This window comes from Bradyrhizobium sp. NAS96.2, assembly GCF_001908235.1.
Classification (GTDB): Bacteria; Pseudomonadota; Alphaproteobacteria; order Rhizobiales; family Xanthobacteraceae; genus Bradyrhizobium.
Genome location: NZ_LGHK01000158.1, coordinates 1 through 44359, shown reverse-complemented (window position 1 = coordinate 44359; position 44359 = coordinate 1). Strand labels below are relative to the sequence as shown.

Here is a 44359-nt window from a genome sequence, read left to right as displayed (position 1 = left end):
GCGCGCCGCGGCGCCGACCAGCGGACGCCGATTCCAGTCCAGCACGGAGTCGCTGTGCAGCTGCTCGACGACCCACAGGAAATACACCGAGGCGGGAATGCCGATCAGGTCGAAGACGAGCATCGCGCCGCTGCCGTGGGTCGTGGCATCGATCAGGTGGATCAGCGCACAGCTGAAGAACACGCCAGTCAGGGCAGCTCCGGACAGCGACCACACGCCGGTCGCAAGATAGCGGCGCACCTGATGGTCACCCAGATACCAGCCAACCAGGCCGTAGGTCACGGTCACGAACACATTGGCAAAGAACGTGGCTGACGCAAGGTCGATCCAGCTGCCCGGCGTCGTCACGCGCGCGGCGAGCTCGGCCGACGTGCAAAGGAAGGGGACGTATGCACCGGGCTGGGCCATCGCCCAGGCCGAGAGCCAGCCCGCGGTGATCGCGAATCCGCCGACCAGCAACATCGCGCGATGCGGCGAGAGGGCGATCAATCGCTCGCCTTGGCCGCCCAACACGGTCTCGAATCGCAGGAACACGAATGTCAGTCCCGCCGGCAGCCCGAGCAGGGTGACGGCGAGCATCGACCAGGACACGCTCTCGCCCTGCAGCACCTGAAAGCCATGCACCAGATGATGCGGGCCGCAGCTCGCGGCCATCATCGAAAATCCGATGCCGAAGCGGGACCAGCCGCGGTAGCGATGCAGGCTGACGGTTTCCCAGGCCGACAACAGCCCGAGGCCTGCATAGGCCAGCCCGATCGCCAGATTGCTGAGACCAATGACGAGGTACATCATCGCGAGACCGTCGCCTTGGTGCCCATCGGCGCCCCGATGTGATCGAGAAACTCATCGATGAAATAGTGATGGCCGCGCCGCACCGGTCCTTCGACGGGCTGCGCGGCGTGCAGCGCGCGTCCCGAACTCGGATGCCAGAGCGCCTTGGTCAGCATCGGCGCGATCTGGTCGGCCGCAACCGGCCGCGAGAAGAAATAGCCCTGGGCGACGTCGCAGCCCATGCGCAGCAGCATGGCGGCCTGCTCGCTCCTCTCCACGCCCTCGGCGATGGTGTGCTTGCCCATCGCGTAGGCCAGGCTCAGGATCGATGACACGATCGCGGTATCGCCTGGCTCGCTGCTGAGACCGTCGATGAAGCTGCGGTCGATCTTCAGGACTTCGGCCGGCATGTCGCGCAGGCGCGACAGCGACGAGTGCTCGGTCCCGAAATCGTCGATCGCGACAAACACGCCGAGCTGCCGAATCTGATCGAGGACCTGGACGACCTCCTCCGGCGCGCTCATCATGACGCTTTCGGTGATTTCGAGGCACAGGGCGGTCGGATCGACATTGGTCGTGGCGAGAACCTGGCGGAGCTCCTCGATGAAGGTCGGCTCCGCGATCTCACGCGGCGACACGTTGACGGTCATGGCGAGCCGGCGGCCAGGCATCTGCCTCGTCCACTCGGCGAGCTGGCGACAGGATTCCTGCAGCACCTGCCGTCCGATCTTGACGATGAGCCCGCATTCCTCGGCGACGGGGATGAAGTCGGCGGGCGAGATGATGCCGCGCTCGGGATGTCGCCAGCGCACCAGCGCCTCGACACCCACGACGCATCCGTCCTTGAGGCGGACCTGCGGCTGATACTCGACAAACAGCTGCGATTCCCGGAGTGCCGCCCGCAGATCGGATTCGATCTGGACGCGCTTCTCGGCGCGGGCATGCAGTTCGTCGTTGAACTCCGCCAGTCGCGCCCGGCCACGGACCTTTGCGGCATAGAGGGCGGTGTCCGCCTCGCGCAGCAATTGCTCGGCGCACTTCGTGCCGGGCTTGCAATGCGCGAGCCCCACGCTTGCCGAGACCACGACTTCCTTGCCGGAGAGCAGGATCGGCTCGGCCAGCGCTGCGAGGATCCGCCTGCCGAGCGCAGCTCCAGAAGAATCCAAGGCACGCGGATGCAGGACGACCATCTCGTCGCCGCCGAACCGGCTCGCGGTATCGTCCGGTCCAAGACATGCAACGATGCGACGGGCCATCTCGGTCAGCACCTTGTCGCCGCTGCTATGGCCGAGTGAATCGTTGACGAGCTTGAAGTTGTCGAGATCGACGAACAGCACCGCGACCCGCGCGCCGTCATCGGCCTCGTGCGCCAGTTCACGATCCAGCCGTTCGAGCAGCAGGCTGCGTGTCGGAAGCCCGGTCAGCTGGTCATGCGCCGCCGTGTGCATCAGGCGTGCAATGACGCCGCGCAGGCGCTCGACCTCCGAACTTGTCCCGGCCGACGCAACGGCGGGATCATTCTCGACGCCAGAATGCAGTTCCCTGATCGTGGCCCCGAGCCGCATCGAAATATTGGGCCGCGGTCCAACCATCTCCTCGTCCCCACTACCAATCAAATATCCGGCGACGGTAGGCAGTCTGGAGTTTGCAAAAGGTTGCGTGAAGGCCGTCCGCGACTTTTGCGCGATAACGATTTGCAAGATGGTTACAAAACTACGATGGCGGCGCGGTCCATTTATCGAGACTTTCGTCGACGGTAAAACTACCGGGCTCCGGCGCCTGGTTCGGAACAAGCGTGTTCGACGGCTGATCGGCAACCCGAATGGTTCCGAGCACGCGCAGGATCACGATGTCGTCGGCTGCGATGTTGCTGCCGCTGACGGCGCCAGCGTCATGCCAGACGAACCGGCGCGGGCATCTGCCATGCCCGCGCAATTCGGCGAGCTTCTACCCGGTCTCACCAACGATGCCAGCGATGATGCCAGCGGTGGTAGGGGCCGGCGTAGTAGGCGTATGCCGGGCGCACCACGTGACGATAGCGGTAGCCGTAATAGGCCGGCCTGTACCCGGTATAATATGTCGTGGTGTAGCCGCCGCCCCAACGATACGGCGCGTAGCCGTAGTCGTAATCATAGGCATAACCGGGCGCATAGTAGGCGGGTGCGTAGCCATAGCCGTAACCGGGGTAGCCGTAGCCATAGCCGGGGTAGCCATAGGCTGACGAGGCGAGGCCGCCGACGACTGCGCCGGCAATCAATCCGCCTGCAAGCGCGGGACCCCATCCTCCCCACCCTCCGTGTCCCCACCGTGCTTCGGCGGGCGCCGGGGCTGCGATGGCGCCCACCCCAAGCGCACCGACCGTTGCAAGAACAAGGGCTGTTTTCCTCATGACATCCTCCTCGATACTGATTGCCCAGCCGGTCAACGGGACAGGTCAGCGTTGGTTTCGAATCGCGGCGCTCCGGCGGTGATGGCAGGACGTCCTGAAGAAGAACTGCGGCCAGAACAGCCTCGATTGCGCGCGACGGTGCAAGCTGCGGGCGATGGAACAAGTGTTCACGACTGAACGGAACTCATTCCATTGCGCCGGCGGATGATCGGCGTGCGTTCGAACTCGTGCCCAATGCGAGACGGGAAAAGGTGACAATCGGTTCCTGAAACGGGATCCGGCACCATACCGAGGTGGCCGAGAATGATGCCAAAGCTGTTCCTCCGGCGCGAAATGTCGCGTCGGGCCCGCGTCTAGGAACGGCGCGGGCCGGGACGTTGTTTTCCAGTAAGGCAGGTTCATCGGCGAGCGGTGCGCACGCATGTGCCGCGTAGCTCGCCAGGCTTTGTTGGAATGCGGCTGCAGCGGAGAAGCGCCGGCCAGTGGCGTCAGCTTTCGCGAACTGGATAGCCGCAATATTGCAGGAGGAATCGGCAATGCAGAGCAAGACCATGAAGAGCAAGTTTCTGCTGACGACAGCTGTGCTGTTGGCCGGCGTCAGTCTCGCGTCGGCGCAAGGCATGCGCGAAGGCGGCGGTGGTGGCATGGGTGGTGGCAGCATGGGCACCGGCGCTGGAGCCGGCGGTGGCGAACACGGCCGATCCGCAGGCCCGTCGCCCGGCAGTTCCGGTGGCACAATGCATGGAAGTCCCGGAGCGTCGCGAAGCGAAGGCATGACGGTTGGCCGCGGCGAAGGCGGCGCACGAGAGAGCGGTCGGGCTGAAGGTCAGATCGGTCGCGGCGTTACCCAGCGCGGCGAACGCGTGCAGGGCCAGACCACCGGGCAAGCCCGCGAAAGCGGCCGCGCAGAGGAGAGAGGCGAGCGGCAGAGTCAGCGCAGCCAGGGCCGACAAGAGCAGACCGTCGGCCAAAGCCGAAGCCAGCGCGAGCAGATGGGCCGATCTGAATCCCGCGAACGCGGCAACGCCACAACGCGGCAGAGCCAGCAGCAGGAGAACCGCGCCGGCACTGCGAACCGCAGTCAGGGCACCACCACCGGACAGAGCAAGGGCGCGAGCCCGACAGCCAGCCAGAGCACAACGACGGGCCAGAACAAGAGCACAACGGCTGGCCAGAACAGTAGAGCCGGCCAGACCACGGGCGCGGCCACCCAGCAATCCGGCACGACGCAGGGCCAGGTTAACTCCGGTGCCAAGTCCGGACAGGTCAATTCCGGACAGACCACCGGTCAGGCCCAGGGACAAGCCGGTACAAGTGCTCAAACCCAATCGAATGCTGCGGTCCAGACCGAGGCCGGACGCACGGTGACCGCGCAACAGCAAAGCACGATCCAGCGCTCCGTGCTGTCTGCACGCAACGCGCCGCGCGTCGACGTCAACGCGATCAACTTCGCGGTCAATCCGGGCGTGGTGGTGCCCCGGAGGTTCAACGTCGTGTCGGTCGCCGCCTTCCCGGTGCTGATCGATGCGTTCCCGTATTATCGCGACGACAGCTTCTTCGTCGTCGAGGATGAAGTCGTATTCCTCGATCGGGATCGCCGGGTCGTCGACGTGGTCCCGGTCGGACCGCGGACGCGCTTCAGCCACCATCGCAGCAGCAGCGATAGCTATGCGATGATGGACCTCAATCCTCAAGAGATCCGCGAGGTGCAGCAGGTGCTGATCGACCGCGGCCTGCTGGTCGGCGAGGCTGACGGTGTCATGGGGACGCGGACCCGCGAGGCGTTGATCACTTTCCAGCGTCGGGAGGGCATCGCGACCAGCGGCAGCGTCGACACGCGCACCGTTGCCGCATTGGGCCTGTCGGACCGAATCGGCCAGGGTGCGGGGCGAGAGCCGTCGACGGTCGGCCGCGGCGGCGCACGGCAGCAGCCCGCCGAGCAGAGCACGACCGGGCAAATGCAGAGCTCGACCGGGCAAACGCGGGATGGACAAACGACGGGACAGGCAAACTCGCCGCAGAACCAGTCGACATCCGGCCGAGCCGGAAATGAGCCGTCCGCTCAGCGCGAGGCCCCGGAGCACAATACGACAGGACAGGCTGCACCTCGGAGCCAGTCGACAGTTGGTCAGGGCAGTGCCAACCAGCGAGGGGCTGGCCGGGACGAACAGTCCAGCCAACCTAACCAGAGCAGCAATCCGCCATCGTCTGGCGCAGGCCAGAGCACGCAGACGCCGGCGCAAAACTCCGATCGCAAATAGGATGTTCGGATCGGAAACAGGATGCTCGAGCAAGAGCCCCGCCGCACGGCGGGGCTCCTTTCTTGAGGCGTCCCTACTTTCGCGCGTCGTGCGTCCAGCGGGAAAGTTCTTCGCAACGTGATGAGCCGTTGTGACCTTCGTCATCTCGACGTTCAAATGAGAGTGCGGCAACGTGCGACAACATGTGCGCCTCGTGCAGCTCACGTGTGCCGTCCGCATGGATTGCATTCAGGTTGCACGCGATGGAATGCCACATGATTAGGCAAATGCCCTTGGTCGCGGTCGCCGAGGAACCCGTGCGCGGGATTCTCGATGTGTCATGTACCGTGCTTAGATCGCGTCTCGCTTATGACGTTCGTTTCGTCGCTGCGCGGAGATCGAGAAAATTTTCTGGACACCCTGCGATGATGCGTTGCCCGATCGCATCGCACGAAGGCAATTTTGGATTTCCGCACGACGCACGTCGTCGCCCCTCTGGTTCTTGCACAGATTGTTCTCTAGATCAGTCGAGCCGACTCGGTGACGGGAGCTTCCGAGCCGGATCGGCTGTGACGCGACAATGCAATGACGCGACAATGATGAATGCCATGTGTGAGCACGACTGCCGCAGGACTCGTCGGCCCTATCAGGAGCGGCCGGCGTAAGCGGGCGATGTCCGCATCCAAAATGCTGTTTCTCCGTCCATGTGAAATTCGCCTGCCCGTCAGAGGCCGGCGACGCAACCTTGGGAATGCGCCTCCGTTGAGACGACGTTCGTCGTTTGTGACAACGGGGCACGAAAGTACATGCAACAAGACGACAACATGCCGGTGAGCGCAGCGAAGCTCCTGGAACAAGTTCCCTTGCCACGCGAACCCCGGAACATCAGGGATATAGCCCCGGCGGCACCGCGGCTTTTCACGACACGGTCCTATCCGCCGCCGGAGCAATTCGAAGTCTGGAAGACGCGCATGGCCTCGCTGGTCGACGTCGCGCCGCCGGAGGGGCACAATCCTGCACAGGGGTTCGAGGTGGATTACCTGACCTGCAACATGGCCGATGTCGTGTTCACGTCAGGGCGATTTGCCGCGCAAACATTCGCGCGCGCGGCGCAGCCGTCGCAGGGCACGCCGGTCGATATCTGGTGGCTGTTCCGCGTGCGCGCCGGCGAAGCCCGCTTCGAAACCGCGGAGCGGCGGATTCATGCCGGACCTGGCGCGACGTTCCTGATCTCGCTCGATGACGATTTCCGCGGCAGCATCACGAATTATGATGGGCTGGTGCTGGCTTTGCCGCGCAGCTCGTTCGCAGGCGTGGCGGATCAGCTTAGCGAGATCTGCAACATCCTGCTCTCGGGCAATCTGATCGAACTGTTGACCGACTATCTCGACAGGCTCGAAACGCGCCTGGTCCTGATGTCCCCGGAGGAGTTGCGGCAGGCGGGGCGGGCGACCGCGCAGATGATCGCCGCGTGCATTCAGCTGTCCTCGGATCGATTGGAGCAGGCGCGCGGTACGATCGAGTCGGTGCTGTTCGAGCGTGCGCGTCTTTATATAGAGACGCATCTCGGCGAATTCGAGCTGACGCCGGATCGAATCGCGCAAAAGTTGAAAATATCGCGCTCGAACTTATACCGGGCATTCGAAAGCGTCGGCGGCGTAGCCGGCTACATCATGCGCAAGCGCCTGCACGCTGCGTATGCCGAACTCGTCGGCAGTCCCGACCGGCAGGTGCAGGAAGTCGCCTATCGCCATGGCTTCAAGTTGGCGTCCGATTTCACGCGCGCATTCCGTCGCGAGTTCGGCGTCAGCCCGCGCGAGATGCGCGAAAGCGCGCGGCGCACGTCGAGCGCGGGTTGAAGGGGAGCAATCCCAAATGACAGCGAAAGCTTTGGCGCTCCCATTTCTACATTCGTCATGGCCGGGCTTGTCCCGGCCATCCACGTCTTGCACGCACGGAAACCAAGCAAGACGTGGATGCCCGGCACAAGGCCGGGCATGACGAGTCTGTGGGGATGCAGGCCGTGCGTTGTGCACGGTCGGATTCATATGACACGTCCGCGCACCGTGTGCCTTAATGATCGTTCAACTTGTGAGACGATCTGCCATCTATTTGGACGGCCTGCTGAGTGACGTTGTCAAATATGTGTCTATCATTTTCCGTTATGACGACTCGGGGCACATTGGTGGGGCAGTCGAGCGAGCGCTGGGTGGCAAGATGCGCTCGTTGAGTTCGACGGATCATCAACCAGGACCGGAAGACGAGCGCGGATCGCGCGCTCATGATGTCTCCATATGCGTGTCCGATGGGATCGCATTCGGTCTGCAGTGGCACGGCACCCCCGACGTCTGGACCAGATGTCATAAAGGGGATGCACCATGGCTGTCGCACAGACTCCAACCGCGTTGCTGAAGCGTCAAGGCCGCACCGGCTTCGTGCGGAGCTGGGTCGCGTCTGGTGACGCGGACAGCCGCTCGCTGCGGCGCCGGTTGCTGGCGGTGCTGCGGCAGGCGCACCGGACGCTCGGCATGAAGCGCGATCGGCTTGGGATCGGGTCGCTCGGTGCGGGTGGCGCGGTGTTTGCCGTTATGACAATGATGTCTCCGCAAGCGGCGTTCGCGCAGGTCGCCATCGGCAATGGGGTTTTGAGCAACCCCGCCAACTGCACCAGTCCCACTGCTGCAACGGCTGGCAGCACTGCTATGGGTTGTGGTGCCCACGCCGCCGGTGTCAGCGCAACCGCCATTGGCACTGGCACCAATGCGAATGGCCAGAACTCCCTGGCGATAGGCGATTCGAACACCGCAACCGGCGACGGCTCGATCATCGTCGGTTATGCCAACTCTGTGAATGGTCTCAACGCGATCGGCATGGGTGTCTTCGCGAACGCGACCGGCACCAACGCCCTCGCCGTAGGCGGAAACGCGCACGCCACCGGCGACGGGTCGAGCGCCTTCGGCGTCAACACCACTGCGAACGGCGCGAGTGCCGTCGCCATCGGCTCATCGGCCAGCGCCTCCGGTGGTGCCTCGATTGCGATTGGATTGTCGTCCGCCGCCTCATCTCCAAACGGCTCGGGCACGGCCATCGGCGTCGGCGCCAAGGCAAACGCCGGAGCCGGCGGCGGTTCTCCAATTGCGATCGGCGTGAATGCCAATGCCAGCGGGACCGCGCCGGCCGGCTTCACGTTCGAGGCCGTTGCGCTCGGCACCGGTTCCGCCGCGACGGGGGCGTGGTCGACCAGCGTCGGTTCTAGTGCATCAGCAACGGGGACGGGCGCCAGTGCGTTGGGAACGTCCGCGGCTGCGACAGGAAACCAGTCGACAGCGATCGGCAACGGCGCGAAGGGCTCCGCCGTCGGGACCGCAGCCGTGGGATACCTCGCCAATGCGAGCGGCTCCAACGCCGCCGCCTTTGGCATCCAGTCCGCCGCGTCCGGTACCAGCTCGCTGGCGGCCGGCAACCTCGCCACCGCGTCGGGGAATTTCGGCGTTGCTTTGGGTAACCAGACGCAGGCGCTGAGCTCCGGCGGCTCGGTGGCGATCGGATCGGGCGCCATCGTCAGCAGCGCGGCGACCGGCGGCATCGCGATCGGCAACAATGCGGCATCCGCCGGCATCAATTCGCTCGCGACCGGCGTTGGGGCAAGCGCCGCCGGCACAAGCGCGCTGGCGATCGGCACCGCCTCAAATGCGAGTGCCGCTGCCAGCACTGCGGTCGGCAACACCGCCGTTGCCAGCGGCCAAAATGCCTCCTCATTCGGATCTGGAGCGAAGGCGACGGGAGACAATTCTCTCGCGGCCGGCGTCAGCGCCAGCGCCAGCGGAGTCGCAAGCACCGCCCTCGGCATCGGCGCCAATGCGTCGGCTGCAAGCGCCATTGCTGTCGGTAACAATGCCGCGGCCAGTTCCGCCAATGCGGTCGCTCTGGGCACCAATTCGGTGGCGACCGGCGGCCAGGCCGTTTCCATCGGCGCGAACAACACCGCCTTTGGCAACGGCGCGGTGGCGATCGGCGATCCCAGCTATGCCAGCGGCACCGGTGCCTTCACCGGCGGCGCCAACAACATTGCCAACAGCGACGGTACCGCAACCGCCACCGCTGCCAACCAGGCCGCAGGCGCAGTCGCTATCGGCAACAACAACAAGGCGATCGGGCAGGGCTCCGTGGCGCTCGGCAATGGTTCCACCGCGGGTGCCGCCGGTCTTGTCGGCAATGTCGCACTGGGCAACGGCGCCACGGCGGCGGCAAAATCCGGCGACGTCGCACTCGGCTCCGGCAGCGTCACGGCCGCCGCCGTCGGCACCGCGAGCACTGTGATCAACGGCACCACCTACAGCTTTGCCGGCACCACGCCGGCCTCGACGGTCAGCGTCGGCGCGGTCGGCGCGGAGCGCACCATCACCAATGTCGCGGCGGGGCGGCTCAGCAACAGCTCGACGGACGCGGTCAACGGTTCGCAGCTGTTTGCCACCAACCAGGCGATCTCCAACATCAACACCGGCGGCGGCATCAAGTATTTCCACGCCAACTCGACGCTGGCCGATTCTTCCGCGGTGGGGACCGACTCGGTTGCGGTCGGCCCGGTGTCGACTGCGACCGGCACCAACGCGATCTCGGTTGGTAACGCCTCGTCCGCTAGCGCCGACAATGCGATCGCCGCCGGCTACTCCTCGACGGCATCGGCGCTCGACGCAGTGGCGTTGGGATACATATCCAAGGCGACCGGCCAGTACAGCACCGCGATCGGACCCAATGCCCAGGCCTCGGCCACGTCCAGCACCGCGATCGGCCAGAATGCGGCGACGGCGGGCGTTCAGGCGACCGCGCTCGGTGTCAATTCAAGCGCCGGTGCCGCGAATGCGCTGGCGCTCGGTGCCAACGCCAACGCCTCGAACGCAAACGCGGTCGCGCTCGGCTTCGGCAGCGTCACCGCCGCCGCCGTCAACACGCCGAACACGGTGATCAACGGCACCACCTACAGCTTCGCCGGCACGGGGGCGACCTCGACCATCAGCGTCGGCGCTGTCGGCAATGAGCGCACCATCACCAATGTCGCGGCGGGCCGGCTCAGCAACAGCTCGACCGACGCGATCAACGGTTCGCAGCTCTGGGCCACCAACCAGGCGGTCGACGGCCTCGCCACCACCGTCAACAACATCAACACCGGCGGCATCAAATATTTCCACGCCAATTCGACGCTGGCCGATTCTTCTGCTGTGGGGACCGATTCGATCGCGGTCGGACCGGTGTCGACGGCGACCGGTACGAACGCCATCGCCGTAGGCAACTCCTCCACCGCATCGGCGCTCGACAGCGTCGCGCTCGGATACATATCCAAGGCGACCGGCCAATACAGCACCGCGGTTGGCCCCAATGCCCAGGCCTCGGGCGACTCCAGCACGGCGATCGGCCAGAACGCGGCTACGGCCGGCGTTCAGGCGACCGCGCTTGGTGTCAATTCGAGCGCTGGTGCCGCGAATGCGCTCGCGCTCGGCGCCAACGCCAGCGCCTCGAACGCAAACGCGGTCGCGCTCGGCTTCGGCAGCGTCACCGCCGCCGCAGTCAACACGCCGAACACGGTGATCAACGGCACCACCTACAGCTTCGCCGGCACAGGGGCGACCTCGACGGTCAGCGTCGGCGCGGTCGGCAACGAGCGCACCATCACCAATGTCGCCGCCGGGCGGATCAGCAACGGCTCGACCGATGCGATCAACGGCTCGCAGCTGTTTGCCGCCACGTCGGCAATCGACAGCCTCTCGACCGTCGTCAACAACGGCCTGACACATTATTACAGCTACAACGACGGCGGCACCCAGAAGGCCAATTACAACAACAACGGCGCGACCGGGACCAATTCGATGGCGGCCGGCGTTGCCGCCTCTGCGACCGCCACGAATGCCACCGCGCTCGGCTTCAACACCCAGGCCAGCGTCGCCGACGGCGTCGCGATCGGCTCGGGCTCGGTGTCCAACCGCCCGCTCGCGCCGGCGTTCGGCACGATCGGCGGCACCATCATTCCCTACAACACCACCGATCTCACGCTGCTCGGCGCGGTGTCGGTCGGCAATGCGACGAGCTATCGCCAGATCACCAATGTGGCCGACGGCACCCAGTCGAGCGATGCCGTCACCGTGCGGCAGCTGACCGGCGCGCTGACGTCGTTCGCGACCACGACGACGAAATACTTCCACGCCAACTCGACGCTGTCAGACTCGCTCGCGGTCGGCAACAATTCGGTCGCGGTGGGGCCGCAGACCGTGGTCAATGGCGACAACGGCATCGGCATGGGCTTTGGCGCAACCGTGGCGCAGACCGCGCCCGGCGGCATCGCGATCGGCCAGAATTCGGTGTCCAACTTCGCCGACTCGATTGCGTTCGGAACCAATGCGGCGGCCAACGGCATCCAGTCGGTGTCGATCGGCGCGGGATCCCAGACCACCAACCCGACCAGTGTCGCGCTCGGCCCGAATGCCAAGGCGACGGCACAGGCCGGCGACGTCGCGCTCGGCGCCAATTCGACCACACAGGCGGTGGTCAAGACCACCAGCACCACGATCGGCGGCACCACCTACAATTTCGCCGGCACTAATCCGACGTCGACTGTCAGCGTCGGCAGCGCCGGTGCGGAACGCACCATCACCAACGTCGCTGCGGGCCAGATCACCGCGACCTCGACGGACGCGATCAACGGCTCGCAGCTCTGGGCCACCAACACCTCGCTCGACAACCTCTACAACACCGTCAACAACATCAGCAACGGCGGCGGCGGCGTAAAATACTTCCACGCGAATTCGACCGCAGCCGATTCCATTGCGACCGGTGCGGAGAGTGTCGCGATCGGGCCGAAGTCGGTCGCAAGCGGGGCGAACGCGATCTCGATGGGCAACGGCTCGGCCGCGTCGGGCGACAATTCGGTCGCGATCGGCGCCGGCGCCAAGGCAACAGCGGCCAACTCGCTGGCGCTCGGTGCGAACGCGACCACCACGGCCAATCTCAGCGATGCGGCTTACACGCCTGTTGTCGGCAAGTCCGTCGCCGGGGTTGCGACCGGCGAGGTGTCGGTCGGTTCGTCCGGCGCCGAACGCCGCGTCACCAATGTCGCCGCGGGCTCGGCTGCGACCGACGCGGTCAATGTGAGCCAGCTGCAGGCGGTTGCGTCGAGCTCGATCCGCTACGATACCGATGCGGCCGGCAACACCACCAACAGGGTGACGCTGAACAGCGGCAGCAGCGGACCGGTGACCATCAGCAACGTGGCGGCGGGCGTCGCCGGCACCGATGCGGTCAACGTCAACCAGCTCAACAGCGCGTTCCAGCAGCTCAACGGCCAGATCGGCGAGGTGCGGCAGGACGCCTGGCGCGCGGCGGCGATCGGCATGGCGGCGGCATCGCTGCGCTATGACGACCGGCCCGGCAAGATCAGCGCATCGGCCGGCGGCGGCGTTTGGCGCAGCCAGGGCGCGCTCGCCTTCGGCATCGGCTACACCAGCGAGAACGGCCGGCTGCGCACCAACGCGGCGGCGACCACCGCAGGCGGCGATTGGGGTGTCAGCGCGGGCTTGAGCTTGACGCTCAATTGACCCTGATGGCGACGAGGCGGCTGGCGTGCCTGGCTTTGGCGATCTGGCTCGGCGAGGCGGCGAGCGCGGACGCGCAGTCGGCGCCGCCGTCGGCCTACACCGTGAAGCCATCGGACGTCATGGTGCCGGAAGGCGAGACGCTTGGCGAGTTCAGGCGGATGATCCAGCCGTTCAAGAACTGGACCCTGATCTGCGACGAGAGCCTGAAATCGAAGCGCCGGGTCTGCAACGTCACGCAGTCGATCGTCAACGCGCAGGGCGCGGTCGCCTTCAACTGGTCGCTGATTGCGACCGCCGACGGCAAGCCGCTGATGGCGATGCGGATCCCCGCAGCCGCCGGGGTCGGCGCGCAGATCGAGCTCGCGATGGGCGACAGTCCCGACCGCATCGTCGCGCAGACCGATCGCTGCGACGCCAATTTCTGCTTCGCCACGATCGCGATCGGCAACGTGCTGAAGCGGCACATCCGCGCGGCGACGCCATGCCTCGTGTCCTATCCGCTTCCGCAGGGCGGACCGATCACGCTGGAGGCGCCGCTGGACGGACTGTCCGGCGTGCTGGCGAAACTCAAATGAAGCGAGGTCGGACATGCGGATGTGGAATTCCGGCATCCGGCTCGAGACTGAAGTGCGAAGTGAAAAGGAAGAATGGTCGATGCGGCGCACCCTTGGATTGATCTTTGTTGCGGTCGTCGTGGCTGCGCTCGGTGCCGCCGGCGTCGTGGTCTACGCGCAGCAGGCGCAGCCGGTACCATTGCAGCCGGCTGCACCGGCTCCGGCCAAGAAGCCCGCCGCTGCTGCGAAGCCGCAGCCCCACAAGCAGCGTCCGCCGGAGGCGCAGACGCCGCCCTCTGCCGCGGCATCCGTTCCGCCGCAGCAGGCGGGACAGCAGCCGACCGTGTTCGACGAGCACGCCCGGCAGGGCAATGTCGTGACCTGCGCCAATCTGTTCGGCACACTCGGCCGTGGGCTTGCGATGAATTCCAACTACACCGCGCAGTCGCAGTGGGACGCCAAGGCCGGCAATTCGCATTCGGTGCAGTCGCTGGTCGCGCTCGCACCGAACCAGGGTCCCCAGAACCAAGCCTCGCAAGGCAATCAAGCGCCGCAGGGCAATACGGCCCAGCAGGCCGCCGGCGTCGTGTTTGCCGCACCGGTCGGGTCGGCCTGCGAAGGCAATCTGGTGCGGGTGACGCCGCGGGCGGAGAACTGCTCGACGGTTGCCGCCGAACTCGCCAAGCTGAACGGGCAAAGCGGCGCGCTCGGTGAACTCGCGACGATCGCACTGCCGAATGGCGCGCAGGTGGTGCTGATTCCGTTCGGCAATGCCTGCGTCGCCGTGACCGCGCTGCGAGTCGCGGGGTAAAACGTCGTCTCCGTCGATGGTCATGCTGGTGCCCACGGCCGGGCCCGCGCCGCTGTTCCCTGCATCCGCCCGCTAACATCTTGGCGATCAGCTATCAAAGGGGCTGGATTTCCGCCGTCGGATAGTCAATTCTGATTTGGAACTTACCATCCGTGCCAAACGCGGAGGAGATGTCCCATGGAGGAAGCGCGTCCGGGCCGGTTTGTCCGCCAGGTCGGCGGTGAGCTTGTGTCGTCCGTCGTCGCGCGGTCGAAGCCGATCAGGGTCGAGCTGCTCAGCCGGACCTCGCGGCCCCGCATGAACTGGCACTTCCGCCAACCTGAACTGACATTGTTCTGGTTCCGCAACGGGTGCTCGCGGCTGCGGGCCGCGGTCAACGGCCGGCCCGTCGAGTACGAGTTTTCCGAGGTAGCAAATCTCGCGCTATTCCCCGCCGGCACCGAGATCGAGGGGGAATGGTCGGTCGGACCGGCGTTCGACTATGTCGTCGTGTTCCTCGATCCGCTGTTTGTGCAAAGCCGTCTCAATGGCTTGATCGAAACGCCCGCGATTGCGTTCGGTCATGACCAGCTCTCCCGCAGTCTCGCCGAACTCAGCCAGGAGGCGGCGACCCCCGACAATTTGTTCGACCTGTTCGCCGAAGGCTGGGCCAGCCAGGCGCTAGCCCATCTGGCGCGGCTGTCGCGCGGCGTGGAACCGGCGAAGCAACTGAGCCGCGGCGGATTGCCGGCGCTCAAGCTGCGGAAGATCGAAGAGTTCATCCGCGCAAACCTCGGCGAGACGATTTCGCTGTCGGCGCTGTCGGATGTCGCCGGCCTGAGCAAGCGGCATTTCCTGCGCGCCTTCCAGGAGAGCACCGGCAGCAGCCCGCATCGCTACGTGCTCGGCCTGCGCATCGCATCGGCCAAGCGCCGCCTCAGCGACACCGACGAGAGCCTGACCAGCATCGCGCTGGCGTCGGGCTTCAGCCACGCCCAGCATTTCTCGTCGTCGTTCAGGCAGGCCACGGGCATGAGCCCGTCGGTGTTCCGGCAGCAGCACAGGGCCTGAGTTTCGGCGCTTTTCCGCAAGTCGCGGCGTTTTCCCGCAAGCGTCTGGGGCTGCGCCGTCGTAAGCCGGGTTGCGCTCGAGAATGGGTCGCGTCCGCGCATCGAAGAAGGAAACAACGCATGTCAGGGCCATTGGCGGGAGTTCGGGTACTCGATCTGACCGGGGTCGTCTCCGGGCCGTTCGCGACGATGTTTCTGGCCGATCAGGGCGCGGATGTTCTCAAGGTCGAGCCGATCGGCGGTGACATCACCCGCCGCAGCCGGGCCAATGTCGACAAGACCGGCGAGTTCTCGGCGCTGTTCATCTCGTCGAACCGCGGCAAGCGCTCGCTCTCGATCGACATGAAGACCGATGCCGGCCGCGAGGTGCTGGGCAAGCTGGTTCGAGAGGCCGACGTGCTGGTGCAGAATTTCCGGCCCGGCACGATGGAACGTCTCGGGCTCGGTCCGGACGAGGTGCGCAGCAAGAATCGACGGTTGATCTATGTCTCGATCAGCGGCGTCGGCGAAGACGGGCCCTATGCCAAGAAGCGCGTCTACGATCCCATCGTGCAGGCCCTGTCGGGCTTCTGCGACGTGCAGGCACAGCCCGTCACCAACCGCCCGCAGATGATCCGGACCATCGTGGCCGACAAGACGACGGCGGTCTATGCCGCGCAGGCAATCACGGCGGCGCTGTACGCCCGGGAAAAATCCGGCAACGGCCAGCATATCCAGGTGGCGATGCTCGACGCGATGATCGCCTATCTCTGGCCGGAAGGCATGATGCAATACACCGTGGTCGGCCGCGAGCAGGCGACGTCGGATCCGAACGATCGTCCCGATCTCGTGTTCCAGACTTCGGACGGCTATCTCACCTGCGGGACGATCTCCGATTCCGAATGGCAGGGTTTCTGCAAGGCGACCGGCGATCCAGCGCTCGCCGCCGATGAACGCTTCGCCACGCCGGCGTCGCGCTCGGTCAATGCCACGGCACGCATCAACAAGATGCAGGACTATATCGGCAAGCATACGACCGCCGAATGGCTGACGCGGCTCGATGCGGCCGACGTGCCGTGCGCGCCGATCCTGCGGCGCGGCGAGATCATCGCCAACGAGCAGGTGGTGGCCCGTGGGCTGATCGCCGAACTGGAGCAGCCCGGGGTCGGCACCGTGCGGCAGCCGAAGCCCGCGGCGCGGTTCGAGGTCGATGCCGCGGCGATCGGCGGCCCGGCGCCGCGCATCGGCCAGCACACCAGGCAGGTGCTGCGCGACCTCGGTTACGGCGACGCCGCCATCGAAGCGATGATCGCGCAGAAGGCCGTGCGCGCGGTCTGAACGGCCGCGCCGCGCAACGTCAGCATTGCCGAACTGAAGAACTACCGTCGGTGGGAGATGTCCTATGGCCGAGACGAACAAGACTGCCTTGCTGGTTGGCGCGGGCGACGCGATCGGGGCCGCTGTCGCGCGGCGGTTTGCGGCCGGCGGCTACTCCGTCTGCATCGCGCGGCGCGATCCGGCGAAATCGGGCGCGCTGGTGGAGGAACTGACCCGCGCGGGACGCAAGGTGCATGCATTCGCCGTCGATGCGCGGCGCGAGAGCGAGGTGCAGGAGCTGTGCGAGCGGGTCGAGCGCGAGATCGGGCCGATCGAGGTCTGCCTGTTCAATGCTGGCTCGAACGTGAAGAAGGACCTGCACGAGACCAGCGAAAAACTGTTCTTCAAGGCCTGGGAGCTCGCCTGCATGGCCGGATTCCTGGTCGGACGCGAGGCGACGCGGCATATGCTGCGGCATGGCCGGGGCACCATGCTGTTCACCGGCGCGACCGCGAGCGTGCGCGGCGGCAGCGGCTTTGCCGCATTCGCGTCCGCAAAGTTCGGCCTGCGCGCGGTGGCGCAGGCAATGGCGCGCGAACTCGGGCCGAAGAACATCCATGTCGCCCATCTCCTGATCGATGCCGGCGTCGATAGCCCAGCCATTCACCAGCGGATGGCCGACAGGGGCATCGACGCGTCGGAGATCGCGCCGGATTCGCTGACGAAGACATCCTCGATCGCCGAGGCCTACTGGTTCGTGCACCAGCAAAGCCGCGACGGCTGGAGCCATGAAATCGATCTGCGGCCATCGGTCGAGAAATGGTGATGTCATGCCGGAGACGCTGACGCTGTGGGGCGTGGGGACATCGCGGACGATCCGAGCCCATTGGGCGTTGCACGAACTGGGACTGGATTATCGCTGCCGGCCGATCCTGCCGCGCTCGGGCGAGACCAAGACGCCCGAATACACGGAGCTGAACCCGCGCCAGAAGATACCGCTGCTGCAGGACGGCGACTTTACGATCGGGGAGAGCGCCGCGATCGTCGCCTATCTGGCGCGCACCTATTCCAATCCCGATGTTGCGCTGGTGCCGGTTGCGGCGCGCGATTTCGCGCGCTGGCTGGAATGGTGCTTCTTCATCGTGGCCGAACTGGACTCGACCAGCCTTTACGTGATGCGCCGCCACGGCCTCCAGGGTCTTGCGCATATCTACGGCCACGCGCCCGACGTGGTCGGCAAGGCCGCGGAATATTTCCGCCAGCAACTCAGGCACGTCGAAGTGGCGCTGTCCGATGGCCGCAAGTATCTGATGGGCGATCAGTTCACCAGCGCGGACATCCTGCTGACGACCTGTCTGGTGTGGGCCATCGATTACGGCGTCGGGGTCTGCGATGTCGCGACGCCCTATCTCGACCGCGTCACCGCACGGCCGGCCTACAAGGAGAGCGTCGCGGTCAACACCGTGAAGATCTGACCGGTCCTACCGCCGCCTTGCACCGCCGACGTCTGACGTCGGCACCAGGCCGAACCGGCCGTGCAGTCCGCGCCAGAGGCCGGCGCACAGAACGCTCAGAAGCTTGCGCATCGACTTCCCCCTCGACACCGTCCATCGCAATCCTGCGAGCGCGGGTGGCGAAAGGACAGAGCCAATTCTGAGCAGGCCTGCGCAGTTTTTGAGCAGCACGCTTGCGCCGCCAAGCCGAGCGCACCGGAAAATCTCATGAGATTCAAACGCCAGCTCTGTGGCACGCCTCGTGCATCAAAGGCGCTGAGTTGGCCGCTAGGGTTCCGATCTTGCCAGGCAAGATGCTGGTCCGAGAGCAGCCGCTTGCGGGGGAGACATCCCCGCAGGTGCACGGCGGGATAAAAGCCCGGGAGACCTCGTTAGCCAAGGGATTGGCGGAGCGATGGTCTTTTCGCCAGTCCCTTTTTGTGAAGTTTCGCAAGAGGGATCGGCAATGAACAAGTTCTCTTTCTTCCTTCGCTCGGTTGTCATCGGCTGCGCGATCGTGCTCGCGGCGGCGCCCGCGGCCGATGCCGCGCCGAAGAAAAGCTTCAAGGTCGCCTGGTCGATCTATGTCGGGTGGATGCCGTGGGGCTATGCGGCCGACACCGGCATCGTCAAGAAGTGGGCCGACAAATACGGCATCACGATCGAGGTCAAGCAGTTCAACGACTACGTCGAATCGATCAACCAGTACACCGCCGGCGGCTATGACGCCGTCACCATCACCAACATGGATGCGCTGTCGATTCCTGCCGCAGGCGGCGTCGACACGACAGCAGTCGTGATGGGCGACTTCTCCAACGGCAATGATGCCGTGATCCTGAAGAACAAGTCCGACCTCGCCGCGATCAAGGGACAGACGGTCAATCTGGTCGAGTTCTCGGTGTCGCACTATCTGCTGGCGCGTGCGCTCGAGACCAGCAAGCTCAGCGAGAAGGACGTCAAGGTCGTCAACACGTCGGATGCCGACATCGCAGCCGCCTACAAGACGCCTGACGTCAATGCGGTCGTGACCTGGAATCCGATCGTCACGGAAATCCTCGGCTCGCCCGACGCCAAGAAGGTGTTCGATTCCTCGCAGATCCCCGGTGAGATCATGGACCTGATGGTGGTGAACACCGCGGTTGCCAAGGACAATCCGGATTTCGCCAAGGCGCTGGTCGGCATCTGGTACGAGACGCTGTCCAGGATGACGGCGAACGATCCCGCCGCGAAGGCCGCCAAGGAGGCGATGGCCAAGGCCTCCGGCACCGACCTTGCCGGTTTCGACAGCCAGCTCTCGACCACAAAACTGTTCGACAAGGCAACCGACGCCGAAGCCTTTACGCGCAGCAAGACTGTCGGAGCGACCATGGATCGCGTCCGCAAGTTCCTGTTCGAGAAGGACCTGCTCGGCAAGGGCGCGAAATCGGCCGACGCCGTCGGCATCGAGCTCGCCGACAAGTCGGTGCTGGGCGACAAGGCGAACGTCAAGCTGCGCTTCGATCCGACCTACATGGACGAAGCCGCCAAAGGCAAGCTCTGACGCGCAAGCTCTGACGCCACGGCGCGATCTCCAAGCAGGAGCCGACGATGCGACTTGTGAACATGCGGCCGGGACGGCAGACGCGATTCTATCTGCTCGCGCTGCCGTTCCTCTTGGTCGCAATCGCCTACTTCGCCGGCTCCGGCGCGCGGCTCGCGCAAAACCCAAACGACAAGCTGCTCCCGGCGCTGCCGAGTATGGTGCAGGCAGTCAAGCAGATGGCGTTCGAGGTTGATCCGCGCACCGGCAGCTATCTGATGGCCTCCGACACCGTCGCCAGCCTGGGGCGATTGGGCTCTGCGCTGGCGATCTCGACGGTGGCGGCGCTGGTCCTCGGCATCTTGATTGGGCTGTTGCCGGGCGCCAATGCGTTGCTCGGGCCGTTCGTGTCGGTGACGTCGATGGTGCCGCCGCTGGCGCTGTTGCCGATCCTGTTCATCGTGATGGGGTTGGGGGAGAACTCGAAGATCGCGCTGATCGTGATCGGGACGCTGCCCTGCATGATCCGCGACCTCGCCATGAAGGTGCAGGAGCTGCCGCGCGAGCAGATCGTCAAGGCGCAGACGCTCGGCGCCTCGACCTGGCAGATCGCGCTGCGCGTCGCGATGCCGCAAACCCTGCCGCGGCTGATCGACGTGCTGCGGCTGCAGCTCGGCCCGGCGTGGCTGTTCCTGATCGCGGCTGAGGCGATCGCCTCCGATTCCGGGCTCGGCTACCGGATCTTCCTGGTGCGCCGCTATCTCGCGATGGACGTCATCATCCCCTACGTCGCCTGGATCACGCTGCTGGCGTTCCTGATCGATGTCGGCCTGCGCGTCCTGCAACGCAAGGCGTTTCCCTGGTTTGCCTCGGTGAGGGCGGAATGAGCGCGATCCGGTTCGACGACGTCTGGAAGGAATATGGTGACCACATCGTACTGGAGCGCATCACGATGGAGGTCGAGCCGCGCGCCTTCATTGCGCTGGTCGGCCCGTCCGGCTGCGGCAAGACCACGTTGCTGCGCATGCTGCTCGGTGAGGAGCAGCCGAGCCGCGGGCAGATCCTGGTCGACGGCAAGCCGTTGCCAGCCGAGCCGGACGCCGACCGCGGCGTGGTGTTCCAGCGCTACTCGGTGTTTCCGCACCTCACCGTGCTGCAGAACGTCATGCTCGGCCGCGAGCTGCGCGACGCAAAGCTCATTGGCCGGTTGTTCGGCGCCGCACGCCGCGCGGCCGCCGACGATGCCATGAAGCTGCTGGCGGAGGTCGGGCTCGCCGGTCAGGAGAGCAAGTACCCGTCCGCGCTGTCAGGCGGCATGCAGCAGCGCCTCGCGCTGGCGCAGGCGATCATGCGTGGCCCGAAGATCCTGCTGCTCGACGAGCCGTTCGGCGCGCTCGATCCTGGCATCCGCGCCGACATCCACCTGCTGATGAAGCGGCTCTGGAACGAGACCCATCTGACGGTCGTGATGGTGACGCATGACCTCAGCGAAGCCTTCGGGCTCGCCACGCGCGTGATCGCGCTGGAGCGGTCGCGCAACCGGCCCGAGGAGCGCGAGCGCTACGGCGCCACGGTGTCGCGCGATCTCGAGATCTTTCCGCGCCGCAGTGCCGAGCTGCGGACCACAGTTCAACCAGCTCCGGCCGGGACGACCCGGTCAGGCAAGGAGCATCAGCCGGGACGGCCCGGCGCTCTCGTCTTGAAGGGGCAACCATGATCCTCACAGAGGAACAGAAGGCCGAGATCGCGGCGCATACACGACGGTACAACGAGCTGAAAGCGGCGGGGCAGGAGCACGCGCCGCGCGCGCTGCCGGCGCCGACCGCGCGCGACGGCGCGCCTATTCCCACTGATGAGATCGTCCATCGCGAGGTCATCCCGGCCGGCTGGTACTGGACCACACGGCTGAACCGCGGCGAGGCGCTGCGCATCGTCAACACGTTGGGGACATCGACCGTCAGCCTGCTCGCCTGGAATGCGGCCGATCCCAGCGAACGGTTCAACCACGCCGACACCATCAAGGTGCAGTGGGCGGCACGGCTGCAGAAGGGACGGGTGCTGCTGTCCGACATGGGGCGCGCGTTGGTCGGCATCACCGAGGATACCAGCGCCGCGCATGATGCCGTGGTCGGCGGCTCGACGTCAGCGACCAACCAGGCAAAATACGGCGAGGGCAATTTCCGCAACACGCGCGACAACTTTGTTCTCGCTGCGGCCAAGCTCGGGCTCGACCGCCGCGACGTGCATCCCTGCGTCAGCTTCTTTGCACCGGTCGCGATCGACGCCGACGGCAAGTTGGTCTGGTTGGAGGGGCGGCGCGAGAAGGGTGACTTCGTCGACCTGCGCGCGGAAATGGATTTGCTGATCGCGCTGTCGAATTGTCCGCATCCGCTCGATCCTGCTGCGGCTTATCCGCAGGCGAGCGTGGAGATCGTGCGCTACCGCGCCGATGCGCCGGCGGCTGACGATCTTTGCCGCAGCGCGACCGCGGAGGCGGTTCGCGCCTATGAGAACAATGCGCTGTATTTCGGCGAAACTCCGGAAGGAGCCGTGCGATGACCACGCAATCCGTTCAGACGCGCGGCCGCGTCGTCCTTGATGTCGAAATTCCCGCGCGCAAGCCGTGGTCGGCGATTATCCGCAAGGGTCAGACCCTGCGGATCACCGATACCCACGGCCAGCAGGCGGTCGATACGCTGTTCTATCGCGCCGATGATTTCGGTGAGCGCTACAGCGGGCAGGATACGCTGCGCGCACAGGGCTCGGCCTATGTCGGGCTCGGCACAAAGATCATGTCCAACGAAGGCCGCGTGATGCTGCGCGTCACCGTCGACAGTTGCGGCCTGCACGATACCTCGGCCGGCGCCTGCTCCTGCGAGAGCAACACCGTGCGGTTCGGGCACCAGACCCGCTACCAGCACGCCTGCCGCGAGAACTTTGTGCTGGAAGCTGCGAAATACGGCCTGTCGAAGCGCGACATCGTGCCGAACCTCAACTTCTTCATGAACGTGCCGATCGATCCCGCCGGCAATTTCACGGTGGTCGACGGCGTCTCCAAGCCCGGCGACGCCATTGAGCTGGTCGCCGAGATGGACGTGCTGTGCCTGATCTCGAACTGCCCGCAGATCAACAATCCCTGCAACGGCTTCTTCCCGACGCCGGTGCAAGTCACGATCTTCGATGCGACGATCTTCGAGCCGGAGGCGTGAGGCATGTTCAGCAAGGTCCTGATTGCCAACCGCGGCGAGATCGCCGGGCGGATCGGCAGAACATTGCGCCATATGGGCATCGCTTCGGTCGCGGTCTATTCCGACGCCGACCGCTTCACCCGGCCGGTGCTCGCGGCCGACGAGGCGGTGCGCATTGGTCCGGCGCCCGCCGCCGAGAGCTACCTCAACGTCGATGCGATTATGGCGGCATGCCTTGCGACCGGCGCGCAGGCGGTGCATCCCGGCTACGGCTTCCTGTCGGAGAACCGCCGCTTCGCCGAGCGGCTGGCCGAGCACGGCATCAGATTCATCGGGCCGCGGCCGGAGCATCTCGACGCCTTCGGCCTCAAGCACAAGGCGCGTGAAATCGCGGAGCGGAGCGGCGTGCCGCTGCTGCCGGGCTCTGGCCTCCTGGAGACGATCGACGAGGCAGTGCAGCAGGCGGACGTGATCGGCTTTCCGGTGATGCTGAAAAGCACGGCGGGCGGCGGCGGCATCGGCATGCAGCTCTGCCACGACATGGCGACGCTGCGCGAAAGATTCGAATCGGTGCAGCGCACGGCGCGGGCGAGTTTTGGCGATGCCCGGGTCTATCTCGAGCGCTTCGTCGCCCGGGCGCGCCACATCGAGGTGCAGATCTTCGGCAACGGCAAGGGCGACGTCATCGCGCTCGGCGAGCGCGACTGCTCGCTGCAGCGGCGCAACCAGAAGGTCTTTGAGGAGACCCCCGCGCCGGGGCTTTCCGCCGGCGTCAGGCAGCGGCTGCATGCGGCGGCAGTGTCGCTCGGCAAGGCGGTAAGTTACGAATCCGCGGGGACCGTGGAGTTCATCTACGACGTCGAGCGCGAGGACTTCTACTTCCTCGAGGTCAACACCCGCCTCCAGGTCGAACATCCCGTCACCGAGCAGGTCACTGGCGTCGATCTCGTCGAGTGGATGATCCGGCAAGCGGCCGGCGAGGACGTGCTGGCGCACGCGGGCACGCTGACGCCCAAGGGCGCGGCGATCGAGGTGCGGCTCTATGCCGAGAACCCGGGCGCCGGCTTCCGCCCGAGCGCGGGCCGGCTGACGCAGGTGACGTTCTCGCCGGACGCACGGATCGACGGCTGGATCGAGACCGGCACCGAGGTGACCCCGTTCTACGATCCCATGCTGGCCAAGATCATCGTTGCCGCCGCGACCCGCGAGGCCGCGATAGCAAAGCTGACGCAGGCGCTCGATGAGACGGTCGTCGCCGGCATCGAGACCAATCTCGACTATCTGCGCGCGATCGCCGCGTCGGACGTGTTCTGTAGCGGGCAGGTGGCGACCAGCGTGCTCGGCGCGTTTGCCTATCGACCCCGCACCATCGACGTCGTCGCGCCCGGGGCGCAGAGCGGGGTGCAGGAATTGCCCGGCCGCCTGCATCTCTGGCATGTCGGGGTGCCGCCGAGCGGCCCGATGGACGAACGGTCGTTTCGGCTCGCCAACCGCGTGGTCGGAAATCCGGAAATAACGACCGCGCTGGAGCTCACGGTCAATGGGCCCACCTTGCGCTTCAACTCCGATGCGATTGTCGCGCTCTCGGGTGCGCGCATGAAGGCATCGCTGGATGGCGCCGAGATTACCTACGACGAGCCGGTCGCGATACGCGCCGGCCAGACGCTGGTCATCGGCAGCATCAGGGGCCCGGGCCAGCGCACGTACCTGGCCGTGCGCGGCGGCATCGATGTGCCCGAGATCCTCGGATCGCGCGCCGTGTTCGCGCTCGGTGCGTTCGGCGGCCATGCGACGGGCTCGCTGAAGGCCGGCGACGTGCTGCATGTCGGCGTCGAGACGCCGGGCCTTGGCGCTCCTCGGCGCGCAACGGAGGACGAACAACCGCAGCTCACATCGGCCTGGCAGGTCGGCGTGATCTACGGCCCGCATGGCGCGCCGGACTTCTTCCTCGACGAGGACATCGAGACACTGTTTGCGTCGAGCTACGAGGTGCACTTCAACAGCGCCCGCACCGGCGTGCGGCTGATCGGGCCGAAGCCGCGCTGGGCCCGGGCCGATGGCGGCGAGGCCGGGCTGCATCCGTCGAACATCCACGACAATGCCTATGCGGTCGGCTCGATCGACTTCACCGGCGACATGCCGATCATTCTCGGGCCCGATGGGCCGAGCCTCGGCGGTTTCGTCTGTCCGGCCGTCGTCGCGCGCGACGAGCTCTGGAAGGTCGGCCAGCTCCGGCCCGGCGACACCGTGCGCTTCGTGCCGGTGAAACGCGATGATCCGGTTGCCGGGCCCACGGTGCTGCGTGCGCCCGAGCTCGGCGCGGCCGTCGTCGGACGCAATGATGACGGTCCGATCCCGGTGGTGTACCGCCGCGCCGGCGACGACAATCTCCTGGTCGAATATGGCCCGATGGAGCTCGACGTCGCGCTGCGGCTGCGCGTCCATGTGCTGGCGCAGGCGCTGGAAGAGGCGAAGCTCGACGGCCTGATCGATCTGACGCCCGGCATCCGCTCGCTGCAGATCCATTATGACGGCACGGCGCTGTCGCGCGGAAAGCTGCTCGACGTGCTCAGGCGGATCGAACGCGAATTGCCGCCGGTTGATGCGATGCGGGTGCCGAGCCGCACCGTGCACCTGCCGCTGTCGTGGCGCGATCCACAGGCCGAGCTTGCGATGCGCAAGTATCAGGAGCTGGTGCGCGCGGATGCGCCGTGGTGTCCCTCGAATGTCGAGTTCATCCGCCGCATCAACGGCCTTGGCAGCGAGCACGATGTCCGCCGCATCGTGTTCGATGCCGATTATTTCGTGCTCGGCCTCGGCGACGTCTATCTCGGTGCGCCGGTGGCAACCCCGCTCGATCCGCGGCATCGCCTCGTCACCACGAAGTACAATCCGGCGCGGACCTGGACCCCAGAAAACGCGGTCGGCATCGGCGGCGCCTATATGTGCATCTACGGCATGGAAGGGCCGGGCGGCTACCAGCTGTTCGGCCGCACCATCCAGGTCTGGAACAGCTGGCGCACGACGCCGGTGTTCGAGCCCGGCCATCCCTGGCTGCTGCGGTTCTTCGACAAGATCCGCTTCTTCCCGGTCGACGCCGACGAACTCTTGGACGCGCGCGCCGCATTCCCGCACGGGCAATACGACATCAGGATCGAGCAGGGCGAGTTCTCCTACGCCGACTATGCGAAACGACTGGCGGAGGCGCAGCCCTCGATTGCCGCGTTCAAGGCGACCCAGCAGGCGGCGTTCGACGCCGAGCGTCAGCGTTGGCGCGAGATGAAGCTCGATGAGGCGCCGGCGGAATCGGTCGAGACTGCCGCTGTTGCGACCGGAATTCCCGACGGCCAGGTCGGCGCGTTCTCGGAAGTGCCGGGCAACATCTGGAAGATCCTGGTCGAGGAGGGCACCGCGGTCGCAGCCGGCGACACCCTCGCCATCATCGAGTCGATGAAGATGGAGATCTCGGTGCTGTCGCCAGCGGCGGGCCGCATCGCGTCGGTGCCGGTCAAGCCCGGCCAGACGCTGCGCGCAGGCGACATCGTCGCGTTGCTCCGGCCGGGTTAGGACGGGTGCGCATCGAGACGCAACGTCCGCCTAGCTCACGACGGTGCCGCGAATGCGGATGTCGCGCGGGCTCTCAGGCGGACCAACAGCGGTGCTGCGTGCGCCATCTGGACTTTCCAGTTCGTACGGGCGGAGGGGATGTCGCGATCGGCTGCGTTCACCGGAGGCTGCTGCTCTCGCTTTGTACTGAGCGCGTTCAGGAGCATCGCGAACACGATCATCATCAGGACGCCCGCAATGCTGAGCGCAATCTGAATGGAAGGCCTGTTCGATACGTCGAATAGATCGAATTGGCTGACGAGCGCCAGGAGCACGCCGAGACAAAAGATCGGTAGTGAGTGTTCGCCACAACTCCGCGCGCTGCGCAGCAGCGGCGCTGACAGTCCTCGCCAACCCTGGGGAACGAGCTGCAATGCCACGATCGCGAGAGCCAGGAAATGCAGCAGTCGCAGCGGACTCAGATTCGATTTGTTCAATGGAAATAGCAGATCCGTCAAAGTCTGCGGGAGCAGTGGCTTGCTGTTCTGGCCCAATGCAAGGACCAGGCTGAACGCCAGATAGAGAATGGAAAGAACCAAGGCAGGGCGCGAAGTCACCCACTTTCGGATCTTCTGTCCCTCGATGACGTACCATGCACCCAGCACGATCAGAAGCTGCCAGGCCAGTGGATTGAAGAACCAGGCGCCGTCGGGCCAGGCAGGAACCCGCCATCGGAAGACGTGCACCAGTGCGTAGAGCAACAACGAGAAGCCGAGCGTCGCGTTTGGCGCGCGCAGCAATAGCCACAGCAGCGGTGCGAACAAGACGTGACACACCACAAAAACCGGCAAGACATCGGTGTTGACTGGGCGGTATTGCAGGACCGCGGCATGCGCGAGCGTCGCGCCGGGATGCTCGAATAGAACCCGCGTATTGCTCGCGTCGGCAAGGCGGTCGCTGCCTGCGAAGTAGACGAGGATGGCGCAGGCGAGCGTCAGCAGCAGGAAGGCGGCGTAGATGTCCCACCCGCGCCGCAGCGAACGGCCGATCATGCCCCTCCAGCCATCGCGCTGGCATACTCTGCCGTAAGCCAGCGCGCAGGTAATGCCCGAAATGAACATGAATATTTCGGCGGCGTCGCAGAAGCCGTAGTTGCGCAGCGTCAGCCAGCTTCCGACGTTGTTCGGGATGTGATCGAGAAAGATCCACCATAACGCGATGCCGCGACAGATATCGATGCGGGGGTCGCGGCCGGTCGATCTGAACTCCGGCGGAGTTTCGCCGATCAATCGCTTCGAGCTGTGTGTTCGATCATGCATTTGTCGATCTGTCCGGCGGACGCGCACGGCCTCATCGGACGATGGTCCATGAGGCGCTCGGATGCTCCGAGGCGCGCGCGTGCTGGTCCAGCCTCCGGTCAACTCTTGGGATTATGTGCTCCGGCTACCCGAGGGTTGGCGACGTTTTCGTCGGCCAGTCGCAATCACGGGGGCCAGCAGGATCGCTGTCTTCCGACGGCGCGTGCAAGATTTCGCCGATGACCGGTATCAAAAGCTGCTTCCGCATCTCGGCGAGGCGGGCGCGACAGTACTCATGATAAAGCATGTCGAATATGGTGGGCATGATCGAACGCCTTCTTGATCACTGAGGTTAACTTCCCACGTGACAGATTTCGACCATTTCAACCGGCGGCAAAAAGCGGCGCCGGGATAGTTTATGTCCGATGAACCCTGCCAGCGATGTCGCTATGGCAGCAAAATAAATTCGATTTCAAAACGCCGCAGAATTGCCCGCCCGCAATTCCTTGAGTTCGATCGATCGCCAGCAAGTCCGTAAAGCCGATTTGCGCTTTGCACCTTGCTAGGAGTGTCCAAACTGGGTCCGGTGGCAGCAATTATAAATAGAGCCGTCACGACCGCCTCCTCTTAAAGGAGAAAAATCGCCGTGACTTTCGCTATCATTATAACCGTAATATCCTGATCACCGAGTGAACCAGTTCACATCAGCATCAATCACAGGCGAGTGAGACTAGCAGACCGGTAGCGTGGCTTCTTGGACTCATGCGCACGGATCGAGCTTAGGTCGGTGCGTGAATTGCAAAATGCAGATAGTGGCTGCGGTGTGCCGCAGCATTCCGTTCTGATGTTTTGTGAAGGCTGGAGGTCCCCATGGCTACGGACGCAGCCGATTTTTTATCGTATCGATTTTCGACGCGCGACCATCCGGAGCGTATCCGGGTCCCGCTATGGCGCGAGCACTTCGCACGATGCATCGTGCACGCCGATATCGAGCCTCTATCGGACGTTCCGTTCCGGGCCGATGCGTCGCTGCACGCGGTTCAGGGCTTGCGTACGCTCGCGCTGAAAGGCACGTCCATGCGTTTCGCGCGCTTGCGAGCGAACCTTGCCGATGGCGATGACTCCATCGGTGTCATCGTCTGCTCGTCCGCGAGAAGTCGGCTGTCGCAGCGCGGCGAGGACGTTGAGCTTCGCGGCACCGATGCGATCGCAATTCTGCATTCCGAGCCCGTCAGCGTGACTTATGTCGAAGGACTGCAATTTGGCCTGGCCGTGCCGCACGCGGCGCTTGCGCAGCGCGTGACGGATGTGGAAGGCTTGGCCATGCGGCCGATCCGGCACCAAACGGAAGCCTTCCGCTTGTTCACGGCATATCTGAAGTCGGTGTTCAAGACAGGAGCCCTGAGCGCTCCCGGGCTTCGTGAGACGGTCGTGCACCACATCCATGATCTCGTCGCGCTCGCAATCGACGAGTGTCCTGCGTTGGGCGAGAGCAGTGCGAGCGCCGTCGTAGCTGCGCGGCAGAGTGCAGCACTCGACTACATCGCCCACCACTTCGAGGAGCCCGGACTTAGCGTTCAGACGGCCGCACGCGGGCAGGGCATCTCGTCCCGCTATCTGCAGCGCCTGATGGCGTCGTCGGGATCATCGTTCACCGAGCGCCTCAATGAATTGCGTCTTCAACGGGCGTTCCAGCTGCTCACCGGGTCCGATGCCGGCCGTCGGCGAATCTCCGATGTCGCGCTGGAGGTGGGTTTCTCGGACGTTTCGCATTTCAACCGCTTGTTCCGGGCTCGCTTCGGCGATTCACCGCGCGGCGTTCGGTTCGGACGCAAGGGATCCAGCGGAGCCGCGCGACTCTGATCGAGAACGAGGCGTCCGCGTAGTCCAACAGCCGATGTTCGCGGATTGTGGAGGCTGTCCGCCTCACACCTCGAGCCATTCCTCGCGAATGGCGGCGTTGGACTTGAGCTGCTCTGGCGTGCCTTCGAACACGACGCGGCCGTGGCCCATGATGTAGACCCGGTTCGAGATCTTCATCGCGATCGACAGCTTCTGCTCGACCAGCAGGATGGCGACGCCGGCTTTCGCGATCCGCGCGATCAGCTCGCCGACCTGCTGCACGATCAGCGGCGCCAGGCCTTCGGTCGGCTCGTCGATCATCATCAGCTCGGGGTCGCCGAGCAGGGTGCGGCAGGTGGTCAGCATCTGCTTCTCGCCGCCCGACAGCACGCCGGCCGGCGTGTCGGCGCGGCGGGCGAGATTGGGGAACATGTCGAGCATTTCCTGCAGCCGCCACTTGCCGGGGCGGCGCGGGTCCTTGATGCCGAGGATCAGGTTCTGGCGCACCGTCAGGCTCGGGAAGATGTCGCGATGCTCGGGCACATAGCCGAGCCCGAGGCGGGCGATCTTGTGGCTCGGCAGGCCGGCGATGTCCTGGCCCTTGAAGCGGATGGTGCCGTGCGGCGGCACCTCGCCCATGATCGCCTTGACGGTGGTGGAGCGGCCGACGCCGTTGCGGCCGAGCAGGCTCACCACCTCACCGGCGGCGATGTCGAGATCGACGCCCTGCAGGATGTGGCTCTTGCCGTAATAGGCGTGAAGATTCCTGACCTCGAGCATCAGTCGACCTCCTCGCCGAGATAGGCTTCCTTGACCTTCGGGTTGCCGCGGATCTCCTCGGGCGTCCCGGAGGCGATGATGTGGCCGTAGACCAGCACCGAGATGCGGTCGGCGAGGCCGAACACCACGCTCATGTCGTGCTCGACGATCACGAGCGTGCGTCCCTCGGTGAGGCGGCGGATCAGCGCGACGGCGCGCTCGGTCTCGGCGTGGCTCATGCCCGCGGTCGGCTCGTCCAGCATGATGACGTTGGCGCCGCCGGCGATCGTGATGCCGATCTCGAGCTCGCGCTGCTCGGCATAGGTGAGCAAGCCCGCCGGCACGTCGCTGCGATGGCTGAGATGGATGTCGTCGAGGATCTGCGCGGTGCGCTGCTTCACCTCGGGCAGGTTGTCGACGTTCTTCCAGAACGCGTAGCGGTGGCCGGTCGCCCACAGCACGGCGCAGCGGACGTTCTCCCACACCGTCATGCGGGCGAACACGTTGGTGACCTGGAACGAGCGCGACAGCCCGCGCCGGTTGATCTCGAACGGCCGCAAGCCCGAGGTCACCTCGCCGTTGAGGCGGATCTCGCCCGAGGTCGGCTTGATGTAGCCAGAGATCAGGTTGAACGTCGTCGACTTGCCGGCGCCGTTCGGCCCGATGATGGCGTGACGCTCGCCCTTGGCGACGCTCAAGTTGAGATCGCGGATGATCTGGACATTGCCGAAGCTCTTCTCGACGGCGTTGACTTGGATGGCAGCGGTCATGCGAGATACCCCCGATCACGGGCCACCGTCGCGGCGCGGTCCCAGGCTTCCGCGACGCGCCGCCAGGTGATGCGCGCAACCAGGAAGCCGCCGACCACCAGAACCGCGGCCGCCGCCCAGGTCGTTGGCGCCGTGGCGACGAAGGGGATGCCGAGCAGATTGATCGGGTCGCCACCGGAGAAGCGCGCGACGGTCTCGATGGTCAGGATGATGCCGAGCGCAAACGCCAGCGTCGGAATCGCCGCGACCAGGTAGGACGGGATCACCGTGCCGAGCGTTCCGGCGCGGATCAGCGGGCGATGCTTCATCAGGATGCCGGCGATACCGCCCGGCGCGAACATCACGATGCCGATGAAGATGACGCCGAAATAGAGCTGCCAGACCGAGGTGACGCTGGTCAGCCCGAGCTGCAGATAGGTCACCAGGATGGCACCCAGGATCGGACCAAAGAAATAGGCGGTGCCGCCGATGAAGGTGGAGAACAGCACGAAGCCCGATTGCATGGCGCCGAGATAGGCGGAGTTGGCGATCTCGAAATTGATCGCGGTCAGGCCGCCGGCGATGCCGGCGAAGAAGCCGGCGAACATGTAGGCGAGATAGCGCACCACATGCGGATCGTAGCCGATGAACTCGACGCGCTCCGGATTGTCGCGCACCGCGTTGCAGATGCGGCCCAGGGGCGTGCGGGTCAGCGCGTACATCGCGATCGCCGAGACCAGCACCCAGAACGCGATCAGATAGTAGACCTGGATCTGCGGCCCGAAGGTCCAGCCGAACATCGGCATCAGCGAGGTGCGGTCGGTGGTGATGCCGGACTCGCCGCCGAACACGCTGCGCAGGATCAGCGAGGACGAGGCGACCAGCTCGCCGATGCCGAGCGAGATCATCGCGAACACGGTGCCGGCGCGCTTGGTCATGACCCAGCCGACCAGAAGCGCGAACGCCATGCCGCCGATGCCGCCGATCAAGGGGATCACCGGCAGCGGGATCGGCCAGTTGTGGTTCGCGACCGCGTTCATGGCGTGCACGGCAAGGAAGCCGCCGAGGCCGTACTGCACGGCGTGTCCGAACGACAACAGCCCGGTCTGGCCGAGCAGGATGTTGTAGGACAGCGCGAAGATGATCGCGATGCCGATCAGGCTGAACGAGGTCAGCGAGCCGCCGGAGGAGAAGATGAGCGGCAGCACGATCAGCGCCGCCGCTGCGAGCAGCCAGACGCCATAGAAGCCGAGGGCGCCGCCGGGCTCCTGCTTGGCCGCGGCAAGGGAGGGCGTGGGGGCGTTGGTCATGACTCGCGCGTCCCCAACAGGCCCATGGGGCGGAAGATCAGCACCAGCACCAGCAGCAGATAGGGCAGGATCGGCGCGATCTGCGCGATCGTGACGTTCCAGATGTCGGTGAGCGGCGAGGGGCCGAGGCTCGGATCGAGCGGCCCGAACACGCTGGCGAGCGAGCCGTTGAGCGCGACCGCAAATGTCTGGATCAGTCCGATCAGCAGTGAGGCGATGAAGGCGCCGGGCAAGGAGCCGAGGCCGCCGAACACGATGACGACGAACAGGATCGGTCCGAGATACGCGGCCATGTCGGACTGCGTCACCAGCGAGGGACCGGCGATGACGCCGGCAAGACCCGCCAACGCGCTGCCGACGCCGAACACCAGCATGAACACGCGGCCGACATTGTGGCCGAGATGGCCGACCATGCTCGGATGGGTCAGTGCGGCCTGTACGATGAGGCCGACCCGGGTCCGCTTCAGCGTCACCAGCAGCGCGATGAAGATCACGACCGAGACCACCAGCATGAAGATCTTGTAGGCGGGGTAGTTGGTGGAGAACACGGTGAAGGCCGGGAAGTCGAGCACTGCCGGGACGCGGTAGTCGACCGGGCTCTTGCCCCAGATCATCGAGACGATCTCTTCGATCGCGAAAGCCAAACCAAAGGTCAAAAGCAGCTCGGCGACATGGCCGTGCTTGTGGGTGTTGCGCAGGCCGTAGCGCTCGACGCCCATGCCGACCACGCCGACCAGCAGCGGTGCGATCACCAGCGCCGGCCAGAAGCCGATCCAGCGGGTGAGCTGATAACCGAAGAACGCGCCGAGCATGTAGAAGCTGGCATGCGCGAAGTTCAGCACGCCCATCATGCTGAAGATGACGGTGAGTCCGCTGGACAGCAGAAACAGCAGCATGCCGAACAAGACGCCGTTGAGCGTCGAGATGACGATCAGCTCAGCCACGGTGCACTCGCTTGAGAATGGGAACGGTTCACGTGATCAAAGACCTGTCGAAGGAAATTTATCACCGGTCATTCCGGGGCGATGCGAAGCATCGAACCCGGAATCTTTGGTCTCCGGGGTCGATCCTGCGGACCGCCCCGGAATGACGGAAGGAGCCGATCAGGGCCGCTTCATGTTGCAGGTGGTCGGCAGCATCGTCTGCGCGGTGTCGATCTTGGAGACGATGTGCCAGCCCCAGCCGGTGTTCTCCTCGTCGAACGGCTCCTTGGTCTTGTCGGCCAGCGAGCCGAACGAGGAGATGTAGATCGGCTGGAAGAACTGGTGGTCGTCCTTGCGCATGAAGCCCTCGCCGCCGTCGAACACGTCGAACTTCATGCCTTCGAGCGCCGCTGCGACCTTCACCGGATCAATCGAATTGGCCTTCTCGGCGGCTGCCTTGAACATCCGCATCTCGTTGACCGCGCGCGGATACCACACGGAAATGCCGGTCTTGGCGCGGAAGTCCTTCTCGAAATCCATCGCCGCCTTGTTGCCGGAGTTCGGTACGCCTTCGCTGATCTGGAACACCTGGTTCTCGAGACCGGTCTGCTTGATCGCGGTCGGTCCGCCGGCGCCGCCGGCATAATAGGTGTACCAGTTGACCTTGAGGCCGGCGTCAGCCGCCGCCTTCAGCAGCAGCGCGAAGTCCTGGCCCCAGTTGCCGGTCACGACGGTGTCGGCGCCGGACGCCTTGATCTTGGCGATGTAGGGCGAGAAGTCGGTGACCTTGAGCATCGGATGCAGCTCGTCGCCGACGACCTGGATATCCGGCCGCTTTTCGCCCAGCATCTTGCGCGCAGCCGTGCGCACCGACTGGCCGAACGAATAGTCCATGTTGATCAGGTAGACCTTCTTGATGGACGGCTGGCCCTTCATGTAGTTGGTCAGCGCTTCCATCTTGATGTCCGAGTTCGCATCCCAGCGGAAATGCCAGTAGCTGCACTTCTCATTGGTCATGCTCGGATCGACCGCGGCGTAGTTGAAGTAGAGCACTTCCTTGCCGGGGTTGCGCGAATTGTGCTTGGTGACGAAATCTTCCAACGCGGCGCCGACCGACGAGCCGTTGCCCTGGGTGATGTAGTGGACGCCGGCGTCGACCGCCTTCTGCGCCTGCACCAGGCTTTCCTGTGGATTGGTCTTGTTGTCGAGCGGAACGATCTCGACCTTGTGGCCGAGGATGCCGCCCTTGGCGTTCAACTCGTCGGCGAGATACTGGAACGTCTTCAGGCCGCCTTCGCCAACGCTGGCGCCGCCGCCGGAGAGCGGATCGATGTAGCCGATCTTGATGGATTCCTGCGCGGACGCCGCGCCTCCCAACACCGTCAGTGCTGCCGTGGCAGCAACGATCAGCTTACGCATCCTGCTCTCTCCCTTGCTCATGTTTCTTGATCTTCAGCGATCGAAGCCGTCTCATAACCTCAATTGCCGAGCCTTCGCAACTTTCGCTTTGAATACTGCGTCAAGTTTTCGCGCGAGGTACTATAATGTTATAGGCTATAAATGTTTCGAGATGCCGCTAGATCCGGCGCAGATTTGAACCGCAAGTAAACTTTTGGACGAGGCATTCGCCAGTTCGTTTTGGAACCGACGTCGTCCGAATTCCGGCGAGACAAGCCTGGTCCGGGAGCATTATAGCGGCGGGATGCGAATTGGCGATTCAAGCCGGCCGGCGCGGCTTGAGGCCCGAGAGGAAGAGCCGCGCGAAGTGATCGGCGATCTCGACGGCAGACCAGTCGCGCCGGGTCTTGAACCAGATCGGATACCAATGCCCCATGCCGGTTAAAATCCGCTCGGCGAAATATGTATCGATGCGGCGGAAGCGGCCCTCGTCGATCCAGCGTTGATAGCTGTCCTGGTCTCGGCGGATCGTCGCCAGCACCTGGCCGACATACTCTTTGCGGTCAGCGTCGTTGAGATAGTTGATGTTGTGGTAGGTCGCCTTGGGGCCGCAGGGCGTGTCGTGCAGCATCAGCAGCAGGCGGATTCGCTGGACGATGTGATCGAAGGCCCCGAGGCTGTGCTCTTGCAGATGCTCGCGAATGCTGATCTCGCCGGCAAGCCCGCGTCGCAGGCAAGCCAGCAGCAGGCTCTCTTTTTCGCTGAAATGATAGTAGATGCCGGCGCGGGTGATGCCCGCATCCGCAGCGATGCTCTCGAGCGACGTGCCCGACGCGCCCCTGCGGTTGAAGCTGTCCGAGGCAATCGACAGCATCCTGTCGAACTTCGCGGCCCGCTTGTTCAACGCCGCACGCGACGCGAGGAACGGGGCGAGGCTGAGCGGTTCGGGCATGTCGGGAAGCGCGATCTCGCGCCGGTAGACGCCGTGCGTGATGATGTCGTCGATGGCGTCGATCGCCTGCTGGCGCGTGTAGTAATCGCGTTCGGACAGCCAGAACGGCACCCAGTCCAGGATCGAGATCAGCGCCACCGCCGTGAGCTGCGGCTCGTCGCAGGCGATCGAACCGTCCGCGACGCCTCTCTCCAGGATTTTCGCCAGCAGTGCGGCGTTCTGCCAGCGCTTGGCATGGACCTCGCTGCTGTAAGGCGCGGCCAGCGCATCGATATCGGTGAACAGGATCATGCGCTGGCCCTCGGGCCGCAGCCTGCCGCGCACGAAGCGCCTGACGATCTCGAGCCCGTCGATACCCGGCTCGGCGGCCGCCTCGATTTCGTGCCGGTAGATCGCAAGGCCCCGCAGATAGCAGTGGAAGATCAGATCTTCCTTGTCGCGGAAATAGTGGTACAGCGCGCCCGGCACGGCCCGCACCGACGCCGCGACCTGCTCCATCGTCACGTTCGCATAGGAGTGGCGGGCAAACAGGCGGGAAGCTGAGACGAGGATTTCTTCAGCCCGATCCGTCGGGTCGGCGGCGACTTGCAAGCTCGAATGCCCTTCCTGATCGCGGAACGATAATCCGCACGCGAGATAATCCGCTTGGCAGCGGCTTGTCGATCTGCGATAGACGGTGGCATACCATACACCAGCAGTCCTTTGGAGAGAGCATGGCGCGCAACATTCTGATTCTTGGAGCCTCCTACGGCTCGCTGCTGGGGACCAAGCTCTTGATGGCGGGGCACAATGTGTCCCTGGTGTGCCGCAAGAACACCGCCGATCTGATCAACCGCGAGGGCACCGAGGTCCGCATCAAGCTGCGCGACGAGAAGGAGCATCGCTCGATCTTCTCGCGCGACCTGCCGGGCAAGCTCGACGCCGTCACGCCCGCCGATGTCGACGTGTCGCGCTACGACATGGTCGGCCTCGCGATGCAGGAGCCGCAATACACCAACCACACGGTTCGCGTGCTGATGATCAAGATCGCGGCGGCGAAGCTGCCGTGCCTGTCGATCATGAACATGCCGCCTTTGCCGTATCTGAAGCGGATCCCCGCGCTCGCCGGCATGGATCTCGAGGAGGCCTACACCAATGCGCAGGTGTGGGAGCGCTTCGAGCCGGGCCTCGTCACGCTGTGCTCGCCGGACCCGCAGGCGTTCCGTCCGCCGGAGGAGAAGGCCAACGTGCTGCATGTCGGCCTGCCGACCAACTTCAAGGCCTCCGCCTTCGCCGACGACAAGCACAACAAGGTGCTGCGCGAGCTCGAAGCCGACATCGATGCGGTGACGCTCGACGGCCAGGACGTTCCGGTGAAGCTCAAAGTATTCGACTCGCTGTTCGTGCCGCTGGCCAAGTGGTCGATGCTGCTGACCGGCAACTACCGCTGCATCACGCCGACGGAGCCGCAATCGATCCGCGACGCCGTGCACGGCGATCTCAGCCGCTCGCAGGCGATCTACGACCATGTCGACGGCATCGCGCGCAAGCTCGGCGCCGATCCGGCGGATCAGGTGCCGTTCGCGAAATACGCCAAGGCGGCGGAAAGCCTGCTCAAGCCGTCATCGGCGGCCCGCGCGGTCGCGGCCGGCGCGCCGTTCATCGAGCGCGTCGACCTCCTGGTGAAGCTGATCTCGCACCAGCTCGGTAACCCCAGCGCCGAGATCGACCGCACCGTCGAGACCGTCGATCAGAAGCTGAACGAGAAGATCGTGCAGGGCGGCTCCGGCGCGGAGTAATCCGAGCAGCGTCGATCAAGCGACGGCATGCTTGTACCCGGGATCATGATGCGATGACTGTCTTCGCATCATGATCCGATTTCCCTTCTTGAGCATGCGTGTGCCGTGATCTCGAGCGCCACGACTAATCGGCGCGCCCGGCGATAACGCACGGGCGTCGATAACGCCACAGCGTGCACGGCGTTGATTGGCGCCGACGCTTCTACAACCATCGGGTGGGTTTTCTAAGGACGTCACATCGCTCGTGACGAATGGGTTAGTTTGTGACGGATAAGTCAGATTTGGCGTCGTCGCGCCGTGGTAGGATAAGATGCTGACGGCGCGGACCGAGGCGAACGTAGGAGGTGGTAATCCGAAAAATCCGGATCGTTTGGAAATAATCTCGGCTCCTCAGTGTTGGTTAGCAGTTAGGCTCCAGCGGGACGACAATAACATAGGTTAAGGCCCCGCTTTCCGTCGGAACTCCCCGCGCAGTCCTTTTAATGCGCAACACTTGAAAGGGAGTGCACAGATGAAACGCATGACAGCCTCGCTTGCCTTTGGCGCTTGCCTGCTGCTTGCATCGGCGGGTGTCGCACTCGCCGCCAATCCCCATCCATCTACGACCAGCGGCACGGGACAACCCGGTTCGAACAACGGCATCGCATGCAACACCGGTAGCGTCGGTGGCGGGCCGGGCGGATCGGCGAACGGCGGTGGTTCCCCGTTCAATCCCCTTCCGACGACACCAAACGGGATCGTATATGCCGGAAACCCGGGGAATCCGACGGCGCAGCCTGGAGGCGTCGGCAATCCCGATCATTCCGTCTCCCAGTACGACGTTGCCTGCTTCCAGGCGTCACAGGTGCCGTAGTGCGGGTTCGACGGATTTGAATTGACCATCCGTTCCGGCGCCGGCGGAAGTTGACGGCGCCGACGACGGGGCGAAAGCTTGATACGGGATCACAGCCACATGCGCTTGCTCGTGGCGGTTCTGCTTTGCGCTTTGGTTCTCGGGCTCGGCTATACCTACGGCTTGGACAAGCCGGCGCCGACATATCTCACTGCGCCCGTGGAACGCGGCAGCGTCTCGACTCTCGTCAAGGCGAGTGGCACCGTCGAGGCCGTCATCAGCGTCGACGTGAGCTCGCAGCTCTCGGGGCGAGTTGCAGAGGTCTTCGTCAATTTCAACGATGCCATCAAGGCCGGCCAGCCGATCGCGCAGCTCGATCAGGAGATCTTTTCCGCGCGCGTCAATGAAGCGAGGGCTGCGCTTCGGGTGGCGAACGCGGCGACACAGGTGACGAAGGCCGCGCTGGAGCGCGCAATCGTCGCGATTGCGAACGCGTACACGGCCAGAAAGCAGGCGGAGGCGCAGTCGGCGTCGATCAGGGCGCGACAGGATGAGCTGGAGCGGGAGTTCCGGCGCAAGTCCGAGCTGATGCGCACCGGCAGCGGCACCGAGCGTGACCTGGGCCAGGCTCGCGCTCTGCGTGATGCCGGGGCGGGCGAGCTGCGTGCTTCTCTCGAGCAGATCGAGATGAAGGCGCAGGCCATTGCGATTGCCGATGCCGAGAGAAACATGGCCGAGGCCAATCTCGAGAATGCGCAGGCCGTCGCCGAGCAGAGGCAGGCGGTGCTCGAGCAGGCACGGGTTGACCTGGATCGCACCGTGCTTCGCGCACCGATCGACGGACTCATCATCAAGCGGGACGTCAACCCGGGTCAAACCGTCGCCGTCAGCCTCGAGGCGAAGACGCTTTTCAAGATCGCCAACGATCTGCGCCAGATGGAGGTGCACGGAAAGGTCGACGAGGCCGACGTCGGACAATTGAAAGTCGGGCAAACGGCCCTGTTCACGGTAGATGCCTTTCCGGATCGGACGTTCACCGGACGGGTCTTGCAGATCCGCAAATCACCCGAGGTCGTGCAGAACGTCGTCACCTATACGACGATCGTCTCCACATCGAATCCGGACCTTCTGCTGCTGCCGGGAATGACCGCGCAACTTCGGATCGTGGTCAGCGATACCGGCGAGGTGCTCAAGATTCCCGGCCAGGCGCTGCGTTTCCGACCAGTCGAGGCCGGTTCTCGATCCGCACGTCAGGGGCAGGCCGAGGCGGCTTCGTTGAAGGCAGCCGCAACCGTCTGGCTCGTCGGTGATGACGGACAACCGAAGCCGCTTGCCGTCAAGCTGGGCGCGACCGATGACAATGGGGCAGAGCTCCTGGAAGGTCCGCTTGCGGAGGGCCAGCGTCTGATCATCGGGGTCGCCGATGCGCAAACCGTCAAACGCTCTTTCGGCATTCGTCTCGGCTTCTGAGACCGGATTTTCAAGATGCAGCCTCTGGTCCGAACCATTGCTCTCTCCAAACAGTATCCGTCCGGAGAAGCGGTCGTCTCTGCGATATCCAACGTGTCGCTCTCGATTGCGGCTGGCGAGTTCGTCGCGATCCGCGGCCGCTCGGGCTCCGGGAAGTCGACCCTGATGAACCTGCTGGGACTGCTCGATCGGCCCGACTCCGGCGAGTATGTGCTGAAAGGACAGGACGTCGCAAAATTGAGCGAGGACGCGCGCGCGGCCATCCGGAGCCGTGACATCGGCTTCGTGTTCCAATTGCCGACGCTTCTGCCGCGGGCCACGGCGCTGGAAAATGTCGAGCTGCCTCTGGTCTACGCATCCGTATCGCGCCAGAGACGTCGCCGCAGGGCGATGGATGCGCTCGCGCGCGTGGGTCTGGCGGCCCGCGGTCATCATTGGCCGAACCAGCTTTCAGGCGGAGAACAGCAGAGGGTCGTGATCGCCCGCGCGATGGTCAACGATCCCGCCGTCATCCTGGCCGATGAGCCGACCGGTTCGCTGGATAGCAGCACGAGCGAGGAGATCCTGTCCCTGTTCGACGGACTGCACCGCGATGGCCATACCCTCGTCGTGGTGACGCACGCCAATGAGGTGGCCGGTCGCGCGCAGCGACAGATCACCTTGCATGACGGACGGATCGTCCATGACGAGCGGGCGGCGGGCGAACGCTCGCGGCCGAACGTCATCAACCAGGAATCTCATCCATGAGTCCCGTGGAGAATCTGCGCATTGCGACGCGCGCGCTTCGCGCAAACAAGTTGCGCAGTGCGTTGACGGCCCTTGGAATCATAGTCGGCGTCGCGGCCGTGGTCTGCATGGTGTCCGTGGGAGCAGGCGCGCAGGCTGAGGTCTCGGAGAAGATTCGCACGCTGGGGGCCAACCTCCTGCTGGTTCTGCCCGGAGCGCGGAGCTCCGGGGGCGCGCGGCTCGAGTCCGGAACACAGCCCACCTTGACCGAAGAGGACGCCACCGCGATCCGCCGCGAGCTGGCGAACGTGCAAGTCGCGGCTCCGTTGCTGTCGCGATCGATGCCGCTGGTTGCGTTGAACAGGAATTGGAAGACGCTGGTGGCCGGAATAAATGCCGATTATCTGGTTGCGCGCGAGTGGCAAGTGGTCGAAGGGCGAGCGTTCAACGGCGACGAGACCGTGTCCGCCGCCAAGGTCGCCATCGTGGGGGCGGTGATCGTCGACGAGGTGTTCGACGGGCGCGCAGGCGTCGGCGGTTCCATTCGAATTGGCAACGTGCCCTTCACGGTGATTGGCGTTCTCGACAAGAAGGGATTGGGCGCAGCCGGACGCAGCCAGGACGACGTCGTGTTCATTCCTCTGTCAACGGCAAAAAGCCGCGTGCTCGGTGCCGTGCACGGCACCACGCGCGAAGCCCTGGATTTCATTTCGATCAAGCTGGCCGATGCGAGCGTGCGACCGGAAGTCCAGCGCGAGATCGAGGAACTGCTCCGGCAGCGCCACCGTATTCGCCGCGATGCTTCCAGTGATTTCAGGATAGAGAATCCGGCCGACGTGCTGACCGCACGCGGCGCCGCGGTCCGGACTCTCGGGATTCTTCTGATCGCGGTGGCCGCGGTTTCGCTGGTGGTCGGCGGCATCAGCATCATGAACATCATGCTGGTGTCGGTGACCGAGCGGACCCGGGAAATCGGGCTGCGCATGGCGGTCGGGGCCAACCGACGCGACATCCGCTGGCAGTTCCTGATTGAAGCCTTGATCCTCTCACTGATCGGAGGCGGCGCGGGCGCCATTCTGGGAGCGGTCGCGGCTATCGCGATCGCATGGAATGCTGGTTGGCCGGTGCTCATCAGCCCGTGGGCCATCATGATCGCCTGCGGATTCGCGGGCCTCGTCGGTGTCTCGTTCGGGCTCTATCCGGCGCAGAAGGCCGCGCGGCTCGATCCGATCGCGGCGTTGCGATTTGAATAGAAGTGGGCCAGGCGCCGCCGCCCTCGCCATGCACCGGTGATCGGCAAAGCGTGCGATCGCGGCTGCCGAATGCATGGCTCGGCTTGGTCAGTTGAGCTAGGCTGGCGCAGCTGCGGCTCGGAGCTACCGACATGCCGAACAAATCGCTTCCTCGCCTTGCAATCTATGGCGACCTCGATCGCGCGCGCGACATCCTGCGGGCGTGGTAGGCGCTCGACCACTTCTCGCCTGACGACGCCGAGCTTGTTGTGAAAGCGATCGCCGAAGGCATCGCCCGCGGCCGCAGGCACGGGATCGACATGGGGCAGTGCCATCTGGCGGCGTGAGGTGTGGTCACCGAGCACTTGCCTAGCGCTCGCCTATCGCGCCCTGCCCAAGTGAGGTGAGCACACCAGTCAGGCTCCCTCCCCCCTTGCGGGGGAGGGTGGGGAGAGGGGTGGCCCCGGGCGAGATCATTGACGAGGGCACCAACCGCGCAATGGCGCTCGCATGTCACGAATTCGGAGAGAGCTTGCCGTGTGGCACCCCTCTCCCCAACCCTCCCCCACAAGGGGGGAGGGAGCCTGTCCGCCGGTGGCTCCCTTACCCCACCGCCAAAATCGTCACCGCACGTGTCTGATGACTCGGTGTCTGGAAATCAATGGTCTGGCCGACCGACAATCCGATCAGCGCGGCGCCGACCGGCGTCAGCACCGAGATGCGGCGGAGCGCGATATCGGCTTCGTGAGGATACACCAGCACGACTTCCCTGACATCGCCGGTCTCGTCGTCGCGATAGCGTACGCGCGAGCCCATGCGCACCACGTCGTGCAGGTCGGCATCGTCGGCGACGACGCGGGCGCGGTCGGTCTCGCGCGCCAGGAACTGGGCCACGCGCGGAAACACCGCCATGCTGGAATCGGCCAGCGCGCTGAGGCGATGCGCCTCGCTCGCGGTGATGACGATCGGCGGCAATGCCGGGGCGGTAAAGCTATTCTGAATGCTCTGGGGCATGTCGGTTTGACCTTGCGGTTGATCGAAGGCGCGATAGCGCCGGCGCGCGAATGCTTCGCGCGACACGGCGGGTTGAAATGATGTTGATGACGCCTGAAGAATCCGGACGGCGCGCGATCGCCGGCCGGCTAAGTGCCTGCGTGCAGACGTCCGGCGCGCAAGCCGAGGCGCGCAATGCGGGTGTTGATGCTCAACATGTCGATCATGGCACCATCAACATAGCTGCTCGTGACGACGCATCCATTGCGGCGAAAGCGCGCACGCGCCGCGCATCACGGCTGGCCGATGCCGGTGAGGCCGAGCACCGCGCCGGCGGCGAGCGCGAGCAGCGGATGGATGCGGGTCGTCGTGGTGGCGATCGCGACGCCGGCCGCGATCAGGATGGTGCCCCAGCTCGAGGCCGAGGCGTGGGTGATGACGATGGCGCTGGCGGTGACGAGGCCGGCGGTGACCGGGACCAGCCCGGCCTGCACGGTTTTCCGCCACGGCCGGTCCTTGAAGCGTTCCCAGAGCTGCAGCGCAAAGCCGGTGACCAGCGACGATGGCCCGAACTTGGCGAGCGAGGTCACCAGCACGCCGGAGAAGCCGGCGACATGCCAGCCCACCAGCGGCACCACCATCATGTTCGGCCCGGGTGCGGCCTGCGCCAGTGCGAACAGCGCGCCGAATTCCTGCGCCGACATCCAGTGATGGATGTCGACCACCTGGCGCTGCATCTCCGGCAGGATGGTGTTGCCGCCGCCAAAGGCGAGCAGCGAGAGCTCGGCGAAGATCAGTGCGAGGGTGACGAGGGTTGCGGTCATGATGCCTGCCTCGCGCGCAAGAAGATGCTGAGCGGCGCGAGCGTCAACAGCGTCGGCAGCAGCGGCAGCCGCAACACCGCGATCGCGAGCACGCCGAGCGTGACGATCAACAGGCCGAGCACATCGCGCCGCAACGGCCAGGCGATCTTGATCGCGGTGGAGATCAAAAGTCCGGCGGCGGCTGCGGCGAGGCCGCCGAACAGATGACGCACCACCGGATCGTTGGCAAATTGGCTGTAGATCACGCCGAGCCCGATCACGACGGCGGTCGGCACCGCGATCAGGCCGAGGATCGAAGCGAGCGCGCCGGGAATGCCGCGAAACTTCAGCCCGACCGCGACCGACATGTTGATGATGTTGCCGCCGGGCAGGAACTGGCAGAGCCCGAGCAGGTCGGTGAACTCGGCACTGCTGAGCCAGTCGCGCTTCTCAACCATCATGTGGCGCGCCAGCGGCAGCACGCCGCCGAAGCCGGTCAGCCCGAGGACGAAGAAGCCCGTGAACAATTCGCCGACATCAGGTGAGACATGCTTGGTGGTCTGTGCGGCGGGTATGGCGTCCATCGGCGGAGCGGCTCCGGTTCGTTCGTTCTTGAACCGACTCTAGTTGGCCGCGTGCCAAATATCCAATATATGGACAAAGGAATTTGCATATCTATTGCATATGGATCGCCTGATGATCGAGCTGCGCCATCTCCGCTATGCCGTCGCGGTTGCCGAGGAAGGTCACATCACCCGCGCCGCGGCGCGGCTCGGCATCCAGCAGCCGCCGCTGAGCCAGCAGATCCGCGCGCTGGAAGCCGCGATCGGCGCGCCGCTGTTCCGCCGGCAG

At 65.0% G+C, this 44359-nt stretch carries 36 protein-coding genes and 1 riboswitch; of the genes, 22 read left to right on the top strand and 14 right to left on the bottom strand.

What is annotated here, in order from left to right; translation table 11 throughout:
* From AC628_RS29660 to AC628_RS29645, 4 genes are all read right to left on the bottom strand, one after another.
* A partial coding sequence (locus tag AC628_RS29660; protein ID WP_143201873.1) for a hypothetical protein occupies positions 1-792 on the bottom strand: 792 nt, incomplete at its 3' end.
* Entirely contained in the window at positions 789-2363 is a 1575-nt protein-coding gene (locus AC628_RS29655; RefSeq protein ID WP_083633196.1) for a putative bifunctional diguanylate cyclase/phosphodiesterase, read from the bottom strand. The genes AC628_RS29655 and AC628_RS29660, both read right to left, overlap by 4 nt.
* 121 nt (positions 2364-2484) lie before the next feature.
* Complete coding sequence (locus AC628_RS29650) at positions 2485-2706, bottom strand: hypothetical protein (RefSeq protein ID WP_074130293.1); 222 nt, start codon at positions 2704-2706, stop codon at positions 2485-2487.
* Between the two features lie 22 nt (positions 2707-2728).
* Positions 2729-3160, bottom strand: coding sequence for a hypothetical protein (locus AC628_RS29645; protein WP_074130297.1), 432 nt, complete (start codon positions 3158-3160; stop codon positions 2729-2731).
* 536 nt (positions 3161-3696) lie between these two features.
* On the opposite strand from AC628_RS29645, the gene AC628_RS29640 reads away from it, so the two are divergent.
* The 15 genes from AC628_RS29640 to uca all read left to right on the top strand — a co-directional run bounded on the left by AC628_RS29640 (position 3697) and on the right by uca (position 26463).
* Positions 3697-5421, top strand: coding sequence for a peptidoglycan-binding domain-containing protein (locus AC628_RS29640; protein WP_074130292.1), 1725 nt, complete (start codon positions 3697-3699; stop codon positions 5419-5421).
* A 950-nt stretch (positions 5422-6371) separates the two neighbouring features.
* Positions 6372-7259 carry a helix-turn-helix domain-containing protein gene (locus AC628_RS29635; protein WP_245321387.1) on the top strand — a complete coding sequence of 296 codons (888 nt, stop codon included), beginning with the start codon at positions 6372-6374 and terminating at the stop codon, positions 7257-7259.
* Positions 7260-7778: 519 nt separating this feature from the next.
* A complete protein-coding gene (locus AC628_RS29630; RefSeq protein ID WP_074130290.1) occupies positions 7779-12986 on the top strand; it encodes a beta strand repeat-containing protein in 5208 nt (1735 codons plus the stop codon).
* Positions 12987-12991: 5 nt separating this feature from the next.
* Positions 12992-13561: an invasion associated locus B family protein gene (locus tag AC628_RS29625; RefSeq protein ID WP_074130289.1), complete on the top strand. Its 570-nt coding sequence runs from the start codon at positions 12992-12994 to the stop codon at positions 13559-13561.
* 79 nt (positions 13562-13640) lie between these two features.
* Positions 13641-14351: a hypothetical protein gene (locus AC628_RS29620; RefSeq protein WP_143201872.1), complete on the top strand. Its 711-nt coding sequence runs from the start codon at positions 13641-13643 to the stop codon at positions 14349-14351.
* 177 nt (positions 14352-14528) lie between these two features.
* On the top strand, positions 14529-15401 hold the full coding sequence (locus AC628_RS29615; RefSeq protein WP_074130287.1) for an AraC family transcriptional regulator: 873 nt from the start codon (positions 14529-14531) through the stop codon (positions 15399-15401).
* 119 nt (positions 15402-15520) lie between these two features.
* Positions 15521-16717, top strand: a complete 1197-nt coding sequence (locus AC628_RS29610) for a CaiB/BaiF CoA transferase family protein (RefSeq protein WP_074130286.1) — start codon at positions 15521-15523, stop codon at positions 16715-16717.
* A gap of 64 nt (positions 16718-16781) precedes the next feature.
* A complete protein-coding gene (locus AC628_RS29605) occupies positions 16782-17522 on the top strand; it encodes an SDR family NAD(P)-dependent oxidoreductase (RefSeq protein ID WP_074130285.1) in 741 nt (246 codons plus the stop codon).
* 4 nt (positions 17523-17526) lie between these two features.
* A complete protein-coding gene (locus tag AC628_RS29600) occupies positions 17527-18171 on the top strand; it encodes a glutathione S-transferase family protein (RefSeq protein WP_074130284.1) in 645 nt (214 codons plus the stop codon).
* Positions 18172-18466: 295 nt separating this feature from the next.
* Positions 18467-18577: riboswitch (guanidine-I (ykkC/yxkD leader) on the top strand.
* A gap of 78 nt (positions 18578-18655) precedes the next feature.
* Complete coding sequence (locus AC628_RS29595) at positions 18656-19729, top strand: putative urea ABC transporter substrate-binding protein (protein WP_074130283.1); 1074 nt, start codon at positions 18656-18658, stop codon at positions 19727-19729.
* A gap of 47 nt (positions 19730-19776) precedes the next feature.
* Positions 19777-20595 (top strand): ABC transporter permease, encoded by an 819-nt coding sequence (locus AC628_RS29590; protein WP_074130282.1) that lies wholly within the window; start codon positions 19777-19779, stop codon positions 20593-20595.
* The gene (locus AC628_RS29585) at positions 20592-21425 is read left to right on the top strand and encodes an ABC transporter ATP-binding protein (RefSeq protein ID WP_143201871.1); all 834 of its coding nucleotides are present in this window, start codon (positions 20592-20594) and stop codon (positions 21423-21425) included. Before AC628_RS29590 ends, AC628_RS29585 begins: the two co-directional genes overlap by 4 nt.
* Entirely contained in the window at positions 21422-22267 is an 846-nt protein-coding gene (locus tag AC628_RS29580) for an urea amidolyase associated protein UAAP1 (protein WP_074130296.1), read from the top strand. Before AC628_RS29585 ends, AC628_RS29580 begins: the two co-directional genes overlap by 4 nt.
* Positions 22264-22917, top strand: coding sequence for an urea amidolyase associated protein UAAP2 (locus AC628_RS29575; protein ID WP_074130281.1), 654 nt, complete (start codon positions 22264-22266; stop codon positions 22915-22917). Before AC628_RS29580 ends, AC628_RS29575 begins: the two co-directional genes overlap by 4 nt.
* Positions 22918-22920: 3 nt before the next feature.
* Entirely contained in the window at positions 22921-26463 is a 3543-nt protein-coding gene (uca, locus tag AC628_RS29570; RefSeq protein ID WP_074130280.1) for an urea carboxylase, read from the top strand.
* Positions 26464-26498: 35 nt separating this feature from the next.
* Here uca and AC628_RS29565 read toward each other — a convergent pair whose 3' ends face one another.
* Positions 26499-27761: an OpgC family protein gene (locus AC628_RS29565; protein WP_083633195.1), complete on the bottom strand. Its 1263-nt coding sequence runs from the start codon at positions 27759-27761 to the stop codon at positions 26499-26501.
* Positions 27762-28610: 849 nt separating this feature from the next.
* Between AC628_RS29565 and AC628_RS29555 the strand changes: the two genes are divergently transcribed.
* Positions 28611-29603, top strand: a complete 993-nt coding sequence (locus AC628_RS29555; protein ID WP_074130278.1) for an AraC family transcriptional regulator — start codon at positions 28611-28613, stop codon at positions 29601-29603.
* A 63-nt stretch (positions 29604-29666) separates the two neighbouring features.
* Here AC628_RS29555 and AC628_RS29550 read toward each other — a convergent pair whose 3' ends face one another.
* The 6 genes from AC628_RS29550 to AC628_RS29525 all read right to left on the bottom strand — a co-directional run bounded on the left by AC628_RS29550 (position 29667) and on the right by AC628_RS29525 (position 36264).
* Positions 29667-30362: an ABC transporter ATP-binding protein gene (locus tag AC628_RS29550; RefSeq protein WP_074130277.1), complete on the bottom strand. Its 696-nt coding sequence runs from the start codon at positions 30360-30362 to the stop codon at positions 29667-29669.
* The gene (locus AC628_RS29545) at positions 30362-31111 is read right to left on the bottom strand and encodes an ABC transporter ATP-binding protein (protein WP_074130276.1); all 750 of its coding nucleotides are present in this window, start codon (positions 31109-31111) and stop codon (positions 30362-30364) included. The genes AC628_RS29550 and AC628_RS29545 overlap by 1 nt, the downstream gene beginning before the upstream one ends.
* Positions 31108-32400, bottom strand: a complete 1293-nt coding sequence (locus tag AC628_RS29540) for a branched-chain amino acid ABC transporter permease (protein WP_074130275.1) — start codon at positions 32398-32400, stop codon at positions 31108-31110. The genes AC628_RS29545 and AC628_RS29540 overlap by 4 nt, the downstream gene beginning before the upstream one ends.
* Positions 32397-33344, bottom strand: a complete 948-nt coding sequence (locus tag AC628_RS29535; protein ID WP_050423449.1) for a branched-chain amino acid ABC transporter permease — start codon at positions 33342-33344, stop codon at positions 32397-32399. The genes AC628_RS29540 and AC628_RS29535 overlap by 4 nt, the downstream gene beginning before the upstream one ends.
* A 159-nt stretch (positions 33345-33503) precedes the next feature.
* Complete coding sequence (locus AC628_RS29530) at positions 33504-34742, bottom strand: branched-chain amino acid ABC transporter substrate-binding protein (RefSeq protein WP_074130274.1); 1239 nt, start codon at positions 34740-34742, stop codon at positions 33504-33506.
* Between the two features lie 298 nt (positions 34743-35040).
* Entirely contained in the window at positions 35041-36264 is a 1224-nt protein-coding gene (locus tag AC628_RS29525) for a TetR/AcrR family transcriptional regulator (protein WP_074130273.1), read from the bottom strand.
* 122 nt (positions 36265-36386) lie between these two features.
* Here AC628_RS29525 and AC628_RS29520 point away from each other — a divergent pair, with 122 nt between their 5' ends.
* The 5 genes from AC628_RS29520 to AC628_RS29505 all read left to right on the top strand — a co-directional run bounded on the left by AC628_RS29520 (position 36387) and on the right by AC628_RS29505 (position 41732).
* A complete protein-coding gene (locus AC628_RS29520) occupies positions 36387-37451 on the top strand; it encodes a ketopantoate reductase family protein (RefSeq protein WP_074130272.1) in 1065 nt (354 codons plus the stop codon).
* 511 nt (positions 37452-37962) lie between these two features.
* Complete coding sequence (locus AC628_RS44885) at positions 37963-38304, top strand: adenylate cyclase (RefSeq protein ID WP_210190275.1); 342 nt, start codon at positions 37963-37965, stop codon at positions 38302-38304.
* 99 nt (positions 38305-38403) lie between these two features.
* Entirely contained in the window at positions 38404-39753 is a 1350-nt protein-coding gene (locus AC628_RS29515) for an efflux RND transporter periplasmic adaptor subunit (protein WP_074130271.1), read from the top strand.
* Positions 39754-39768: 15 nt separating this feature from the next.
* Positions 39769-40500, top strand: a complete 732-nt coding sequence (locus AC628_RS29510) for an ABC transporter ATP-binding protein (RefSeq protein ID WP_074130270.1) — start codon at positions 39769-39771, stop codon at positions 40498-40500.
* Entirely contained in the window at positions 40497-41732 is a 1236-nt protein-coding gene (locus AC628_RS29505) for an ABC transporter permease (RefSeq protein ID WP_074130269.1), read from the top strand. Before AC628_RS29510 ends, AC628_RS29505 begins: the two co-directional genes overlap by 4 nt.
* Positions 41733-42314: 582 nt before the next feature.
* On the opposite strand, the gene rnk is transcribed toward AC628_RS29505, so the two are convergent.
* The 3 genes from rnk to AC628_RS29485 form a co-directional block, all read right to left on the bottom strand.
* A complete protein-coding gene (gene rnk, locus AC628_RS29495) occupies positions 42315-42725 on the bottom strand; it encodes a nucleoside diphosphate kinase regulator (protein ID WP_074130295.1) in 411 nt (136 codons plus the stop codon).
* A 272-nt stretch (positions 42726-42997) separates the two neighbouring features.
* Positions 42998-43528, bottom strand: a complete 531-nt coding sequence (locus AC628_RS29490) for a chromate transporter (RefSeq protein ID WP_074130268.1) — start codon at positions 43526-43528, stop codon at positions 42998-43000.
* Complete coding sequence (locus AC628_RS29485; protein WP_074130267.1) at positions 43525-44091, bottom strand: chromate transporter; 567 nt, start codon at positions 44089-44091, stop codon at positions 43525-43527. Before AC628_RS29485 ends, AC628_RS29490 begins: the two co-directional genes overlap by 4 nt.
* Before the next feature lie 115 nt (positions 44092-44206).
* Here AC628_RS29485 and AC628_RS29480 point away from each other — a divergent pair.
* On the top strand, positions 44207-44359 hold a 153-nt coding region (locus AC628_RS29480; RefSeq protein ID WP_210190276.1), incomplete at its 3' end, for a LysR family transcriptional regulator.

Coding starts and splice junctions, on each gene's coding strand:
- AC628_RS29655 (WP_083633196.1), bottom strand. CDS start 2,363: ATGGTTGGACCGCGGCCCAATATTTCGATGCGGCTCGGGGCCACGATC.
- AC628_RS29645 (WP_074130297.1), bottom strand. CDS start 3,160: ATGAGGAAAACAGCCCTTGTTCTTGCAACGGTCGGTGCGCTTGGGGTG.
- AC628_RS29640 (WP_074130292.1), top strand. CDS start 3,697: ATGCAGAGCAAGACCATGAAGAGCAAGTTTCTGCTGACGACAGCTGTG.
- AC628_RS29635 (WP_245321387.1), top strand. CDS start 6,372: ATGGCCTCGCTGGTCGACGTCGCGCCGCCGGAGGGGCACAATCCTGCA.
- AC628_RS29630 (WP_074130290.1), top strand. CDS start 7,779: ATGGCTGTCGCACAGACTCCAACCGCGTTGCTGAAGCGTCAAGGCCGC.
- AC628_RS29625 (WP_074130289.1), top strand. CDS start 12,992: ATGGCGACGAGGCGGCTGGCGTGCCTGGCTTTGGCGATCTGGCTCGGC.
- AC628_RS29620 (WP_143201872.1), top strand. CDS start 13,641: ATGCGGCGCACCCTTGGATTGATCTTTGTTGCGGTCGTCGTGGCTGCG.
- AC628_RS29615 (WP_074130287.1), top strand. CDS start 14,529: ATGGAGGAAGCGCGTCCGGGCCGGTTTGTCCGCCAGGTCGGCGGTGAG.
- AC628_RS29610 (WP_074130286.1), top strand. CDS start 15,521: ATGTCAGGGCCATTGGCGGGAGTTCGGGTACTCGATCTGACCGGGGTC.
- AC628_RS29605 (WP_074130285.1), top strand. CDS start 16,782: ATGGCCGAGACGAACAAGACTGCCTTGCTGGTTGGCGCGGGCGACGCG.
- AC628_RS29600 (WP_074130284.1), top strand. CDS start 17,527: ATGCCGGAGACGCTGACGCTGTGGGGCGTGGGGACATCGCGGACGATC.
- AC628_RS29595 (WP_074130283.1), top strand. CDS start 18,656: ATGAACAAGTTCTCTTTCTTCCTTCGCTCGGTTGTCATCGGCTGCGCG.
- AC628_RS29590 (WP_074130282.1), top strand. CDS start 19,777: ATGCGACTTGTGAACATGCGGCCGGGACGGCAGACGCGATTCTATCTG.
- AC628_RS29585 (WP_143201871.1), top strand. CDS start 20,592: ATGAGCGCGATCCGGTTCGACGACGTCTGGAAGGAATATGGTGACCAC.
- AC628_RS29580 (WP_074130296.1), top strand. CDS start 21,422: ATGATCCTCACAGAGGAACAGAAGGCCGAGATCGCGGCGCATACACGA.
- AC628_RS29575 (WP_074130281.1), top strand. CDS start 22,264: ATGACCACGCAATCCGTTCAGACGCGCGGCCGCGTCGTCCTTGATGTC.
- uca (WP_074130280.1), top strand. CDS start 22,921: ATGTTCAGCAAGGTCCTGATTGCCAACCGCGGCGAGATCGCCGGGCGG.
- AC628_RS29565 (WP_083633195.1), bottom strand. CDS start 27,761: ATGCATGATCGAACACACAGCTCGAAGCGATTGATCGGCGAAACTCCG.
- AC628_RS29555 (WP_074130278.1), top strand. CDS start 28,611: ATGGCTACGGACGCAGCCGATTTTTTATCGTATCGATTTTCGACGCGC.
- AC628_RS29550 (WP_074130277.1), bottom strand. CDS start 30,362: ATGCTCGAGGTCAGGAATCTTCACGCCTATTACGGCAAGAGCCACATC.
- AC628_RS29545 (WP_074130276.1), bottom strand. CDS start 31,111: ATGACCGCTGCCATCCAAGTCAACGCCGTCGAGAAGAGCTTCGGCAAT.
- AC628_RS29540 (WP_074130275.1), bottom strand. CDS start 32,400: ATGACCAACGCCCCCACGCCCTCCCTTGCCGCGGCCAAGCAGGAGCCC.
- AC628_RS29530 (WP_074130274.1), bottom strand. CDS start 34,742: ATGCGTAAGCTGATCGTTGCTGCCACGGCAGCACTGACGGTGTTGGGA.
- AC628_RS29520 (WP_074130272.1), top strand. CDS start 36,387: ATGGCGCGCAACATTCTGATTCTTGGAGCCTCCTACGGCTCGCTGCTG.
- AC628_RS44885 (WP_210190275.1), top strand. CDS start 37,963: ATGAAACGCATGACAGCCTCGCTTGCCTTTGGCGCTTGCCTGCTGCTT.
- AC628_RS29515 (WP_074130271.1), top strand. CDS start 38,404: ATGCGCTTGCTCGTGGCGGTTCTGCTTTGCGCTTTGGTTCTCGGGCTC.
- AC628_RS29510 (WP_074130270.1), top strand. CDS start 39,769: ATGCAGCCTCTGGTCCGAACCATTGCTCTCTCCAAACAGTATCCGTCC.
- AC628_RS29505 (WP_074130269.1), top strand. CDS start 40,497: ATGAGTCCCGTGGAGAATCTGCGCATTGCGACGCGCGCGCTTCGCGCA.
- rnk (WP_074130295.1), bottom strand. CDS start 42,725: ATGCCCCAGAGCATTCAGAATAGCTTTACCGCCCCGGCATTGCCGCCG.
- AC628_RS29490 (WP_074130268.1), bottom strand. CDS start 43,528: ATGACCGCAACCCTCGTCACCCTCGCACTGATCTTCGCCGAGCTCTCG.
- AC628_RS29485 (WP_074130267.1), bottom strand. CDS start 44,091: ATGGACGCCATACCCGCCGCACAGACCACCAAGCATGTCTCACCTGAT.